We start from the raw sequence: 54,610 nt of genomic DNA, 5'->3' as shown, positions 1-54,610 counted from the left end.
GTTGTTTTGGTAAATCAGGAATAATAAGCGTTCTATCAGCAAAAGCACTTGTAGCAAAAGAAACAGCAAGTACTAGAATCATAAGTAACGAGGTAATATGTTTCATTGTCTTTTTCATTTAGCATCAACATCCTTTTTCATAATTTTTGTGTGGTCAAATAATCCACTTGCTGACAGTCCAATGATGATTCCTTGAAATACATTTGTTTTGATATCTCCGTCCAAAAATAAAACGCCTAGCACAATGCCAAGCGTTAAATTTAATAACGGAACATACTTTGTTTGTAATCCAATTGTTTTTCCAATTTGTGAAAGACCAACTACAATTCCAATTATTACAGTAATTTCAAACATTACATACCACCTCCTTTCATTAAGAAAGTGAGAATGCCACCAACAATTCCGCCAACTATAAGTCGCAAAATCCAGGTAGTATTGGCGCTGATTTTATCTAGCTGTTTGTTGATATTGATAATGTCTTTCTCGTTACCTGTTGTCCTCATTTCTAAACTTTTAATCTCTAAGCGAATGTCCTTAATATCTTGCTTTATTTCTTGAACATCACTTCGTACATCTTGTAACGCTTCCACTTTGACCACCCCTTTTTAGGCAATAAAAAAAGACCAGCTTATGGCTGCTCCGGTTTCTTATCAATTAAATTTTGAAGTAACAGTTGTTCTAAAACTTCAATTCTACTGTTCATTTGTTTATTTTCTTCTTTTAACTCTTGAATTTCAGCATCTTTCGCTTGTTTTTCTTCTTGAAATGCCTTTATTTGAATTGCTACTGAAGAATATATTTCAGCTGCATTTCTTGTTTTTGTAACAAAACACTCAGGAGTATTTTCATCATCTGCAATCCACCCATAGTGAGTTTCTATATCGTTTGTTGTAAGAATTGGGTCCCCTTCAAAACGATTCATTCGCTTCTCATATAAGTCTTCTATATCTGTTTTCAAGTTGTATTGTTGGATTTGAAGTGCCATAATTTTTTCTATTGCGCTAAACTGCACGTCACGAATATTTGTTTTGTATTCACGTTTCGATGCCGTTTGAAAAGCTGATGCTGTAACAGCGTTATATGCACTTCCTGACCCATTTTTAACCTGAAGTGTTTTATATCCCTCAACGTTACCATTTCGTAGCATTACTGTTTGGAATCGAAGGTCTGTTTCAGCGTTGGGCGTTGCAACTATATCAAGCATATTTTTACCTTTTAAGTTGAATACAATGGAAGACTGGCTGTCCATCCATACGGATTTAGATCCACCTTTTAACGTTATTCCACCAGCAGAGTCTACCCAAAATGCGTTCGATGGATTAGATACTGTGAAGGTAGCACCGTTGGCTACTTCAACCCAATATGATCCATTTTTTGCATACTGACTTATACCTTTTCCAGAAGTGATAATTGTATGCCCACCAGAATTGACCTCTGTATTTTGATTACTTTTCATAAACAAAGCCCCACCAGTAAGAATATCTACGTGGCTAACAGAATCTAAACGAATTGTATTAGTATAGGCGCTAAATTGTTTATCAGACCTTAGGGTAACTCCGTTATTACCAGTAATATAAATATAGTTATCTCCATTAAGAGATACATCCCCTTTTGTATCCACATTTAATTTAGCGCAATAATGTGGAGTTTGATCCGCATCATAACCTTTTACAATACCAAAGCTACCGGTATAGTAATTTTCTCCTTTCACTGGGAATTGAGATATTGTTAAAGTACCATCGCGGAAACGTGATGTATCCACATCATCATGCATAAGTATTGTTGGTTGTATTTGGCTATCAACAGCTCTTTTGTAATAACCAATAAACATTCGATTTAAATTTGACTCCATCAAACGGATGAATTGCTTTTCTATGTGAACGTAGTTAGATCCGTTGTCTGTGCGTAATGTGGACCCAGTAATCACACCACCACGAATCAACTCAGCGACTAAACCTTCACCCGTCATTGCTGTTTTATACGTTTTTCCTCCATCAGCACTAACGCCGATACCGCCACTTGTAAGTCTTACAATAAAGTTGGGGTTTACTTTACTACGCGCGATAATGCCACCATTTTCAGGATATTCCAATTCGGTCATACTATCATTTATTGCTTTAGAAGCCCTACGAATACTTTCACTTAATAATTTATCTGGTATACCTTGTAATAACTCATCAACATCACTTTTAACACCACTTAATTCACCTTTTATAGATTCATTGTCAGCCTGTAGATCAGAGACGAAAGAAGAAGTACTCTTCTTAAGATTACCTATGACAACAGAGCTGTTTTTCGTTTGTTCAAACGGATAGTCAACATATTCAATAATCCTAGCTTCATAATCGACGTTTAGAACTTCATGTATAACAAAACCGCTATCACCAAGAGAAATCACATCGTAATTGAATCCTAGTTTTTTTAAATCTGTTATTTCAAGTTCGATAGTGACATTAGGCTTATCATTTAATCGTTTTTTCATTTCCGCTAGTAAGTTTTCGTAAACTGTAAACCTTTCGTCTCGTACTGGATTCGCATGTCGAAGTCCAAATTTCGTAGCGTTCGGACTTGTATACACAGCAAATAAATTATCTTTTCCGTAACCACGAATATAAGTACTTAACCCTTTGGTATCGATTGTTTCTTTTATGTCTTTAATGTTGTACTTTCTTCTAAATTGAAAATCTGTTTTGTTTCCAATCTGATTTTTAAAAATAACTTGAGTTCCTAAAACTTCAAACTCTACACCATATGCATCTAACGCTTTATTTAAAAGACTTATAACATTCCCATCACCGAACGATTCAAACTCTCGTTTTGGAACGTCAGCGAGAACAATAGGCGTGTATTTTGTATCTTTGAATATTAAACTAGCTATTTGCTGTAATGATTGTGTATTAGTGACTGTATCGTAGACGTATTGATCTATTAAATCGAAAAACGTGTGAATGGCAGTAACTATTTTGACAGGGATGTCTCCAATTACTCGCTTTTCACACGTTTTTACGCGATATTCATTTTCATCTGCACCAATAATACTTTCTTCTGCAATCATATTGAATGCATCACTCGATGTATAAGCGTTACCAGGGGTATCAAAAATCATAAATGATATATAATGATCTCCGTTTACTCTCCTGTATCGTTTAAAATCTATAAAATCTGTAAATGCTTCTGTATTCCCTTGTAGATCTGTTACGTAAGGTAGTTTGTCCGTAGTAATCACCCCCATTATATGTGATAAGAACGGAAACGGAATTCAGTACTATAAACTCCTGAAGCGCCGGTTATTTTGAAATTATTATCTCCGGGAGCCAGGGATATGATTTGATGATTTGTATCCCTGAAAATCGAGATCCCGCTTTTGGTACTTCTCACATATTTCATTTCTATTATGTCTGATGTTAATGAGCTTCCGGTATATTGCCACTTTTGCAATGTCGTAGTATTTTCTATTGTTAAATTTGTACTTGCTCCACGAAAACGGATGATAAAAAATTGCCGAGAGTCTCTTAAATCTACATATTCATCACCTGGATTGTTTAGAGTGAACGTAGAGGAATTGAGAAACTCTTTTAACCAAATAGAAACACTTTCTCTATATACATTCGTTGCAATAAATTCAATTTCACATCGCCCAATTACATGATTTATATTTTCTGGAGTAAATACTCTAGCTCTTACTAAAGTTCTAATATTAGGCTCTCTACTATCAGTAATATAGAATTCCTTTTTGCTGTAAAATAGCTTAAATATTTTATTTCGTAATGAAATGTAATCAGATTCAGATTTTGGTTTAAAATCAATACTTGCTGTAGCTGTTCTCTCTCTACCTTTTGCCCCTACATTTATTTTTCCATCTAAACCATCTACTTCTGAAAAAGCTGGGTCAAAATCAGGGGATGAAAAATCAAAACCTTTTACCCTTATCCCTAATTGATTTGTTCGGTAAATAGTTCCGTCTAGATGTTCAATAATCAAATCCAATCATTTCACCCCTTATTCCCGCGCATAATATTATTTATATCAACCTTGTTCCTTAATTCTTGATCTATAATATCGAGCATTTTATATGCATCGTTAGGGTTGTTACCTTGGTAATTAAGCGTGAGATTAACCGAACCACCACCGCCTAAAGCTCCACCAATACCTCCTGCTTTTTCTCCGCCAGACAGAGGTGTTACTTTCACACTACCTCCACTTTTCGAAATAAGCTCTGGACCTGCTTCACCAACAATTGCATTACCATTCCCCATGATATTTCCGCCTTTTGCTAGGTATGGAATGTACGGAATGATCGGTGCGCTTACACCAGGAACCATGTTTAAAGCTCTAGCTGGAAGATTGAAGGCTTGAATGAATTTATTGATTAAATATATAGCACTGTTAATCGTAGCTTTAATGCCTGATATAATTCCATTCCAAGCTTGTACAGCTCCTATTTTCATAGCTTCAAAGGCATAGACTACTTTGTCACAAATCCAGTTAACTGGAGTCATAATCGTATCTATGATTCCATTCCACACTGAAGAAGCTACTTGATTGATACTTCCCCAAATATTAGCTAAGGTATTCACAACGCCATTCCAAATATCACCACTAGTAGAGGCAATCCAATTCCAAATCTGCGAAATTGTGTCTCCTATACCGTTAAAAATAGGGATTACAAAATCCTTAAGTTTATTCCAATATTTAACAATAAGATTAATAACACCATTCCAAACATAACTCGCTGTTGATGAAATACTTTGCCAAACTGATACAAGGAAATTAGAAATAAAATCCCATACAGTGATAGCTGTTGATGAAATTACATCCCACACTGTATTAAAATAACGTACTATGGTGTTCCATATATTGATTGCAGTCGTTTTAATCCATTCCCATGTCCTTGATAGGAATTTTGAAATATAATCCCACACTGTAATTGCAATCCCTTTAATAGATTCCCATATACTTAATAAGAAACTAGAAATATAATTCCATACAGTGATACATGTACTTAAGATGGCATCCCACACTGAAATGATGAAATTCTTTATACTTTCAAAGATAGGAGTTGCAAAATAAAGAATTGCTGTCCAAATTGCTTGAAGGTATTGCGAAATGAAAGTCCATACCGTTTGAATGACAGTAGAAATTCCGTTCCATATCATACCGAAGAAATTAGCAATTCCTTCCAAAATTGGTGTAAGGAATGCCGCAATTCCATTCCAAATTCCCATGAAAAAGTCAGAGATAGATTGCCAAATTTCTATAGTGGTATTCTTAATGCTATCCCACGTTTGTACAGCTAATTGCTTAATCCCTTCCCATATCCCTATAAAGAATTCAGTAATACTTTGCCATATTTCAATGGACCTCGTTTTTACGGACTCCCATGTATTTGCAAAAAAATCGGTTATAGATTGCCATATCTCCACTGCTTTTGTTTTAATCTCTTCCCAGGTTGTTACAAAGTATTCCTTTATGTCATTCCATAATCCTGAGAAAAAATCAGTTAGACCATTCCAAATCTCTTGTGCTGTAGTAGTTATATATTCCCATGACGAAATTAAAAATGCTGATATTTCATCCCAGTATCGATAAATCAAAACACCTGCAAGAACTACTGCAGCTACAATTAGAGTGAAAGGATTAGATAGAAACGCTAAGTTTAACATCTTCATGCCTTTTACTACTAAAGAAAATGCCGGCATCAAATTTGATAATGCGAATGCAAATTGCCCTAAAATAAGTAACAGTGGTCCTAGAGCCATCAAGACAACACCTACGATTGCAACTGTTTTTTGCATAGAAGGTGATAAGTTATTAAACCAATCAGTCACAGTTTTTATAGCTGATGATACTTTTGGGAGTATTATTAAAGCCATATCGATTAATATCTTTCCTAACGGCTCTAAAGCTAGTCCTGCTTCACGGATAGCCTTTTGAAGCTTCACACTGAATGCTTCTTGTGCTTGCTTCTTCATTTTATCCATAGCACCAGTTGTATCGCCTAATCCGCCATTTATATTATTCAGACCTAATACTACATCGGCGCCCATATCTTCCCATTTTGTCAATTTGTTATCGTAAAGGCTTTTTATCCTCTACTTCCGGGGATTCCTCCGCATTATAGGATGTTAATTCATCCTCGGTTCGGCATACGTTTTCACTTGTAAAGTGTCGCGGTCTCGTGGAGGGATTATATCTTTTCACCCTCTATGCTCTGCCCCTGACTATACTTTGCATAGCCTTCGGTTCAAGTTAGGAATCTCACCCTTCTTGCTTAATACCGCAATTTTATTTCGGCACAATTTATCATCTACCGAATAAAGCTACACCAATTTGATTCGCTTTTACTTTGTCGTCCATTTTGCTCAAGTCACCTAGTACAGCATTAAATACATCAGCAGTAGTTGCTTTACCATCATTGAACGCTGCCCAAACACCTTGTGTTTCTTTTGATAACTCACCAAAACCATCAGAAACACCTTTTGATCCATCTTGAACACGAATACCAAACTCTTTTACTAGATCGTTAATGTAGTCTAAATTATAGGAACCATCTTTAGTTCCATTTGAAAGTATAGTGAACATCTCATCGGCAGTGAATCCCGCTTGCTTAAATAGTGGCGCGTATTCACTTAAGTTATCAAATAGTTCATCAGAATAATTAAGACCATTCTGAGCGCCTGCGGCAAGTAAATCGAATGTTTCCTGTGTAGACAAACCGAACTGTGACATCAATTGTCCTGCACCACGTGTAGCTTCATTCAAATCAACATCGTACATTTTCGCTAGTGTTAAGACATTCTCTGTAGCTCCTTGTAATTCCTCATGCGGAACATCCCTCATATTTTGGTAAACTTTAGTCAAAGCAAGATTCACTTCATCTAAATTCTCACCAAAGCCTTCTTTCCATACATTTTTTACAATTCCATTTAAATTTTCGGCACCTTTTGCTGTTAGACCTAATGAAGCTTGTAATTTATGCTGAGAGCTATCTACATCGGATGCCATTTTTATTGCCACGCCACCAACAGCTGCCAATGGTAAAGTAACGTACTTACTCATCGACTCTCCGGCGGTTTGCAATCCTGCTCCGACTTTTTGTAATTTACTTTGAACCTCATTTAATCCTGGTTCTATACTTCTAGAATTTATGAGGGTATCAATAACTATACTTCCATCTGCTGCCAATATATCACCCCCTTATTTTAAAGAATGAGCAAGGTTGTCCCATTTTTGGTCTAACGCTGCGATTTGTTCAGATTCAGAAGAATAGCCATCGTTATTTAAGCTATACAGTTTTTTCATTTTGATAATATGATCTCGTTCTTCTTGAGAGCATTTATTTAAAGAAGGAACTTCCATTTCTCGATAACCAACAACAGTTTTGAATTTTGATTTATCACTTAAATGAGTTAATAGTTGTAAAAATTTATACCAGTGCAATTTGCCATGCTGTTCAAATAAATCCATTCCATACTCATTAAAAAAAGACGCATATATAATTCCTGCGTCTTGTTTAAAATCAAATATTGTTTTAGGATTCTTATCAATTTTGTCTACATCAATATCCAAGAACTCTTTTAAGAGAAATTTGTATAATGAATGCCACTCTTCCAAGCTCTCAAACTTCATTTCTTTATATTTTGGTACTAATATTTCAAAAGCTAAATCAATTTTTTCAGCACCTTGGAAGAATGGATCATCAAATGATTCAAACATACGCAGTACATTATCGAACGATAAGTCTACATGATATCCTTCTCCTTTGTATTCAAAGGAATCTTCAAATGTTGAAGTTAATAAAAAGAGACTCATTTTCTACCTGGTTTTACATACTTCTTTTTCTTTTCGTCGCGGATATTAACGGTTTTCTCTCCAATCAAGTCTGATAAGTAAGTAACTAATTCAGCTAAATTAATGATTGAACGACCAGACGCCTCGTAAATATGTTCAAATGAATCTTTACCAAGCATAATTTCAATCACTTCTTTAATTCGTTGTAATTGTTTATCAAAAAATTCTTTTTGTTCTTCTTTACCAAAACTTTCTATATCGGAACTGCTATCTTCTTGCATTTCTTTTCCGTACTTATTAAAGGACTCTTGATATTCAAATACTTTGTCATCATTTAAATCGATACGAAATACCTTTCCTGCTATTTCAACTTCTTCATATGTCTTTTTAAATTCAAACTTTTTCATTGTATTCCCTCCATATAAAAAAGAGAAGGCGTTATGCCCTCTCTAAACTGTTTTCGCTGGTGATGGTGTGTATTTTGGTTTTCCATTGAAATGAATTTCTACTGATATTTCGCCTTTTGCATTAGCATCCCCAGATGGTCCTGAGGGATTTGCAATTGTAACCCAACCTTCAAATGTACTTCCATCTGGTAATGTCCAACGAAAATCAGTTTCACGACCTGAACCCAATTCTAATAATTTACTATAGATAAAATCTTGCGCCTTATCTCCAAACTTTCGATGACCACTAAATGTAATAATCAATTGTCCCCCTGCCACTGTAGAAGAACCATATCCATCGCCATCTAAATACGTATCTTGTAACACATTATCATTAGGTTGCGGGTCAAAATTGTTAAATCCTGCTGCAAGTCTTGCATAAGTAGGCGTTCCCGCCCCAGGCACTGTATTGATTTCAAATTTATGTTTAGATTGTAATAATAAACCTTCTCCTGTGTTAGTCATTAAACCGCTCTCCTTTCGAGTTCAGCATTAAATAATGCTGTGTAGATATATTCGTTATGATCTGTTTTTTCAACAAAATTAGGAGATACATAAGTCGAACAATCTATAAAATAAAAGCTATCATCATTACTTTTAATATCATCGCTTTCTAAATCGTCTAGGACGTCAGCAATTGATTGGATTGTATTGATGGCTTTTTTATGATCAGTATCTTTAACAGATATTTGGAAAGAGAATAATTCTATCTTGTCTTTATTTAAATACCTATTATTAGTTGAAGAAGGTGTTTGTCTAATGGATATAGAACTATCTTTATCGGTAAGAATACCTACAGACAAAGGAGCATTTAATGTCACTTTTGTAGGCAAGAACTCAACTAATCTAAAAATGAAATCCATAAACACACCTCCTAAGTATTAAACCTTGCTAAAAATTTTCGCTTCGCCTCTTCTACCCATTCATTTTTATGGTGTGCCTTACCTTGTTCGAACCATAAAGCAGAAGCGTGTGGGTTTCTATCGATTGAAAATCTCGCAGATTGATTGTAATAGAGTTTTTTGGCATATTTAGTATCCCAAATGAGAATACCTTTACCAAACTGACTCGCACGTAAAGAACTTGCTTCTAATTCTCCTGTATCTTTCGGGATATAATAGTTGCTATCTTTTACAGCTTGTTGATCTAATGCATGTTGAGCTTCATTCAAAGCATTTCTTACTTTGTTAGACATACGCCTAATATCAAAGTTTATATGAGCATTAAATTGAATCATACAAGCACCAACTCATAATGATGTAAAGTAAATCCGTAAATAGGATCTACAGTTTTCACATACATTGTTTTATTATTGAATGTAATCTTGTCATTCTCTTTAAATTGAATATTTTTAGGATTTGATAATGCACAGTCATAGAACAAAATGGCCTGGGCAACTTTATCCTCTCTTGTTTCAGTTCTTTGCAATGTTGTAGGAGCTTCTACCCTTACATTTGTGAGTGTTTTTAATGATTCCCAATCATCTCCAAAAGAACCGCTATCTTTAAACTCTTCATATTGTACAGAATGAATGAGTAATTGAATTGGGATAGGTTTAACCATGACAAACACCAACCCCTGCATAAAGCAATCCTGTGTATGACAAATGTTTAATCACATCTGAACTCGTACTTTTTTGATTACTAGATCCGTTTCCTGACTGACTACTATCTGTATAGTTAAAACGACCAATCGATACATTACTTAATGCACCACTTGTGTTTGAAGAATATTCCCCATTCAAGACAAAGAAATCAACTTGTGTAGCAACTGCTTTCTTTACTTGTTCTTGAATAAATGGACTGAATCCATCTAACTTATTAGGGTGTAGAGCAATCTTAAAACCCGTGATTGTATCTATTTCCTCACTAGCCTTATTAATCAAACGTAAAAGAGTAGGTTCGTCACCTACCCCAACACCTTGATATACATTTGTATAGTAATCAGTATCTATATATGCCATAGGATCACCTACTTAGTAGCAGCTTCCTTCTTCAACTTGGCTAATTCTGATTTAAACTTTTTATTTTCCTTCTCCAGCTCATCATTCGCATCTAGCACTTTGTTATACTCTGCCAAAGAAACATTTCGTCCACCTGTAGCACGAGTGATAATGTTACCTTCTTCATCAATTTGATCATACCCATCTAGCAGGTAACTATCTAAGCGACCTTCATCAATATTCAGTGTCTTATTTAATCGTTTTACTTTTACAACGTTACTCATTTACATTCTCCTTTCATAAGAAAAGAGAGAACTGTATAAGTCCTCTCTTATGCTCCTGCAGTGATATTGAATTTTACACCAGCAGCCTTAGCTTGTAGCAAAAATACATCCCAGTACTTACGCTCGTAGTAAAGGTATTTGCCGCCAGTTGCCGCGCTCGGTTCATCTAAATCGACAAACTCATACTTTTGTGGAGCTACAACTGCTAATGGGTGAATTAAAATCATATTGATTTGTTTCGCAGTTGGATCAGCTACCGCGCCACTAGTAAAGTTGTAAGCTGTTTTCATACGAGAAGAAGGAACAGTTACTATCGTTACATCATCTAAAGAGTAAACATTACGATTGATTGCATTTTCACTAGTACCTTTGATATCAAGTGTACGTTGAATTTGCTCTGCTTCTTTTAGTAACTTTTTAACAGCAGGAGTTACATAAAGGATACGTCCTTCTTGTGGAACTTCAGCTTCGTCCATTTCTAACATGAATGTATCAAATACGCCTAAAACATTTACGGCGGTAAGAGCTGTAACATCTGCTGTTTTACCGAATCCAGTGAATTCAGAGTATAGTTTAGATGCCATGTATTTGTCATGTTCTGGAATTGACTCTTCATTTACGAATACACGAGTAATATTCGCAATAGAAACAGCCATATTTGTTTCATCGATATCAACCGGATCAACTAAAGTGCGGAATTCTCGGTCATGAGCTAAAGTCTTAGGCTCAAACGAGTTGTCAACACGACGAGTGTAACCACCGACAACATTACGGTCGACATCAGTATAACCGCCAACTTTGATACTTGGAATCTGAATCGTTTTAGGTCCAGTCCATCTGATAATATTGTTATTCGGCGTATTGTATAACGCTCCAAAAGATGCACCTTTCGTGAATTTTTGAACCAGTGCTTCTTGGTATTGCGTAGCATAATTTAATGTAGCCATGTAATAAATCACTCCTATTATTTAAATTTTAGATTTGTGAAAAAGCAGCTTTCCATTTATCAGCTTCAGTCAATGTTTGTTTCTGATGTTGACCAGTTGTAAATGTAGGTTTTGTCGTTCCTTGTGGTTCTTCCACTACACCTTTAAAGTGAGGGAACTCTTCAACTACCATTTCGATAGCTTTTGTAATATCTACATCGTCACTAACCTTTGTTTTTGCTAGAGTAATAACTGCATTTAAGTTCTTTTCTTCTGTGATACCTGACTTAATCGCAGCATTTTCTGCTTGCAAATCAAAAAGAGACTCATTTTTTTCTTTCAATTGAGTCTCAAAGGTTGTTAACTTTTCATTTGTCTTTTCTTGCTCTGTTTTCTGTGATTCTTGGTACTCATTCCAACCTTTTAATGATTGTTTGAGCTGATCTAGATTCTCTACACCTAACTTTTTCAAGAACGCTGCTTCTTGCTGTTGTTTAGCTTCGTCCACTTGTTCTTGTGTAAAAGTAACTGGTGGTTGTGCAGGTGGTTCTTGAGTTGCTGATGGTGTAGTTTCTGGATTCGTTACACTTGGGTCACCTCCTTCAGGTGGAGTTGCTGGTGGATTTTCACCACTTTCAGAAAAGTATTGTAGATTTAAAGGTAATCTGTACTTTGGTTTAAACATTTCATTCATCCTTTCTTTTCAATATCTCTTTTATCTATAATCCATGTCTTACCTATCTTTTTTGCAGGTATTTTTCCTTCTGCACATAAGTTCTTGATGTAACCTGTAGATAATCCTGTTATTAAAGAAGCTTCATTTACACCAATAATATAACTAAGGACCATAAGACTATCATTCTTAGTAAGGTTTTTCACGGTTATACCTTCTAGTTCTTCCTGTATCATTAATAAACTCGCGCATAGCCGCTTGTTTATCTCGTATCTCCTGTTCAGCTGCTTCAATGCCTTTGTTATCCTTCATTTGTTCCATCATCATGAGCTTACGCTTTGATTTGCGAATATCTCGTTCCATAGCGCGTTGGATTTGGCTTTCTCTGTAAGCTTTAGCATTTTCACCTTGATCATATGGTTTATATGTCTTTTTAGAGAAGCCAGGAACATAAGGGTAAAACTTATGACCACAATTAACTCCTTTTAATCCTGCCGGCTTTCCATATGATGTTGAACTTAATGCAGGATACTTTTTGCTTTTGCCAGAACGAGAAAAAATACGCCCTTGATAAGGAGCGCATAATGGTCTTGCGCCACTATGAGAGCTTACTTCTATCAAATCAATATCGTATTCATCCATTCTAGCTTCCTGCATATCATTCGCTACGTTATTACTAACAGAACGAGTAATCATATTTACATAAGCTTCTGTGCTCCATCGTCTACCTTTCTTATCAATTAGAGCAGGAATACCTTTCTCGGCCCATTGCGACGACACTTCTCTTAGAGCATCTTTACCCGTATAAACTCCAGTCAATACTTTTGCAGTAGTCTGATTTATAATATCCAAATAAACTTGCTGCGACTGATTAAGGATCGTTGTGTTCACAAGGTTAAATGACTGCTTTGCTTGTAACTCATAAGCGTTTAGTACTGCGAACAATTGAGTACTATCTTTCATTGCTGCAGGATTCTTTAATGCTGCACCGTTTTTAAGGGCCTCTTTCATATCGCCTTCAATTTCTTCAACTGCTGCATAACCTGCATTCGTAAGTAAGTTTGCAATCTCTTCCTGTGCCCTACCAGCATATTGAGCTATCATTCGGATTTGTTCTTGTTGTAATATCCCTAGTTCATTTGATTTACTAAACTGCCAAGAATTAATATCCTTTTCAAGCAATGTTTTATTTGAACCAATCTTTTTAGCGATGTTTTTCAGTATCTCTTCTTCAATGGATAAATAAATATCCACCAATTCAAAGGAAAGCTGCTGTGATCTTAATGAGTCCATTATTCATCAGCTTCCTGGTTTGGTGGATTATCCTCTTTCTTATTCGGTTGTTTATTTAATCCAAAGAAATCAATTGATTCTGCGGTTGCTGTTTTGTTTTCTTCATTAATTTCTTCAAGCAATCTTTCTGCTTCCTCTTCGGAAACACCATGAATCTTCATAATTGCTTTCTTTTTACTCGTTAAATTGTTTGTGACAAGCATAATTTGCTTATTTATCTCCGCTGTTTGATCTTCTGCAATAGAATCATCAAACGTAACAGTAACTTCGTAGTCATCGCTACTTTCAAACTCATCGTATAGAGCAGCAATTTCAATAATGATATCCACCAAATCACGGATACCGTCTTCTGTAATGGTTTCGTGAGATTGTTTTGTTCTAAATGTCTTAGAGTTTTCACTAATAACCTCAGTAGCAGTTTTAACACCTTGTCCATCAAAACTAAAAGCTCCAGCAGAAAAGCCAACTTGCATCGCTGCATAGTTTAAAAGTGAATTAATAGCACCTGTATGTTCTTCTACACGTAATTCCACTGATATGTCTTGAATTTGCTTTATGCCATCTTCAAAATTCATAGCTTCATATACTTCATCAGTAGCATCGAAGTACCTCTGCATTATACCTGTTTGCGGATCTACAACTGTTCTAATTGCTGAAGCAGGTACCATAATACGTTTCTTACCTAAAACGAATTCACGTTGGAAACTATCGAACGCTATATCAAGCGATTTAAGTGTGCCTAATGCGTTAGCGTAAATAGAAATACCAAGCGGTGAGTTCAAATCTAGGTTGTTGGCTGTATTCGGCTTAAAGTACACAAACATAGGCTTAGACAAGTTCTTAATGCGTACTTCTTCTTCTAAATCAGGATATAAGGTAGATAGCGGAACTTTTACACCTAAGTCTCCTTGATTCTTACTTTCATACAGTTCATTTTTAATTATATATTCTTTATCTTCTACCAAGTGCCATTCAAGTAAAGTGTATTTTTTATCACCTTTAGAAATCTCATTTACAAACACACCTTCAATAATATGTTTGTTATCCCATGAAACAGGAATAAAACAATCTGCAGTAACGTAGGATAACTTTATTCCGTTATCCCAGTACACCTTTATAACCATTCCACCTAAAGCGAAGTTGTATTCTAAATACCTTTGAAACTCTTTAATGAAGTTATTTTCATCCAGGACATTCTTAATATTATCCGAGAGTGTTTTATCTGATATATTGATTGAGCACTTCTCATTAAAGATAAGAGCAGCCATTTCCTGTGTTATGACTTTAGCCATATTGAGAGATGACATTGTTCTGCTCTTCTGCCCCTCAATTGTATGGTACTTGATATTATGCCAATCGTCATAATGACCTCGGTATATATCCTTCCACATATCAATATGTTTGTAGGATTCTTCATTAACAGGTATCTCTTTCTTATCAGATATCTTCTTAATTCCACGAATTAGGCCCATTCTATATAACACCTGCCTTATGCCGGAGATGAGTCTTTTAAACAACGCATCACCCCCTTACTAATATTTGAGGTTTAATTTCTGTAGATTATCATTCACATAGTACTGAAATGCATCCGCTGTGTGATCGTCTACCTTTATAACTTCAGGATTCGGAGTTTTTAGTGTCTTCGCTTCCCATTGATATTTCTTGTGTTCTTCATAAAATATCTTGTTGTTCTCAGTATCCAAAATAAAAAAACGCCCTTGCGACAATAAGTCATAGACGTTTTCAATCATTTCAACTTTTCTCTTTTTTGCTACTGGATGCAATCTAATACCATAATCTTTAAAGTATTGGTTACGTAATCCACCTTCAGCAGAATCGATTGTCTGCTTATCGATAAATCTATTAAACTCTTTTGTAACACCAGTAACGAATTTATTCAGGTCTGTCGAGAACTCACTAGGAGCACGCTTGACAACCTTGTTTTCTAGTGAATAGTAATACGTATCGAGCAGTATGACGTTACCTTTCTTCGTTAATCCGAATGCTAGGTAAGTAGTAGCAGATACCTGGTGTCCCGTATCTATTGCGATATCGATGAGAATTAAATCGTCATCTTCAGGCAACTGATTTATCTTCTTGAAGTTATTCATGTTGTAGACCATATCACCTAATCCGATGACTTCTCCGCCATACATCCAACGCCAATAATCCAAGTCATGTATCTTATACTTCTCAATTTTCCTAATCATCTGCTGAGATAAGAAACCTTTTTTATCATCCATGTATGTTGAGTGATGAATAAAATAGTCCTCATCTCCTGCTTTGTTATCTAACCACTCATTAATCCAACTGTAGGGATTCCGTGGCGGATTATATGAGAAGTACACTTTTACTTCCTTGCCTTCGATTTCTTGACGAATAAATGTATCCTCAACAATATCAATATCCTCTACACCTGCGAATTCAGCTGCTTCTTCGAACCATAGCGCCATAACGTATCCTTTTGCAATCTTTGCTGACTTAAGTTTTAGCGGATCGTCGCAACCGTAAAAGTAAAAAGCAGTATTAGTTTTCTTATGCCTGATAATTAAAGGGGATTTCCCAAAGTAAAACTCACTTTCTACACCAAGCATATAAATAGCCCATTTGATTTGCTCGTATATAGAAGTAGAAAGGTATTTACCGACTTTTCTTAAGCAAACTACATTACCTTGCTCATCTTCAAGAAAGTCCGTTATAAGTTTCATTGAGATAACTGACGACTTCATAGAAGAACGCCCGCCTTTTGCAACGATATGAGACTGTTCAGCAAGCCATAACGAATAGAAATTGGTATTCATCAAGTCCACGATATTAACTGTTTTGGTCATTTTCCATCGCCTTTCTCATGGCTTCCTTATCGTTTACAATAATGACTTTACCACCATTACTATTATCATCAGTCAGTTCTTTTATTTCAGCTCTCATCTTCTCAACATGTACCTTTTGCACTTCCATCTGCATTTTGTGGCGCTCTTGTTCAATTTGCTTTTTGAAGTTGTCAGGAACTAAGTCGAAGTACTGCGCTAATTTGTCTAGAGCTTTCATTTTGTCAGCAAGCTTAATGGAAACACCATCACGCCCCTGCTTTACCTCAGCTATTATTGAACCATCAACCATATCAGACTCAGCTAAATCAATAAAGTTCATCATACGCGTTGAAGTAATAAACTCTGTCACTTCATTTCCTTCTTCATCAACTGATGTTCTTTCTTCTGGTTCAAGTTCAACTTCCCTTTGTCCAAAAGTCACATAGTTAGTAATATCAGCAAAAGCAATCTTAATGTACTCTTTCAGCACATCCAGCGCTTCTACAAATACATTTTCAACTAACTCACCTTTAAGCTCCTTTATATAGGAAGAAACTCGTTCACGTCTTAGCAATCGACTAGCCTGTACGTGAGCACCGTCTTTGGAGTATCCTGCTTTAAGTGCTGCTTGGGTACCGTTGAAGTATTTCACGTAATACAAACAAAAGAGCCGTTCCTTTTCGGTCAGCTCTTCATCTTCTAAAATCTCTTTTAGTTTTTCTTTTGTTTTGGGGTTTTTAATATTAGTAACGCTCCTTTTCGCAATAGTAACGTTACCATTCATTTGTTCATCCCATTTATCTTGTGATTTCCACTTTCTGATTTGCGAAGGTTTAAGGTTTAACTCTGCTGCAATATCAATTAGTGGTTTCTCACCTTTACTTGTTTTATATATTTCAAATGCTTTGTCACGATCTGGGCTTCGTTGCCTAGCCATATTCACCACCTCGCGGTAATCCCTTTTTAAAATAAAAAAGCAGCTGTTAGGCTACTTAAAGTTCTTCTTATCACCAAATAAAATGATATATATATTCTCCGGTTATACTTTCATCAACTCCTGCAACCCTAGCAAATCTCACCATGTCCGCCCCCTGAATGAAATACATTGTTAGCATGACTGGCACCCGCGACCACATAACACGATAAAGCTCATTCACTCTTTGCCTAGTCGTAACAATTAAATCATTTGCAGGTCCATTAATCCATGCAGTTGTCCTAACTGAAGTAAACGGAAGATTTATCCCATTAACAACTATTCTTGCCATACTTTGCGTTATATCCACATCGATCCCCTCATTCCAAGAATCAAATCTGTTACCATATTTACATAAGTATTCTTAACTATGAAAAGTGTTTAAAGTGAATTCTTTATAAAATAAAAAAGCAGCGGGTTCGATACTCCCATTAATACACTTTAAATCAATGTTCATTTCATAATAAATTAGTAAAAATGTAAGTATAGGTAAGTAGGTAAGAATATAGTCTTCTTACAGAATGACATATACTTATATCTATTTATAATTTACACATACAAAACATATATATATGTGTGCATAACTATAAACTGCAAAAACTTAACTTTCTCTATTTTCGTTCGTTGTGTTCGTTTATTTTGTTAATCCTTATCTTTCCTTAGCAACAAACAAGGCGCCACCCAGATTACGGCAACGCCTAAAATAATTGCTATACACATGTTTGCTCTATCTACATGGTAAAATAAAACACCCATAATTGACACATCATAAGATTAGTAAACATATTTTCTGTTCGTTAATTATTATGTTTATAGCCCTAGATTTTGCACATCTATATTCAGTGAGCGCATACCCTATTACATAAATACTACTTTAGGAGTGATTATATTATGAATCCTTTACCGATGAGGATTGTTGTAGCTCCAGCTTCGTCTTGGCAACATTTACCCCAATATCCTTCATATGGTCAGTATGGTATGCACCCTGGGCACAATCCCTTTACTCCTACAATTCCGTCTTCTCCCGTAATATACCAATATCATTATCCTTTCCCGACATTGTATTTCCAAGATTTTCACGGTACATTTAACATCTAATCTAAATAGAAAAACATCCGTTATCTGTACCATTGATGAATTAATGTTATAACTAAAACAGTATTTAAATACGTTTAATGTGTAATTTCTATATAACAAAGAAAAAAGCGCCCGTTATGGATGCTTAATTGCACTTATATTTTATTTTCATATGTTTTTACAACTTCTTTAGCGAATTTCAAAATTTCATTATTTAAAAAGGATGTCTCCTCTACGCTATCCGCCATTGATATATTGCCCATATAAGTAAAAGTGGCATTAAATGGTTCTGTATAAGTAAAAAGTTCAGCTCGATCACTACTTCTGATACTATCTGTTTTAAAAAACTTCTTCATTAAATCGGTACTTTGTATTTCCCACTCATAATCAATATCTTCAACAGTAGCTATAGGAACCAATATATCATCTTCTCTAATTAATCCTTCTTTAACTAAAACTTCATGAGCTACACGATTAATGGTTTGAAATACGCAAACCTTATATCGATTTCTGCATTTTTCATTCTTACTTTCTAGAAATCCATGGAGACCAAACTCTTCTTTTGTCCCCTTGAAAGTAATCCTTATATATTCCCCGATAGTTTTTTTAAACCTTGTAGCTGACATAGGTATCGGTGCTTTCATCCCACTCTCTCCCTTATAACCGTAATAAATTAATTATACAAAAGAACCGCTACAATTACATAACGGCTCTTTCACGGCTTATAAAAATATTAAAGGGGATGGGAGAAGAGCAAGAGCTTTCATAACCTCTTTCAACCGACGACGTTCAGTAGTTGCTCCATGCTTAAGAGCTGTCATCGGTTCAAAGAGAGCTAGGGACTCTCTTATTTATGCTCCGTGGAGCTGGTCAATACATCAGCTGTCGCAGGTCCTTAGCTGACCAATTTTTTATATAGCCAGAATTATTATATCCAAGACGTATATGGTTCTTCCGACGCCTTGTTTGAACCAATACACTAGAGGGACGGAAGGGGAATGTTTCCGCTGTATTGGCTCAAACAAAGAGTGGAACTCTTTGCCCTCGTTTTGGTCATTAATAAGAATCATGGGTAATTACTAATGTACGAGATACGTATACTTTTTAGCTTTTTAGAATGCAAGTGTCACTCAATCATGAGCAACCACCCCCATTCCATTTTCAAGAACCGACATATTAGAGGGAAATAGACTTATATTTATTATCAACCCAGAGGACGCATTCCGAGCTGATTAATAAATACAATAGAAACAGCATGACGAATGCGAGTTATCTCACACCCGTCACACTGGAATATGTCTTCATTTGTTTTAATTGGTCTTTTCGTCATAACACGGGTTCTTACCGCCTTTCCCGCCCTACTATGCGGTATACGTTACCGTGACATTCTCGCATAAGAACGTTTCCACTTATAGGTGTACTAATCCTCTTCGATATGCGGTTGTCAAAGGGCTTGTACATTAAGAATACCGTTTATTTCATTATCAAAATTCCCCCTATTTAGTCCCCATTTTTGTCGGTATTTTGTCGAAGTTTTTAAAAACATAAACATTCCAATTTATTATATTTTTTCTTTTTTTGATAATATATGTATCCAGTTCAGGTAATAATATCATATAATTAAACTATTATAATTTTATAAAAGCAAGGATGGTTAGACATGACGGTACAACAAGAAAAAGTAACAAAGCGCGTGGTTTGTAGGAAATGCAAATCAGATCAAATAGTCGGTAATAAGCGTGGTTATAATTTCAAAAGGGCGTTTTTTATTCTGTTTCTTCTGTTAGGTACACTTATAACTATTGGAATAGTTTCTAATTTTTTATATGTTATAGTTCCTGAAAATTCTATGGATGGAGTTGTTGGACTTTCTGCAATTGTTGGTCTTCTTATTGTACTTCTAGGACCACCGATAATTTTATTCAGTGGATTTGTTGGTAGAAAAAATATTATTAATGGTTGCATGAATTGCGGACATACATGGATGCCTAAAAAATAAAACATAAAAAGCCAAATGGATAGTTAATTAAAAACTGTCAATTTGGCTTTTTTGTATTATTAAATCATCCCTAAAGATGTCGCGATCAATCGAATCGCATTTTTCTTCTTATAATAGAAGTGATCTTTCTTCATCGATAATTCAGTGTAAATAAAGCTGTCTTTCGGCTTATCTGCATTTAAGTATTTCTTCTTGATGATTTCTGCCTCGTCATAGTCTAAAACGTACTCTAAAGCCTTATCGATCTGCTTGAACTTGATATTGCTAATATATCTCGTGTCTCTAATCTCCGGGAACAAACTGATTCCTTCGTGTTTTAACTCCACTTCATTCTCAAAACGCGTTTTCAATGCGCGGTATTCCTTTAGTATTTTCACTACTTCTTTCTGAACCTGTTTTTCTGTCTCTCTATCAATAGTCGGTAATAATGTTAATTGTCTCTCCATGAAGGAATCCCCCTATTTCTGAATTTGTCTTTTTACATTCACATCAGGTACGTGAAATTTTACTATCTCTTTGTTGAATAAGGGAAACATGCATAGCGAATAGTCCCCACCATCCACCTTGCAAGGTTCCGTTATCCATTAAACCCTTAATAATTTACGTTTCTTGTTGGCCATCTTCTCTTTTGCTGCTTCAATATTATTCGCTACCTTTTGATAGTCCTGATCAAACTGAATCATTCCATCAAATATAGCTGGTGCTACTGCTTCATCAACATATTGTAAATAATCCACCGGCGCTCGTTCTGTTTGTTCTACTAAGTACCCATAAATATCAAAGTCTGCTCTTGGTATAGACTTCTTGCCTTTTGGTTGATGAGACATCCTTACATAATATTGAATGACTGATAGTGGCACTGCGAATACTGACTTATCCTTACTGAATTCTATAAGGAAGAAACATACTGCTCCCATCTTCTCCGCTTTCTCCAGGTAATCCAATTGATGCTGTGCAATGTTCTTTAAATCAAAACGTGTATCTTTCTCTGTAGACTTCGCTTCAAATGCTACAGCTCGTCCCTTATATACACCGTCATAGTCTACTGTGCTCTTTGCTTCATAGAATCCATTTAGTACACGGCTACCTTTGCTCTTTAACACCTTCACAGGAGTCGGACGCTTGTTAATAAGTGCCACTCCCCCTCTTTGATACATTTCATTCGCTAAATTGATAAGCATTTCAAATGCCATTCCACGGTTTCCTAGTCCCATTGTTATTCCTCACTTTCTATTAAAAGGATTATTTTAATAAAATATATACAACTTAAATTTTATGCATTTATGCATTTGTATATTGATATATTAATAAATAAAACTATTGGTGTTATAATTAACATATTCTAACATTAGGAGTGAATACTATGAGAAAAATTGATAGCTTTTTCGAATCATCATTGAGTACCTGCAAGACATTGCAATTGAGTTTAATTCCAAATATCCCTGGTAAAGAAGAAACTGTAAATCATAAGTTAGTTTCTTATAACTTAAAAGAAACTGTTTCAGGTTATCTATTGGAACTGAATTTAGAAAACCTAGAAACAAAAGAACAATATACATTCACATACAATGACATTCAAAAAATCGAAGAACATGAAGCCTCTACACACCAGAATCAAAAATATTATATTTACTGTCTAAACAGACGACTATATAATGACAAACATAGCGACACACTTCTAGATGGTAGAAATTTAGCTGTTTCATATACGAATAATTCTTATATCGATACATACAGAATTATGACTTCAAAATAAACTAATTATCACTTACCATCTAAAAACTTAGTATGTATTTTCAAAAAATATATACTAAGTTTTTTTTATAAGCATTCCTCTTTTCTACTCAAATAGCGTTTTAGATTTACTCCTCAATCAAATAAAACTGTGTTAAAATTAACCCATAATTTGTAAGGAGGTATTTTAAATGCTCTCACCATATACATGTGTATCTTGTGATCAACCTCTCATACAACACGATGAACATTCATTTATTCATTACTGTACTAATCCAAATTGTGAAGAAGCAAAATTGCATTCGGCTCTGTTAGAAGAGATGGGGTTGTGAATCCTATCTCATTTTCTTTCCAATAAGGATTTTGTTTAAAATTCATTAACCTTATTGATTCCTTTGCATACAGTATTATCACAAGAATTTCAATAAGTGCTCCGGTCTAGTTACCTTGAATTTCTTGCAAACCTTGTGGGAAGAATCCGTTTATAACAAACGGATTCTTTTATTTATCCATCATAAAATAACTATTTTGTTCACTTTGTTGTATAGATAACTATATATTTAGATGTTAAAATATTATTGTGATTCCCACTTGGTTTCACATACGACTTTTTTTCTTCGATTATGGGGTTCTTACGTAATAGTAAGGACCATTTTTTTATTTAGTGCCCATAGCCAGTAAATCCGAAGCCCATATTTCTTTCTGATTCCAATAGTCCCAACGTTTCTACTAACGCTATGACGCCTTCAGTTGCCTCGTTCAATCAAGTGAATTTCTACCCTTTAAATACGTCATAACGCTATGTCTCCTAATCCAAATCCATTATCTCTTCTAAGGTTCTATCGGAAATATACGTGGTGATAATCTGTATCTTTCCGTATTTCTTTTTAGCCATTCCTATAGCTTCGCTCTCGGACTTCGCCTCAAACCAACGGAGCTTCCACTTCTCGTCTTTGTCGTAAAACTCTACTGAGTACGTCATAACGCTATTACGATTCAAGAATTTGTCCACGGTACTTGTTGCGGTATAATCAAAACTTCCGACTACATCCTCCAGTGTTAGTTGTTTCATGCCCCTAACCCCATTGGACGCGATTTGATTTTGTTCTTATCTGCCTGATCCATAATTAATGCGGCGATTTCTAGTTGATGTCTTCCTAGCTCTTTTGCTATTTCAAGAATATCTTTATCCTCATCCCACATTTCTCTTAATCGAATCACTTCGCTTTCATCAAACACTAAATCCAACTCTTCTAAAGCGATATATAAGTTACGACGCGACTTCTTCATGTACTTTCCCCGCTGCAACGCCATTGTGTAATTCTCCTTTTCCAAATCCGTTCCAAGTCGTGGCATCCCATTTCCCCTCCATTTGTAATAGATGAATTTCTTTTAACTCCGCCATAACGGCATGACGTCTTCTATCCACTTCTTCAGGACTGCGATTCCCTGCTTCGCAAATACACGGTGCAAATTGATAGCAGCCATTCCCCATATCGTTGCTAATTACTCCCGTTCCTTCACATACACACATCGTTTATTCCCCCTTTTAAAATGGCAATGCCTTTCTTCTGTAATCCTTTGTTTCTTTGAAAGTAATCGTTCTGAAATTATTGAGAATCCGCGATACAATTCGTTCATCATATGCCTCATCTAAACGCTTTCCTGTAAGGTTTGTTGTGAAGATAGTAGATTTACCTTGCCTACCATCGAAAACATCGAATAGCACCCTATTAATGAAGTTTGTTGCTTTCGTATTGGCATCTAACGCACCTAACTCAGCTCCTAAATCATCGACTATTAATACTTCCGCTCTTACTAAACCTCTTATAATTTCATCTTCAGTTAATGTAGAATCTTTACTGAATGTACTTTTAATCTTCCGTAGCAATTCGCCAACTGTGACAAAGACAACTGACTTCCCTGCTACTGCAAGCTGATCCGCTATAGCGTAAGCAAGATGTGTTTTCCCTGCTCCGCAATTCCCGGCCATAATCGTGTTAAACACTTTCCCTTTGAGATAATCAGTTGCAATGACCTTTGCAAGTTCAAGGTTCTTCGCTCCTTCCTCGCTAGTAGGTTGGTAGTTTTCAAAGTTAGCTTTCTTAATGTTGCTATCGGCAATCATGCTTTGCTGATGGAACATGAACTTCTTCTCATTCGCTTTACCTGCATCGTACTTTGCTTGTTCTTGTTGCTGAAGCTTCTTACTTTCGTTTTCAAGGAAGCAGCGAGGGCAAACAACTTGTCCAACGAACTTCATCTTATTCATACCGTGCGTATCACACACATCAGAATCCATAGTCATATTCACCTTTTTGGCTATATCGGTTGGTATTGCTGCCGCTGCTCTCTGCATTGTTCTTCGCTCCTTTATTTCGTTGGTATTCAGCTTCTAAAGCTTCAACATCATTTAAAGTCTTAATGTTTTTGTTAGCCCACTGTTTTAAGATGCCTTCAGCGTAATTCCATTTCTTCTGTTGCTTTAATGCGCGTTCCATAGCTGCTTGTACAAGTTCTTCGTTTGTATCTTTAATCCACTGATCTATGCCATCTACCATGAATGGATTTAAAACTCCAATGTTACTTTCATAGAATGAGAAGGGGTTCTTACTACTACTTATTGTTAAATTAGTATTGTTAAGATTAGTATTGTTAGGGTTCACCTGGTGAACAAGGGCCTGTTCATCTCCTAAACCACCCTTGTTCATTTCCTGAACCACCTTGTTCACTGATTGAACAAGGGTACTAATATCATTGAGGTAATAAACGTTTGAAGCATGTCCACCATCTTCGCCATTTCTCTTTTCTTTGAAGACATATCCACATTCGATAAGTAAATTTAGAGATTTAATAATTGTATTTTTGGACATTCCTACTTTCTTTCCGATTGTTGATAAAGAAGGGAAGCAACTACCCGTTTCTTGATTTAGATACCTGCAAAGAACCATGTACACTGCCATTTCTTTATGAGAAAGCCTTGCATCGTCTACAATCTCGTTATCTATCATGAAAAATCCACGTCTTCTTCTATCTATTAATGTCATTTAGTTCACCTTCTTCATCCAACATTCATAACTCACTAAATCTTCCATTCCTGTAAACCGAACCTTATCTTTACCTCTAAATTTACCTTCATGATAAAAAGTTCTTTCTGCTCTATATATTCGCTTGATTGGCGTTACATAGTCGTAACCTCGTTTTTCTAAATCACGAACTGCTATTAACATCTCTTTCATCGATCCGCGCCTTACAGGTATCTTAAACATCACGCATTCGCCCTTTCGCATACCGCTATGTCGCCTTGAACCTTAATTACTTTGTATCCTGGATAGCGATCGGGAGTAATGTACTCAATCGCCTTTACTCTCGCTTCTTTTTCGTTTCGTGCGCCCTTCCACACCCACTTCGGAAGGACGACTTTAGATTGATTTTTGTCTAACATAGGCTTAGCATCTCCTTAGTTTGTTTGTTCTATTTTTTCTGCTTGTTCTTGTTCTTCGATTTCAGAAGTTACTTTTTCAGCCTGTTTAACCCACTTTGTTGATTTCTTAAGTACTTCTTCGGCTTGTTTTAATGTCAATTCGCCAACTTCTTTAATACTTAAATGTCCTTTAATCGTGTTTTCATCCACTTTTCGAAGAGTAGCTAATTTTTTTATGTTTAATTTGATTGCACCGACTTGTTGAGCAGTAATCATTTCCTCTTGGATTTCTGGTAAATCTTCACCTGCATAGATGTATAATCCTAATCCGTGAAGTGCAATTGCTTTTACTAAGCACCGTTGGATACTTGTGTTAATGTCAAAGCTGTTAGGCTCTGCAATTGGCTTATTCTGATTGTTAAGTATTGGGTGAATCTGACTTAGTGGTATTCCTTGTACAGTTACTTCAACCTCTACAAAGTAACCACAATCTGTTTTGAGGTAAGGTGCCCCATTAAATCGTTTTACTTCCCATGTTGCTGTTGGATCAACCTCACGAAGTTTTTTAACTGCCCATGCCCATGATAAGTAGTTAAAGCGCCCTTTCTTTTCAACATGTTCCGTGCAATCTATTTGAGCTAATTTAGAAAAGTAGTTTTCAATTATCATATGAATCTCCCTCTCCTTTAAAATGGTGATACTTCTGTTTGTTTACTAAATTCATATACTTCCGTAAGTGCCTGTAATCCGTATTCATAGGCTACAACCATTGATGCAGCGTTAGGTTCATTACTTTGCTTATATCGTTCAACTAAATTCTTCATAATTTGAATTTCAGCTTCAATTTTGTTTTGTAGGGCCATCTTATTCACCTGCTACTTTCTCTGTAGAATGAGACTTCACATATTGAGTAATGCACTCTGTTTCTGCGTGTAGGTAAGTACCATCGAAATCTAAGTAACTTTCACCGTAGTAGATCTCACCTTCACAACCGCAGCAGTACTCAATGAAGTCTCTTGCTGATAAATCATGATGATTTCCGATTAACATTGAATTTTCAACCATTTCTACATTCCTCCTTAGGGGGAAGGCGTTTTTTTATTTTGTATTGAATTCACTTCTAATCTCATTAACACATCCATCCCAAAGCCCTTCATCGAAATACTCACTGTTTTTGTTGATAAAATCCTCACATTCATGGTGTAAGTAGTAAGAATAAAATTCACCTTCGAACATTCCTGAATTTTTAACTGCTACAGATCCAATAGGAATTATTTTTGAACATCCAAGACACTTATGATCTTTACGCGTTTTCTTTATATCGCGTCTATTGCTAAACTCACTCATTTCCTTCTTCCCCTTTCTAAGGATTTCACGCATCGTAATACCCAGGAAACTGTCTATTAGATGGGGTACTCTATCAAATTACTGAATATTACGACAAGCAAGGACTTGTCCTATTAACTCTATAAAGACGCTATTACAAACATAAGCCCTTATGGATTCTTTGGATTATCAACTTTTTTCATAATTTTCATCATCGTTTTCACATTCATATTTCTGTAACATCTTTATATAATGTTTTATTAAATTTCGTGTTAAACTTATAACATTCCAAGAAGTCCTTTACTTTTAGAATCGACAATTCTTCAATACCCTTAGTCTTGCCCTGCATCCCCTTGCAGGGCTTTTATCATTTATCTAGAGTGATATACCTCTTGTATGTTTCCTCAACTTTATCTGCGCTGTTATGTATCCCTCTAGTTCTTAAATCCTTTATGATCCACAAGATTTTCTTTCTTTCGTATTCATCACGCTGTTGTTTATCCATTACTGTTCATCCTTCATAAACCTTTTGTCTATTCGATCCATAAGTTGAATGAATCCTACAAGTCCGATAACTGCCACCAGAATCATTAAATGTGAGAATATGCTTTCTTCTATCATTTAAACCGCCTCCTTTATTATTTAACGGTCAAGTTAACCTTAATTTATATGACCTAAGGTCAAGTTTGTGTTGTTTTAAAAATGACCTCACCCTACTAAGTCATCCATTGTTGTTGATAAAGCATTAGCTATTTTTTTTAATGTTTCAATCTTAGTTGATTTAACACCTAATTCTATCTTCGAAACCATACTCTCACTGATTTGTGATAGTTCAGCGAGTTGTTTTTGTGTAAGTTTTTTACTCGTACGAAGTTCTTTTATGTAACTCCCTTTTATTTTCATCGGCTTCACCTCTCGATTACATTTTCATTGTACACACAACTTGACCTAAGGTCAAGTATTTATTTAAAAATTTATTTTTCAAAACAAGAAATGGACTAGAGGTCAAGTCTTATGTAGAATATATACTATAGTCAATGTAAAACAAAACCATTAAAATTTCATATAAAACAGTTATTAAAGGGGAATAAACTAATGTTACCTATACTATCCATTAGGATAAAAGAACTAAGGAAAGAGAGAAAATGGTCTCAGAAAGAATTAGGAGAAAAAGTATATGTTAGTGAATCTTTCATTTCGAAAGTCGAATCTGGAAAGAAGCAACCTTCAAGAGAAGTAACTGCAAAAATCGCAGAAGTATTTAATGTAACTACAGATTTCTTGTTAGGGCGAAGTGCAGAAGAAAAACTAAACGAAATGTTAGACGTAAAATTCAGGGCGATGAAGGAACGATTAGCTAACCTCCCTGAATCCCAACGTGAAATGATTATAAAACAAGCGGAGAATTTAATGGCAGAGTTCGAAAAACTAAATAACCAGCCGGAAAAATAGCCAACCCCATTACGAGGCGTGGCTATTTTTTTGTTCTATATTAAACAGCATTTCAATATATGAATCAATTGTTTGCTCATCGTTATTAGATAATTCAGCAGCTTGCAATAAAAATTCCTTTAAAACCTCATCTCTTGTCATCCTCGACATCCTCCAATAGCTTTATAGTGATTTGTGAATATTTCACAATGTTTTCTTGAATATTAAATCCGATATTTAGGAAATATCTCTAGAAACAGCGAATGCGATTGCCTCTATTGAGACAATCGCATTCATAATATTTATATCGTAACCTTGGGAAACAGGATATTAGCCCATTCCGCCTCCAGGATCAACCATCATTCTATACGTATTTTCCTGAACAACCTTTACTGTTTGCGCTGACTGTTCTTTCTGCTCTTTAGCAGGAGTTATGTATAGTACTCCGACTAAGGCAACTGTTGCTACTATAGCTAACACTTTTTTCATTTAGCATCACCCATATATATTATACCATTTTTATTAAATTCTCCCAATATTTTTCTAGGGAATTTACTATAAAATCTGTTACCTGCACACTCGAAGTCCACTATTGACTCTTTTATTAAATCAATGTCTTTCAATGCATAACCCAATATGCACTTTTTCATGGGACTTAACTTCCCGTCTTTTCTTTCAGCTTCCTTTAAAAGTTTGACTGCCACGTCAGAATGACCAATTTGTACTTGATAAAAGGCTTCTTCACACGCGTTATATATTTTAATTCCCTCTAGCCCTTTATTACAGACAAGTTTAATAAAAGCAAAAGTATTTATAATGCTTTCTTTTCTTTTTATTACTCTTTCATAATGGCATACGTCTAACATTTCTAACGATTTATTGATGTACCAAGAGGCTCTTTCATAACTTTCGAAAGTGTAAGACTCCGCCAGATACACTAAAGCTGATGCCCTTAAAAGAGAAAAACAATTTTTATCGTCTTTCAAATTCATTATTTCATGACACAACTCTCTGGATTTTTCAACGTTATCTTGCATCAAATAAGCGTAAGATAAGCCTTCTTTAATTCTTCCTGAATATGCCGTTCTAATAAAATCATTAGGGATTTTTTCGACTTTAGGCTGTAATACCTCAGCATATTCAAACAATGAATTAAATTTTTCTAAATCGTACATCGTATAGAAAGTTAGTATTCCGTATAACACCTTCATTTCTTGTGTCTTAATTACCCTACTTCTCTTACGATCTTCCAATTTTTCTAATAACCCTTTACCACTAACGGCACCCTTACTTCGCATCCATACCAATTCATATACATAAGCCCATTCTCTATTCATCGCCAACGAGGACGTTTTTTCTATATCTACAATTAACTTCAATAATTCTAAGTCACCTATTGCGTTTGCATATTCCATTGCGATTCGCATATTTTGTTTACTCTTTGTAACCGAGCAAAACTTATGTAGCATTTCTTTTTTTCTTAAAACATCGTCATCATACAAGATATTAAGCAACTTAATCATATTCCAAAAATTAAATTGGGTCTTTCCTGATAAGTTTTTGGAGAGCGCCCCTCCAGAAATCCCTAATTCTTTTGAGATATCTTCTTGATTCCTTCTTTGAAAATCAATTTCATCGATAATGCTACTTAAGAATTTCATTAATGCTTTTCTTTTGAACTCTTCTTTTTTTTGTATAAGTGTATGATCCATCAAATTTGCTCCTTTTGGAACAAAGACGCTTCGCTATTTTCCTCAAATTATAAACAGGAAGTTCATACCACAGTAATGCTTTAGTAATATCGGCATGTTATAATGTAATTGTTACTCATGAAGTAACCGAAAAGAGACTTATGGCAGATGTTCCCCTGGTGAGTCGGGCGAACGGTGTAAGAGTGGTGCGAACACTACTTACACACGCTGTGAGTCTTTTTTTCGTTCCGTTTATTTTATTATTTTCATAATATCATATTTTTGCCAAAATTCAGTCGTGTGGTTATCAGAAAAATGTTGAGAAAGTTTACGAATAGCTTTATATCAACGGTTATCAATTGAAATAGACATATGGAGACTTCACATACATATTTCACCACAGAAACTAAACTTTCGTTCAGTAATGTAGAGGTTTTTATAAAGTAAAAGGATAAAGTTTTCGGTTTTAAGGAGAAAAAATTTAAAACACTTACAAAAGTTTCTAGAATATGTGTTCTTTTTATCTGCATTTGTGGGCTTTTTGATATATAATTTTCTTAGGAAAAAGTTTAAATAATACACTGTGTTTGATTAAGAAATTATTTAAATGTCGAAAATTTAAGATAGAAAAGACTTTATTTAATATATCGTAGAAAGGAGGGAATCCAATGAATGGTGATTTATTAAAAAGATTATTTCGGACCATTTCAATTGGTAACCAAGAAGATATAATTAAAATGGCACAATTAGTTATTGATTATGAGGAGAAAAGGGGGCATCAACGGTTATCAAAAGAATTAAGTGAGATTATTAAAGATAATAAGATGCCTACATCTTATGACGAAAAAAATCTAAGTTCCTTACCTAAGAGTAGAAGGTACGATATTCCCTTAGCGACTTATATTGAAACAGATCAATTGGAATATGAAATGGTGTTACCTGTCCATGTTGAACAAAGATTATATAGGATAGAAAGAGAGTATGCTGCTAGAGAAAGACTAGCTTTGTATGGATTACAACCAAAAAAGAAAATTTTATTATATGGTCCACCAGGTTGTGGCAAAACTTTAGGGGCTCAAAGATTGGCGCGTAATACGGGGCTTCCTTTTGTAAAGGTTCGTTTTGATGCTGTATTATCTGCATATTTGGGAGAAACCTCTGCAAACTTAAGAACTATGTTTGAAATAGCTGAAAAATCACCTTGTCTGTTATTTATTGATGAATTTGATTCTTTTGCTATTTCACGCACCTCTACTAATGAAGTAGGAGAAATAAAAAGAATTGTAAATAGTTTTTTACAATTATTAGATGAGTATGATGCGAAAGGATTATTAGTTGCAGCCACTAACTTGGATCAGCAGTTAGATCCTGCAGTATGGCGAAGATTCGATGATGTAATTGAAATTCCTAAGCCAGGTACAAATGAGATTAAAAAATTAATAACGATGACTTTAGCTAATCTAGAGGTATCTTACATTGATTGGAATGTTATTTTGAAAGCTACTAAAGGCTTTTCGGCAGCTCAAGTTATCAAAGCTAGTCGAGAAGCAGCAAAAACTTCCGTTTTAGAAGGAAAAGATGTAGTAACTCATGAACTATTACTTGAAGCAGTAAATAACACTCGAGGTGAATAATTTGGCTAGAAGTGAATTTTTACATATACCATTGAGGCTTGTTAAAGATGCACCACCAATAAAACCAAAGAGCTTTTCCTCAAAGAAATCTTTAACAACAAAAGAGAATGAAGCGAATCCTAAAGTACATGGACAGAAATTACTAAGTTCTGTAGGAAATATTCAAAAATCTTGGTGTGACAAAAAAGTTCAAAGAAAAAAAGATGAGCTTCCTGTAATGCCAGAAGCTATTCCTTTATATCTACATATAGATCCTGATGCACTTCCAATAGAAGACGTTAGGAAATTCGATATTGAGGTAATTAGTGAACTAGAAGACGGGTTCATTTTGGGTGCATCTAATGATGTGAATTTTAATACATTAGCTAATAAAATTAATAAGTTTATGGATGCAAAAGAGAAAAAAGCAGCCAGTATTTGGGAATTTATTCAGGATAGTAATTGGCGAATACAAAGTATTGTATCACCATATTTACAAGAAGCATGGTTTAAAGTGAAGGGTAATGAAATACTTGTTGTAGATGTTGGAATAGCTTGCTTAAGTACAATTGATATTCCGGAACATCCTCAAAAAAGAAAGAATCAATATGCTTCAGAAGAAAGATTTCAAAAAGCTATAGCAAAATGGGAACAAAAAAGAAATAAGGCACATACAGAATGGAATAGGATAGCGCAACAAAGAGTTTCAGATTTCTTACATATAACAGAGCAATATGGGGGACGAGTACTTACTATGGATCGAAGTAGGGGCAGTTCGCTATCAAAACTTCCAGATTGTGTGAATATCCGTATTGAAATTTCTTGGAAAGGTTTAAAAGACATTGCCTTAAACCATCCTTTTGTATTTGATATTACAGAAGCACAAGATATAGGTTTTTCTCCTATCGATGGAAAAGATGCAATAGAGCAAGAACAAACAACAGTAAATTTACTTTCGCCTACAGATTCTGCACCTCGCGTATGCGTAATAGATAGTGGTATTCAAGAAAAACATCTACTGTTAAAAAACGCAATAGACTCTACAACATCTAAAAGTTGGATAAATTCCCCAACAGATGTAGCAGATTATGTTAAACAAGGGGGACACGGTACAAGGGTTGCTGGAGCAATTTTATATCCCAAGGGGATCCCTATTTCAGGTGAGATATCCCCCATATGCTGGATACAAAATGCACGTGTATTAGATCAGAATAATTCTATGCCTAAAGAATTATCTCCCTCAGAAGTATTAGAGCAAATTATAGAAACCTTTTATAATAGTCCTACTCGTACAAGAATTTATAATCATTCAATAAATAGTTTGTATCCTTGTAGAACAGTACATATGAGTCATTGGGCAGCTACGATTGATAAATTATGCTGGGAACAGGATGTACTTTTTACAGTTTCTATTGGAAATCTGCCTTTATCTAGACCTTCAAATTCTGATGCCCGATTAGGCATAAGGGATCACTTAGCGAGAGGAAAAAATTATCCAGATTTTCTTTTAGAAGACTCCTCAAGAATAGCTGATCCGGCCCAAAGTTTACAAGCAATAACAGTTGGGTCTGTTGGAATTAAAGATTTAAGTGGCATTTATAATTCTTTTTCAAAAGAAACAGAACCCTCTTCATTTTCGTGTGCAGGACCAGGGATATGGGGAGTAATAAAGCCAGAGGTAGTAGAATATGGTGGAGATTTCGCTTTTACTATGGGGGATACTCAAAGTGTTGTCGTGAAAGACGACTTATGTCCGCAGTTAGTACGTTCAACATTACATGGAGGTAATTTGTTCGCTAGAGATGATGTAGGTACATCCTTTGCTACAGCAAAAGTTACACATATTGCTGCTGGAATTGCTGAAGTTTTTCCAAGTGAGTCCACCCTTTTACATAGGGCCTTGCTTATACAATCTGCAAGATGGCCAGTTTGGGCAGAAAATGGAGCTAATAAATCTAATATTATTAGACATTTAGGCTATGGAATTCCAAATTTAGAGAGAGCCATTGAAAATTCGGATTATCGAATTACTTTAATTACGAATGGAGAAACACTGATTAAAGGGAGACAAGTACATATATATGAAGTGAAAATTCCAGAAGAACTTCGTAAACCAGTTGATGAATATAAAATTCGTGTAGACATTAGTTTATCTTACAAAGCCGAACCGAGACGTACCCGTAGACATAGAAGGAGATATTTATCTACATGGTTAGACTGGCAAACTAGTAAACAAAATGAAACTCCAGGAGAGTTTGCTAAAAGAATGGTTGAGCAAAGCGAAAATGAAGGGGCTTCTTTAGGGAATGATTCTCCACTGTTTAATTGGAATATTAGAGAAAGGGATGATTGGGGAGCTATTACAGGTGTAAATCGTAAGAGTGGTACCATTCAAAAGGATTGGGCAGTTATAGATTCAAATAAATTGAGTGAAGGGTTTTGCATAGCAATTATAGGTCATATGGGCTGGAATACAGATCCCGAGGCTAGTGTTCCATATTGTTTAGCCGTATCTTTTGAAGCGATTAATCAAGATATTGAATTGTACTCAAAAATAGCAATAGCCAATGAAGTTGAATTAGAAGTACAGGTATAAAAGTTACATTAGGAGGAAAGAGAATGAAAGAGAAAAAAGAAGAAAATAGAGCAATTAGAGGATCTTCTATTCGCTTTAATGAGCCCACTGAAGATATAATGAAAAAGTTTGATATATTTTTAGAGGTACAGACCGAGGATAGTCAGATTGAGCAAGAAGATAAGGATGATAAATAGATGGTTCCGACAATTGCTCAATTATATGCAATAATAATTTTATTAGTACCAGGATTTATATGCATAAAAATTTATTCAAAGTTAACTCCCACTAAGAAAAGAGAGGCTTTTGATTTTACTGTTCTTAGCATAACTGTAACGCTAGCTATTCATACGATATATACCGGTTTCTTGAGTTATTTGTTTATTAATCATGTAAACACAATAATCACAGAAGTTTCCACTAAAGAACTAAGCAATGAAACAATTAAATGGGTAGCTATTTATAGTATAGGCTTAATAATTTTTACAATTATAGTTGCGGTATTTCTTGCTTTTATAAGAGACAAAGGGCGATTATATAAGTTTATTAAATTTTTCAAATTCACTGCTTCACCGTTTGATAATCTATGGGATGAAATAGTCTTTATTTACAGTTTGGAAAAAGAAACACCTTTAATTATTGTTCATTTTGAAGACGAAAGTTATGCAGGATATTTACAACGCTCTTCTTTTGAACTAGATAAAAGTAATACCAAAGAAATAATTCTAGCTAGTCCAAAATATAGGCATAAGGAAGACGAAAGTTGGCAAGTTTGTAAAGAAAGCGTGATTTATCTCAATTTAGATGATGTGAAGTCTATACGTTTCTTTAATGGTGATACTTTATTAAATTCTAAATTATAGTTACATCCTTGTTAAGTAAACCCATATAATCATTCGTCATCTACCATTTTTCGATTTGTAAAATATCGAAAATGAAAATTACTTCTAAACTGAATAGAAAAGAAATCAATTAAACAAAGATTTCTTTTCTATTTTATCCACGACCACATACACCAGTGTAATACAATATATTGCATAGGCGTCCCATACATATTATTAAAATTAAAGTGGTTCAAGTCGGAAGGCACCTTTGGGTGTCTTTTCTTTATGAATAAGAGATAGATGGGAAAAATAAATTATAGGACAGAAATATAGTCTAAAACTTCTAAACTATCTTTTTATTTCCTTTCGACATAATATGACAATATAAAGATATTTAATTTGTTATTATTAACGTGGCAATCTTACATTTTACATAATTGGAGGAACAAACGTGGGAAAAATATTTAAGTTTGGATGCCTGGGCATTATAGCTTTATTTGTAATCGGAATAATTGCTATGGTTGCTGGTGGCGGAGATTCATCAGAAAAAACTTCAACAGACACTAAAGCTGTATCAAAAGAAGGTGTATCTTCTGATGTGAAAATCTCTGTAGGATCTATGGAAACAGTAGATTCTGTGGGTAATGAATACTCAAAAGAACAAGCACAAGGTGTCTTTAAGATTTTAGAAGTTACACTTACTAATAATCAAAAAGACGCTATCACTGTTGATACTAACAGCTTTAAATTGGTAGATAACAAAGGTCGTGAATTCACATCTTCTGTACAAGGTCAATCATCTTTTGACTTAGCTAACGGTGGAAAAACTGACTTCTTCTTAAAACAATTAAATCCTGGTCTAACACAGACAGGGAAAATTGTATTTGATATACCAAAAGATGCTGAAGGACTTTTCTTAAAAGCTAGTGGCGGTATGACAGGTAAAGAAATTAATTTAAAAGTAGAATAGGAAAAAGGTACTCGAAAGAGTGCCTTTTTTTCTTAACAACTGACATTACTTAAGGTAGTAAAATAATGTTTGGACGGGAGTCCAATACATATTATTAAAATTAAAGTGGTTCAAGTCGGAGGAAGGCACCTTAGGGTGTCTTTTTTATTTCATTTCGACATAATATGACAAAATAGTTGTGATTATATTTGTTATGATAGTTCAGGTAAATCTTACATTTTAAACGCTGGGGGATACATACTATGAACAAAAAACTATTAACAACACTTACTTGTTTCGCTTTATTTATGGGATTAGCAGCATGTTCATCTAACGAGACAGCAAGTACTTCCAAAGAATCTAAAGCTGAGCAAGAAGCACAAAAGGAAGCTGAGAAAGCGAAGAAAGCTGAAGAAATAGGGACTGTGAAAAAGGAGAAAGCAGAACAAGAGACGGCTGAAAAGCAACGCAAACAGCAAGAAGAGGCTACAAAAAAGGAACAACCAACAACTACTTCTGGTAACACTATTAAAGGCTTAAAAGACGAACTATCCATTGGTATGCCATTTAAAGATTATCTTGCTAAAAAGAAATCATTAAATGTAGAGAATCCCTTCAGTATTTCACTCGGAAAAGGTAATGTAGGTAGTGTTCTTCAAGCTCAAGATGGAGTATTAGTTGTATGTATTGATGGAGAAAAGATATTCGATTTAAAAACATTTAAAAATGTTGATGAAGCTAAAGAATACGAAAAGAGCTTAAAAGTAAAATAATAGATTCAATTCATATTTCTCAATCACCAATATAATTAAACATGGTAAAATAATATTTGGATTGGCGTCCAATACATATTATTAAAATTAAGATGGTTCAAGTCGGAGGAAGGCACCTTAGGGTGTCTTTTCTTTATTTGATTATAAATATAAGCGCTTGTACAAGCACTACAAATCTAGCAGCATAACATATTAAAAAGGAGATGAAACGTATTGTTAAAACGACACAAATGGCCACATAGACATCATCATTGTTGCGAGCATACTTGTCGCTGTAATGATAACGTGGTTATCAATGATGGGGAAGGCTTTCCAATACCATCGGAAGCAATTCCCACTGATACTAATGGAGGGCTTTTTTCAATAGTTATTGTTATAGGATTTTATCTTCCGGGTGCTGAAACTACTAAGAAAGATGGTAGAGATAGATTAGATGCAGACTTAGCGATTGCGAGAGAAATATGGCCATTCCCCATTGCTCAAATATCTCCAGGAATTCATTTAACTAACGAAGACCTCGGCTCAAATTTTAATTTCCCCCCACAGCTTGGATCAGTAACTGCAAATAGTCCCGAAATGATAAAATTACAGAGAATAAGAAGAGATTTTAAAATGTATAATCAACTATTAAGTACGAAAATTGTAACTGTATGGTATGCTCCGTTCCCAGAAACTTCAACCGGAACAATAGGTTTATCATGGTTTAACTTAAAGGATCCAGATGATCCAGATATAAACCATGCAAAACGTTACCAACATATCATTGTTTGTAATGCTGCTAATGATGGTTTAAATGAATCAACTGTTGCGCACGAACTAGGTCATATATTTTGGGGAACAGCAGTTGAAAAAATAAATGGAAATTTAGTACAAATTAATCCTAACGGTTGTGATCCTACAGCCTCCCAATGCAGAAAAGATACTCCAGAAGATAGACACAGCCCAACTATCGTAACTCTAAATAATATACCAACCCCTAACCAAAATAATGTAATGAATCCATTAGCTAAAAATAAAAAAGGACTGTGGAGCAGCCAAATAGAACTAGCAACTAAAACCTTTTTATTTCTCTAAAAGAAGAGCAAGTCGGAGGAAGGCACCTTTGAGTGTCTTTTCTTTATGTAGAAAAAAGCCTCTCCATCTTATAGAAACGGTAAGCCCTTAAAAACAATAATTGCAACTAAATTAATTTTAAATTACATTAAGATTAGAGAATACTATACTAATAAAGCGCTAAATAGTAGGTGGAGAAAATGGAATTTAACGATTTGGGTATTACCATTAAAGAACTTCGAATTTCAAAAAATATATCTCAATCCGCATTATGTCATGGAATATGTTCACAAAGCCAAATTAGCAAGATCGAAAAAGGTGTGATTTATCCATCTAGCATATTGTTATATCAATTATCTGAAAGACTTGGTGTTGATCCAAATAATATATTTGCACTAACTCAAAACAAGAAATTAAAATACGTACAAAATGTAAAATATGTAATGATCGATTGTACAAAGCAAAAACAATTTGAAGAACTTTATGAAATAGTAAAAAAAGAGAAAAACGAAAATAATTTCCAATCAATAGAAGATAAACAATTTCTACTATGGTACGAAGCAATTGCTATATATCGTGTGAATAACGCAACAAAATTGGCTTTAACTCTTTTAAATAATGCATTAAAACTAACTGTAACGAATATTGATTGTTTATCAGAAAGAGAAATAGATATTATGCAGTCAACTTCTATATTGTATGCGGAAAACAAGGAATACGAAAAATCTATTAATATATTAAAAAGATGTTTAACTAACTTTAATAAGTTAGATTTTCCTAGAGATAAAGAAATTAAATTAAAAATCATTTATAATTTAGCAAAATGTTTAGACCTCACATATCAACATGAAGAGGCAATAAAATACCTTGATAAGGGCATCAAATTAGCTATTAATCTAAACACTTTATATCTATTAGGTGAACTATACTATTTAAAAAGTCAGTATTTATTAAAGGTTAAACAACATAATGAAGAAGACGTTGTTAATAACATGAATAAAGCATTATTTATATTTGAATTAACAGAAAAAGAACATTATATACAAATGATTAAAGATGAACTTATTGAAATACAGAATAAAAAACACTCATAATTTCGTAAAAACTACTTACAAAGCCCACAGGAAAAATCCCTATAGTTTTTTAAATTAGAGCTATATTATTAAAATTAAAGTGTTTCAAGTCGGAGGAAGGCACCTTAGGGTGTCTTTTCTTTATAAAAAAACTACTGATATGCAAATAAAGATAAAATAGGGAGCACCTTTATTCAAGTGCCCCTTGCTTTATTTATTGACGTTCTAAACTTGCTTCAGCATTTACACAGTGATAACATTGCCCTTCATCCAAAGCAATGCTCATATCTCCCCATGCAATTATTTCCCCGCACCATTCATTAGGACATTTAGCCATATACACATCATTATTCAACATTTCTAAAGCAATTGCTTTGATTTGGTCATCACTTAAAGAAGAAAAGCCTTGATCAATTGCACGCTTTGCTGAACCTAATGCAGCTGAACTAGATAAATTCCCATCTCTTATCAAAGTTTGTAAATAATCATCAAGACCCCAACTACCAGCATTTTCATTCATATAATCCGAACTATCATCCTTCAAACGCTTAATTAATGCATTTAAACTATTATCACTAACTCTTGTCATATAAATTCCTCCCCTTATTTGTATCTCCTATTCTGATTCATTTTACATCAAATTTCCCCAATCACCTCTCTATATAAATTATTTAAATCATATAATAGAAGATTATCTTATCTCTTTTATATACCATTTTCGACAGAAAAATCCTTGTTTTTTCACAAGGAATAATAAGCATGGAATATAAAACTAGCTAATAATAATCTAAGTATATCCATAATTTCACGTACTATACCTGTTGTATAAAACCTAATTCCGCAATAAGGTCTATTACCATCCATCCCTTTACCTTCTAACCAAGTAAGTAGTAAATCCTATATTTATTCCTCTATCTTAGTCAATCATTCCCCTAGGACTTAAACAATTCCATGTTTTTCATCTTTTCTTTGTGATTAAGCTTGACTAAAGGTCTTGAGGGTTTTTATCATGTGGGAACGATTATGGAACACGGCTGGAAGGCAAATTTATCCCCTACTTTGAAAGATCACAAAAAAGTAATCGATCAAAATAGATGGATAAGCGTCTTGTTTTCGCCATGCGGTCACTTATAAGGTATCCGTATGTATAGACCCTGTTCACTCAGCGATTTTCACCGCATACATCCTTTTTCTATGGCTTGTCCTTGTAATATCGTCCCTACACGACAAACTGAATGTACTCCCTAGCACCTTGATGCTAACGATAACCACCCGAACCTTTTAGGGATTCGTCCCTGGGCACGTTCTCGCCCTCCCTCATCAGAAGAACAGGATTCCAATGAGGGGTGCTGTTTTTGTAGGCGCATACTCTGTACCCCCTGCACGACCAACAGCTAGCCACGCCGTAACACGTTCCCCCTATATAGAAGCACGGAATTACGGCTTATCAGTTTTTATTTACGTGGTATCAGGCAATTCCACGCGAACAAAAACAAAAAGGCATCTCCAACTCCTAAATGGCTTGTACATTCACAAGACTTCTAGGCTTAGAGATGCCCTATATATATCTTTTGACTGCAAAAAATACAATTCTAGCATTTACTAGTTGAATTTTAGCCGAATCATAGATAAAATGGGTATATCAAATAAGCCTAGTCGAAAGGCATAATTGTTTAAGGATAGTGGTGGTACACTACTTAAACCAAATTCCTGCATGGTTACAGGTTATGTCTAGTAAGTGTTGGTAGCAATTACTAGAGCTGAGTCATTCCCACAACGGTTGGTAGCCGTTAGCATATGGGAGTGGCTTTTTGTTTTGTGTTCATATTCAATTGTTCTATCGATCTTCGTATATGTAAAATATCAAATTATGTTTTGTTTTGTAGAATGTTGCTTGTTGTGTACTACGTTACAACAAGCTTTTTTGTTTGTAAACAGCGAAATGACAACTTAAAACTACGCACAAGTAGAAAAATATACCTACGAAAAAGTGTAAAAGTATACTTTTCTACCATACTTTTAAATTTGGTATACTGTTTCTAACTTACGCATGAGTAGAAATGTATACTTAAAGCCTCATATTTATAATTTATTCCTGCTTTAAAATTGCGATTAACCCTTTATTAACGGTATATATATATAACACCTCTAAACTACGCATGAGTAGAAATGTATACTTTTACACCTTTAAAATCACCTACTCTATAAACTACGTATAAGTAGAAAAGTAGAAAAGTATACTAAAAAATCTTACGCTTTAGTATACTTTTCTACTCTTTCGATAAATTTGTTAGAAAAACATAAACTTTTCTTCGGTATACTGTTGCGAATATTGTATATAGATGTTACATTTTACTCAAAGGTATACTTATTCGGAGTTTTATGGAGGAATGTCGAAAATGACTAGACAAGCAACTACATACGTAATCGGTAACTTTAAAGGCGGAGTTGGAAAAACTAAAACAGCTACAATGTTGGCTTATGAAGCAGCTACTGTATTTAATGAGAAATGTCTATTAGTGGATATGGATCCTCAGGGGAATGCTACAAGAGTCCTTGCTAAAACAGGTGACATTGAACAAATAGACAAGTCTATTACAGATGCATTTTTAAATCAAAATTTAGAGAATGAGATTATCCCAGTTATTGAGAATTTGGATATCGTTCCATCTAATACTTCATTTAGAAAGCTTTCAAAAATCCTCTTTGATATGTTCCCCGAGGATGAACTTGCACAAATTACTTACTTAAAGAAACTACTCGAGCCATTAAAAGATAAATATGATCGTATTTACATTGATGTACCACCAACAATCAGTGACTACTCAGATAATGCTATGATCGCAGCTGATTATTGTATCATCGTTCTACAAACACAAGAGCTATCTTTAGAGGGTGCACAAACATATATTGCTTATATGCAATTCTTAGCAGAAACATATGATGCAGACCTACAAGTTTTAGGCATTATCCCAATGATGTTACATCAAGGGAAACGAGTGGATAATAAAGTATTACAACAAGCTCAGGAAATGTATGGTGGAAACGTTCTAGAAACAATCGTGAGATATCAAGAGCGCCTAAAAGTTTATGATATTGAAGGAATTCATAAAAATGTTAACGTTAGCGGTAATATTGATATGTGGGATGAAAAAGCTCATCAACTATTCATCGATGTTCTTAGCGAACTAAATGAACATGAAAATTATTTTGCAACTATTAACGCTTAAGGAGGAAGTTCATAATGTCTAAAGCACCATTTCAACCTATTGTCACAAAACCTGGAAACACTTTAAATGACAAAGGTGTACAGATAAAAGGAACTAACGATTTTGGCCGTAATAGTGAGCCTGTCAAAAAACAAGTTATTAAGCCTATTATCAATAAAGGAAAAGTAACAGCTCCCGAAAAGCCTGATCAACGTTTAGTTCCATCTAAAACAGCTAAAATTTCACCAGCTGTTTTATTAAAGCTAAATACACTTAAACCATTTATAAAAGAACAAGAAAGCATGGATAAGGCATCGATTAATAGTATTATCGATATGCTTCTTGAAAGCTATGTAAATACTAAGCTAACAACAAGACAATCTGAAGGTTATAAAGGGATGTACAAACACCTTTATGAGATGTTGGAAAAGAAATAACAAGTGAAAAGTTTAAATAGGAGTGGTACCTGTGGAAAATAAGAATAGTTCATTTGTAGTAACAGTTACGCCTATTACTGACAACTCAGATTTAAATACGAACAAAGAACAGAAAATACAGGCGCCTGAGAAAAAGAAATTTAAAAACCAACAGGGAAGTATTAAAGTTCCTAGTGAATCGAAGGAAGAACTTGAAGCATTAATGAAAATTGCCAATAAAAAATTTGCTCATGAAATAATCGATTTACTTATACAGAGTTATGTAGAAAAAGAATTAACAACAGAGCAGAAAATGAAATTTAAATTACTGACTGAAATATAAAAAGAAGTATCCCTTGTTCTAATTAGGGGTACTTCTTTTTTATGTTGAAAATCTAATATTAAATACATCTTTCACTAAAGTGGAAAAGTAGAAAAGTATACATTTCTACTTTTTCGTAGTTTATTGAAAACCTTATAACACCTGCAACTAGAGCTCTTTTCTCATGCGGTTTTTTAATATAGCATTGTATAAATTTAGGTTAGTTACTCACCGATTGCAATAAAAGTGAAATGACGATTTCTTGGTTCACCTGAAGCATTTCCTGTTTTAAGCCTTACCCTATTTTTATCAAGAGAAACTAAAGTTACATTATCTAAAGTACTTCCTCCATGCCCTGTAGTATCAGAGCTATCAGAATATAACTGTGAAGCAGTTACAGCAGGAATGTTATTAAAATGCACATCAAAATGTATATCCCATAGTCCTGTATCAACTAGGCTTACATCAAATCCTCCACTCCCACTTATAATTCCTCCATCGCTCTCAATATTACCATATACAATTCTCATATAAATTACCTCCTATATTTTGTGCAATCACACATTATACTTACCAAAAATGATAATAATATACAAAATATAGATTAGCTTATAATAATTCTGTTTCATTACATACGCTTTTCCCAAAATACTATGATAATCTCTAATTCAAAAAAAATAAAAAGGACTGGAAATTAAAATATATAATTTCCAGTCCTTTTATCTTATATATTAAACTCACCAAAACTTCCACCACGGCTTTTTCTTCTCTTTCGCTGCAGCAACCTCATCCCGAAACTCCTGCATCTCGCGCTTGCTAACATGTAAACGCATAGAAACGTTCTTTACTCAACCATCCCCTGCTTCTTACATAATTCTAATTTTTGTTGATTCTTTGTGTATTCACTTGCGCTCGTACTATTACTGCTCCCTTGATTAATTGCCTTTTTCATCATTTCATTTTCTGATTTTACAGTATCGCACTGATCTTGGGTGAGATTAGTCTTAGTTTGTGTCTTAGTCTGTGTTTCTTGAGCTTTTTGTTCCTGTTGAGCTTGAGTCTGTTCTCTAGCTCTCTGGTCATTCTCCTCGCCTTTAACTTTACTATATTCCTCTGGAGTCATTCCTTCAGCTTTAGCTTTCTTCTCCACATAATTATATAACTCAACCTTTTCTTTTCTAGTCATCCACACAGATAATTCAATTGTTCCATCTTTCTTACGAGGATATACAGCAGAATGGAATTTATCAGCAATGGCAGCTTTCTCCGCGTCAGACTTAGTGTCTTTCTTATTATCTTTCTTAGATTCCTGTTTAGCTTCTTGCTTCAAGTGCTCCTTTTTAGGTTCTTCTTTTGAACCGCAACCAACAAGTAACGTTGTTGCCAATAATCCTGTAAGTGTTATTTTAAGCGTTTTATTCATAGTTACCTCCGACATTGATTATATATATAATACAATTTTAACATATTAAAAGGTATAGAAGAATCATTCCATCGATTCTTCTATACCTCAGGTACAATCTCTTACCAGAACTTCCACCATGGCTTCTTCTCTTTTGCAGCAGCAACCTCATTTCGAAATTCTTGCATCAATCTCTTCGTTTCCTGCATCTCACGTAGCGTCTTCATCAGCGTCTCATCTCGCGCTTCCAATCGTTTTTCCACGCGTTCATTATGCGCTTCTACGCTCGCTTTGATTTCCTCGTTACTTTGCTTTGCCTGCTCACTTAATCGCTTCTCCATTGCTAACATACTCTGATTCATTTCTTGCGCCATAACGCTGTACTGTTCCTGTAATTGCTGTTTTATGTGGAATGGCACTAAATCCGTTTCCTCAGACTCTTCTTGAATCAGATCCGGATTAACTTTCTCTATTTGCTGTGCAATCATCTTCGCTGCCTTTTCTAGCGTCATACCGTCATGCTTACTCAGTTCAATTAATTTTTCAATCACCATAATGTCATTGTCTGTGTACTGGCGTCTGCCGCGATTATCTTTCTTTACTGCGAATCCCTCACGTGACAATACTTCCATGTACTTTCTAAGGGTGCTATCACTTATTCCTAGTCGTTTATATACTTCACTAGCAGAATAAACAATTTCGTCCGTCATAACGTCACAACACCTCCTAGTGAGAGTATTCCATGGTGGTTAAGAAATTCCTGCAAATAAAAAAGCCATGTATACACATGACTTTCGTAGCATAATCACTTCTATATTCAATAGAAATTAAAGTGAATTATGTTTCTTTACTTTTAAAGGAATAGATATCACATATAAATCTATAGCATAAGTAATAATCAAAATCCCTTTTCCTTCATCAGCAAATTTTGCTTGCAGAAACTTTTCTGAAACCTTCCTTTTTCCCCATCTCTTTGGAAACCATCCAAATCCTAAGAACATAAAATTAGTCTGCCCTTTCACTAAAATTCCGATAACTTATTTCTTAATTCTAACTCTTCAACTGTTTCAAACCCCTTAAAAAATAAGCTTGCTATCTGATTATGATTAAAAAATACATTGTATTCTTTAGATAAATTACCATGTGGATAAGGACAAGATACATAATCCCACATTTTGTCTTCATTTGCTTGTTGTTGCTTTCTACCATAAACCATAAGAGGTTGATTAATACCCTCAACAAGAACTACAGAACCAATTGGTAATAAATCTTCTCCAATTAATAAATTTGGTACATATGTATTTTCCATAATTAAAAACCCCTTCTAATAAATTATAAAATTAATACTTCTTTGAAGAATAAGATTTCTTAAAAAAAAATGAAACAATCTTATAAAATATGAAAATAAATAATGGCATTACTACACAAAATACCACTGATAAAATCATTTTTTCTTTCAATGTAGCATCTGCTCCAAACCATATAGCCAATAGACTAGCAGGAACAGCAATAGCACAAAAAATCGTTAAAATCTTCCTAAATACATCTAAAGAAAGCATCTTATCCCCCCTATAAAAAACAAACTATTTAGTCTTTTTCAACTCCAAATTTTACACCTAATCCTATTCCAAAACCAACATCAAGCTCGTTCATTAATCCCAGTTTGGCTTCCCCGCCTATACTACCATAGGCTGCCTCTCCACCAACCACTATCTTCCAATCATCAATAAAAGGAATAGGAATTTTAACTTCAGCTTCCCCTTTAATTAAATCTGCTTTAGCTCCAATGCCAACATGACCATCTTTAGCCTCAACACCAGCTTCAGCATTCCCAACTTTCACATGGACTTTTCCATCTTCATGATCTACTCCAAAATCATTAAAAGTTACTCCAGCTTTAGCTTCTCCACCTATTCCTCCGCCAAATTGCGCCTTAACCTCACCTCTAAGAAGTTGTTCATGTATAGTAAAATCTCCAACCTTAAATCCAGCATCTATAACTGCCCCTTTAGCCTCTCCACCTATCTTATCATATCCATTTACATCATCAAAAAAAGTCTTTGCATTCTTAGGGAGTGTTATATCTGTATTATAATTTAAAACTTGAGCAAAAGGACTATTATCTTTTATTGAATCGCCAATCACTGCGCCTGCATCTTTAAATATATAATGATTATCTGCCTGTTCGAATTTTTCTGCTATGCGTTCCAATTCACTTTCAATATGGTTCAAACATTGAACATAATCTTCATAAGACTTATTAAATCGAGGCAAATCATTATAAAAAGTTAAACTAGAAGCTCCTATCCATCTCATTTGAAGATTAAACACTTCTGAAAGAATTCTATTATGACGATTGGTTGCTTCAGCACTAGCATATTTAAAAGTTTTTGCTCTATTTCTTAATTCCTCTGGAGTAACTTTAATATCTCCCACTTATACCCCCCCTTATTTCTATTGTTTCTAATATAATATTAGAGTTACACATTCATATAATTACTGTTTTTTCCAAAAAAATCAAGTAAAAATTATATTATTTAGAATATTGAATCACTCTATGTCTCATGACGGTTAAGAAATTTCTGCAAAGAAAAAGCCCTACATTTGTAGGACTAAATAGCTTTCGCAATTTCAACAAGCAACCTCATAAACAATGGGATCATTTGCACCACTATATAACCAATCCCAGCCCTTGAAATTAAACTGAATCCCCGTTCCTGGCTACCAACCATTATGAACAGCCCACCGCATAACGCTACAACGGATGCTATCGGATATGACACTGCTTTAATCAAGAAGATGACCGGTTCAAACGCATTTACAATACGATTGTACAGTTGGCCATCTATATAATTTTTTATTGCTCCGTCATTGGACTGCACATCTTTAAATACTTCATTTACATCCGGATTATTACCATCAGCAAATACATGAGGAATATCTATAATTTGACTGAATATAATAGCACTACCTACTATTATTCCTACTCGCACCGCTACAGGTGCGTATTTTTTTGCTTTCTTTTTGAACAAGCTCCATTTTTTCTTTGCTCCGTAGTTACCATCCATAAAATCTTTGATGCTCATCGTCTCAGTTGCCATATGGACCATCTCCCTGTTTTTAATGGAAATCAGTAACGGTAAATATGTTGCAATCCAATCCCTCGCAAAGCTTCTGAATTTGTTTTCTACGATATTCTGTCGTGGTGTACCAAATAAACTTAGGGGTCTTTTCAAATACTTTGCATTCCATCAGTTTGCGATACTTCTGCATCTTGATACGGTTCGCACTCATCTTTTGTTCATGATCCACCTCTACAATGTGATAACGTCCATTATCAGTGAATAGTGCATCTGCAATTATGGCAACTATACCTTTCACATTCATTTTCACTTCCTGCTTCCACGTTTTCGGGCATTCGTAAGCAATGTAGATATCATTTCGCATGATGTAGTGGCGGAATTGATTAGAACGTTTGAGAATCTTCTTACTTCCGATACGTTCGCGTCCTTCTTTATTGAGATAGTACACCTTCTCTCCATCCCTAAAACTAGACACATATTCTTCAATCCCTTTCATTACACGAGAAGCGTTTCTGTCACCGCCAAGATCGTGAAGTACCTGGATTTGCTTCCTACTTAAAAATCCCAACTTCTTCAAGCTCAAGAGTATGGACTCGGTTCTCGCTTCCTTTAGTGCTAATTTTTGCATCTTCATGCTCCTTCCTCGCTCTTATGTTGATATGTGGCTTTATGATGTTATCAATCTGCTTATTATCGATATAAACAGTTTGTAGGACCTTTTTCTCGTTCGTTTGATATATAGCCCTTCCTTTTATGTTAGGAAGGCTCTCTGCGCCACCCTCGTCTAATACGGCACGACTCCCTGCCTCTGTTTGTAATCTAAAGCAAACACGAGCACCGATGTTTTGACGCAGTTGTGACGGCATAGCACTATTCGTCGGATATTGGGTTGCATATATTAAACGGAATCCAGCCGCCCTGCCACGACGACCTATATCAACAATAATGTCCTGGCACTCCTGGTATGGCGCTATATCGGCTGCTTCATCCACGATGACAAAGTATCGTACTGGATCCCCGGCTTCTTTTATATCTTCATATCCTTTTTCTAGTAAGTATTCGTTTCTATCATTCAGTTTATCTTGCAATTCCCTTAGAGTCTCAAGGGCTTCCTCTGGATTCTTCGCAATTGATTCGACTTGATTTAGGAATCTGTATCGGTTGAAAGAGAGACCACCCTTCAAATCAATGAGGAATAACTTTATATTTTCCGATTGGTTGCGTACCAGCGAAGTAATAATAAGCTTTAATACATTCGATTTCCCCATATCCGTCATGCCGGCAGAGATCATATGTGATAACTGATCAAAGTCGTGTTTTATCAATCCATCCCTTGTATAACCAATAGGTATTTCCCATCCCCTACATTGCTTCATCATCTCTTCTTCAAATTTCACAAAATCAGGTATCCCTTTCTCGTAAACTCGTATTTTAAGTAACCCATCGTAAGACAGCTCAATTTCCTTTTTAACGAGTTTTTTCTTGCTTATGATGTTTTGTATTTGTTTTAAAATATCTTTTCGCAGTCGAAGAGATTTGAAGTCTTGTAGTTTGAAATCATAAACTTTGCTCTTATGATTTAATCCATCCCCTAAATGTTGTATCTTTTGTTCGAAATCGGAGAAGCTAAGACCAAGCGGAATCCTATAAGCATATTCAACTCCCCAATCATTTCTTGTCTTACGGAGTAGCTGTATAGTCCTAGTTTCTTTCCCTTCCTTAACCTTCAAACCACAATTAGCACAAATTCTTTGAATCTTGGAGGCATCATTTGTTGCTCCTTTTTGATGCATTTTTGATAGAAAGACTACACCACCGACTGCAGCAGAACTTACTAACTCAAATATCACAAACCTGCACCACCCCTCATGTATGTTTTAACAAAAACAGTCCCTGCTAATTAGAAGAGAGAATAATAGCTATGAATCATTGAAAATACTAATCTTTCAATGTCTGAAGCAGTATTCTGCAAACGAATTCTATTCAGAATAGGTGAAACGAAGTTTTAAGAGGCTATTAATTTGGAACTGGGAATCGTAATTTGTTTGGTATGGTAAAAGGTATTCTATACAGCTTGCTCAATATTCACCATTTTTAGGGGTTTATTTTTAGTGAAACTAGGACATTACTGAAGACAACAGATAACTAAAGGAGTGAATGTTGTGTGGGGTCTTGGGAAAAAACGCACAAAGTTTGGGAAGTATTTAGATAAACACGGAATTGAGCAAGAATGGTTAATTAGAAAATCAGGGCTAGGAAGAAATACTGTAGGGGATTTAGCTAATAATCCAGATAGATCACCAACACGAAAAACAATGCAAAAGATATTAAAGGTTCTCCGTGAACTAGATCCCAGGATTAAAGCTGATGATTTTTGGGATATGTAAAACAATAGTGCAATTTTACAAAAGGAGCTGTTTATATGGGTATGGAGCGAAAGTCCGTTGAATATTTCATAGAAATAATGAATGAACGCATTCAATTCTTAACTGATAGCATTAATGATTTTGAAAATGAAATAAAAGCTGCTGATGGATATGCAAAAGGTCATTTTAAAGGATATAATGCAGCTCGCCGAAGCGAAATTGAATTTATCCAACGACGAATAGAATTTTTAAATAAAGAATTAGAGGCAAAAAACAACGCAGAAAAAGCAGTTTAAAGAGAACAAACGTTCGTGTATAATAAGTGTAAATTATCTACACGAATTGGGGGATCATCATGGAAAATCAGAGTTGGGGAACACCTAAATTACGCGGGAGGGGCATGGTCAAGTGGCAGCCGTTCGCCAGTATGCCAGAACAATACGAAGTGATACGAGAAATAATTAGCGATTTGAATAAAGTACCTAAACCAATTGTCAGTGAAGATATGCAAGAACAGATTGAACGAAGTCTTATTTATTCGATGCAAAGTAAAGAGGAAATATCTATTTCATACTATCGTGATGGAATGGTGCACGACATGTACATAAATGTATTACATATCGAACCAATGTTAAAAACCGTATATTGTACGGATGCATTCGGACTTAATACAGAGTTTAAGTTTGATGAATTAGTGAGTATAAACTGACTGAATACGGTCAGTTTTTTCGCGTGAATAGATTATAATTGGTTTAGTATATATAAGTTACGGGGATGCGCTAAAGGGGGAGTAGTTTTGGATAAAAAACAAGGGGATAAAGACGATGATCTTAGTATGTTTTTGGGAGCAGGTTGTTTTATTGTAATACTTTTAGTAATCGGATTTGGGATATTTGGATTCATAGGTGCTCTTATAGAAGGAAGCGACAATGAGGAGTACAACAATAATCCTTACACTGAGGACTTTGACGGGGATGGGATTGGTGGAGATAAGGATGACCATGACTATTATCATAAAAATGTAAAATAAGCCGCCCGATAGGACGGCTTTCATTGTTTATTTTTTAATATATTCGTACCACCACTTTCCGTCTGGTCGAGTATCCATCCACCAAGTAATCTTGTCTAATTCTGGATTAGGTAATACTTCAGTCTCAATATAGGCGAGACCTGTTAATGGATCAACAACAACTTTACCCTTCGTTCCACGTTCAGCCATTGCTTGAATCGCTTCATTTATATAATTCGTGCCGAATCCACCTGATTTTACATATTGATATCCACTGTTATTACTCGTATTACCGCCTCCAGAATTATTAGATGCACCTGAGACTGATTGACCAGTTAATGCGTATACAATAGAATTTGCGATTTTATCAACGTTCCATTTCGCCATATCTGAGTCATTATCAATGAAACCTAGTTCGATTAGAATTGCTGGTGCTTTTGTGCTATTTAACACATAAAGGTCATTACGTTGTTTCGCTCCACGATTAGACCATCCAATATCCTTTGCGAGTTGTGCTGATACTTTTGCAGCTAAAGATTGTTGATCATAATAACAGACCTCCACGCCGTTTGCACTTCCGTTATAAGCATTTAAGTGGAATGAAATAACAAGATCCACACTATGAAAGTTACAGTTTCTAACGATATTATTTAAGTTTTGCGCTTGAGTAGAACCTGTTTCATCTGTATCATCATAAACCGTGTGACCTAACGTTCTTAATTTAGAGGCCACCGCATCTTTTACCTGACGATCCATAACATGTTCTTTTCTACTTCCGCAATTTGCACCTTGTACAATACTATTGTGACCACCATGTAAACTATACTTACCCATTATTCAACATCTCCTTTTTCATTTTGATCAGTAGCGTCTCCATGACTTGTCCAAATACCTAGCGCAATACCAAACAAATAAACAGCTTGCTGTACCTTTTCTAAATTACCTTCAAACCCAGTTACTCCGAATACCGATAAAATCAGTCCAAAGCATGAAAAAAGCGCAACCCATGTTTTCCAGTTGCGCAAACGTTTTAAAATATTTTCTTTTGTTAGTGGCATTGTTAATTTGCCTCCTTTTCTAGATTATCCAAGCGCTTATGTGCTTGCTTTGAGCTTTCTTCAACTCGTGTAACACGCTCTCCAAGAGCAATCATTTGTTTTTCACTTGCTTTTAAATCGATTCGAATATCATCAACGCCTTTGCGAATATATCCTAGTTCTGCTTTCATTTCTGCGCTTTGTTGACCATCAGATTTGATGGACTTGGTTCTATTTAAAGAGTATGCAAAGTAGCTAATAGCAAGTGATAATACTGCAATTAGCACTCCGATTTCAATATTCATTAATTCATCTCCTGTCAAAATAAAAAAGCCCACTATTGTGCGCTATCCGTAATTAAATCTGCTCTTCCATTGTCAATTAAGTATATATCAATCCTTTCTTTATAGGCCTTCATCTTTGTAATGATAAAAGTATACGTAAAAACTTCATCGATCACTCGTTGTGCCATGTACTCAGCCATTTTGCATCTACTCCTTTTTATTGGATACTAGCAACAATCAATTCGTCTATAGCTTTCTGCATTAATTTCATTTCTTTTTTCAGTTTTTCTAGTTCAGAAGGTTCTTGCGGTTTTGGTTCTTCAGGCTTCGGTTCAGCCGTTTTAACCCATTTACCCTCGCGGAATACAGGTTCAAAGATTAAGCCTGGGCAAACCTCTAAAGTACAATTTACAGGGATGTCAGGCTCATAACCTACGATAACATCTTCTTCATATGGTACTTGTACATCTTCATGCTCTACCTTGCGCATTACGCAATTCGGACAGTCGTGAGGAAAACCTGGATTATCTCCACCCTCTACAGGTTCGTACGTTTCATCTTTGATAGATTGGTGTACTTCGCATAACTTTTCTTCCGTGACAACTTCTTTCGATTCCCAACGATACGCCGTTTGTTTCTCGTAAACTGGTTTTTCCTCTAAAGGGATAATCTCTGTAAACTTACCGTCTTTGTTATAACAATATCCGTAATACTTAGCCATGTATTTTCCTCCTTAGTCTACTACGTAAGTGAAAGACAGATAAACGTTTTTACCTTTTGTCCAGAAATTAATTCGACCGTCCTGCATAATGTCGCCTGCTAAGAATGTTCCATCTGTAGCAAGCATCGTCATAGGTATATCTGTTGTAGGTCTAACATCTGTCGGAAGTGTCGAAATTACATTACCTACAGCCGTAGAGTTTAACCCTACAGCGCCTCTAACAGTTACAGTATTGCCTCGTCTGTCGGCTATTAGAGGCCTATTAGCGCTGAAGTTAACAGCATCTGATGTCAACGTTAAAGTAACTCGTCCATCCTTATCTCGCATTGCTACAGGTTTTCCTTTATAGGTGAACTTATAGTCGCTTACCGTCAAGCTAGTAGTATCACTCCATGGGTTAGTTCCCCACCCTATATACATCTGGTCAATACCTGCTCCATTACGTAATCTTCCGACACCTGCCACAGTTGCCCCGCCTTCATAATACTGTAAACCTCGCGCACTAGTAGAAACGTCTGTAGGTTGATGGACTCGGATAGAGCCTCCCTTGTCGTCAATCATCAGATAAGACATTACCCCTGAAAGCGTTAATGGTCCTGTCATCGTGTCGCCTGCTTTTTTAACTACGTTCGTAGCCGTAGTGATGTCGAATTGTTTAGTTGTAGGGTTATAAGACCAAACATCCATCGCGTTCACGTTGTCCCACATATTTGTACGAGTTGCGTCACCTGATATGATTGTTTTAGAGGCACCTCCAGACTGGAAATGTATACCGTACTTAGCAGTAGTACTATCAAAATAGATAGGGCCTGTCATCGTACCGCCTGCTTTTGGTAACGCTCCTGCTGCTAATTCTCCGGCTTTAATGATTGGAGCGAAATCTACATCTTTAAACTTTTCTCCTACTTCAATTGCTTTTTGTATTACCGGGAATTCATTTGTAGATTCCAAAGCGGTATCAGACATTATAGATTCATCCACAGCGAAAACGAATTTGCATGTTTCAATTACTTTATTATTAGGGAAAGTTAATCTTAATTGCGCAACTACGTTTCCGTATGCAATAAGTGTTTGTGTGCTCAATACTACATAATACTTACCTTGCATTTGGTTTACATTTTGTACATCTTGGAAAACTCTCTTACCATCAGGCTTTAAAAATGCAATTTGTACCTTTGTGGCTGTCGAAAAATCTGTAACTACTTTGTCGTGAGTTACATTGATTAATAGCTTGGCAGAGTTTAAGTCATTCTGATAAAATCTCATTACCTTTAGTTCTTCTTCTTTTGTAGCGAAATCCTTGTATTGCATAGTATCTACTGTTATTTCCCTTACCTTTAACAGTTCTGCCAAATTAACTCACCTCTTTATGCTAATTTTTGTTCTAGTGCTGCTAATCTCTCTTCATGATTTTTATCTTTTTCTTTGAGTTCTTCGATTTCTGCTTTTAAATCGCTAATTTCGTTATCTTTTGCAATCTTCTCTTCCTGGAAAGCTCTAATCTGAATAGCTAATGATGAATATATTTCAGCTGCAGTTCTACTTTTTGTGACGAAACAACCTGGTGTGTTCTCATCATCTGCAATCCAACCATAATGAGTTTCTATATTGTTCGTTGTAAGGATTGGATCATCCTCTGTACGGTTCATTCTCTTTTCATACAAATCTTCCATATCTGTTTTCAAGTTATACTGTTGAATATTGAGAGCCATGATCTTTTCTAATGCACTAAACTGCAAATCACGAATATTTGTCTTGTACTCACGTTTCGATGCCGTTTGGAATGCCGATGCCGTAACAGCGTTATATGCACTTCCTGACCCGTTTTTAACTTGAAGTGTTGTATATCCGTCGACGCTACCATTACGCAGAGTTACTGTTTGGAAACGAAGATCAGTTTCGTTATTTGGTGTCGCGACCACATCAAGCATGTTTTTACCGTTTAAATTGAAAACAATAGCAGACTGGCTGTCCATCCATACGGATTTAGATCCACCTTTTAACGTTATTCCACCAGCAGAGTCTACCCAAAATGCGTTCGATGGATTAGATACTGTGAAGGTAGCACCGTTGGCTACTTC

At 35.1% G+C, this 54,610-nt stretch carries 79 protein-coding genes and 2 pseudogenes (1 of these 81 running past the window's edge); 20 read left to right on the top strand and 61 right to left on the bottom strand.

All coding sequences use genetic code 11. From position 1 onward, the window contains the following. The 23 genes and pseudogenes from AC1Q8L_RS15050 to AC1Q8L_RS14940 form a co-directional block, all read right to left on the bottom strand. Positions 1-118: the 5' end (the start) of an N-acetylmuramoyl-L-alanine amidase gene (locus AC1Q8L_RS15050; RefSeq protein WP_097996892.1), read on the bottom strand. Its footprint begins 947 nt before the window's first position; only the first 118 of its 1,065 coding nucleotides appear in the window; it begins with the start codon at positions 116-118; its stop codon lies beyond the left edge, outside the window. Beyond that, entirely contained in the window at positions 115-354 is a 240-nt protein-coding gene (locus AC1Q8L_RS15045) for a hypothetical protein (RefSeq protein WP_000461715.1), read from the bottom strand. Before AC1Q8L_RS15045 ends, AC1Q8L_RS15050 begins: the two co-directional genes overlap by 4 nt. Further along, complete coding sequence (locus AC1Q8L_RS15040) at positions 354-590, bottom strand: hemolysin XhlA family protein (RefSeq protein ID WP_000387825.1); 237 nt, start codon at positions 588-590, stop codon at positions 354-356. The genes AC1Q8L_RS15045 and AC1Q8L_RS15040 overlap by 1 nt, the downstream gene beginning before the upstream one ends. Positions 591-628: 38 nt before the next feature. Continuing rightward, positions 629-3,226 (bottom strand): phage tail spike protein, encoded by a 2,598-nt coding sequence (locus tag AC1Q8L_RS15035; RefSeq protein WP_492339463.1) that lies wholly within the window; start codon positions 3,224-3,226, stop codon positions 629-631. A 5-nt stretch (positions 3,227-3,231) separates the two neighbouring features. After that, positions 3,232-3,987, bottom strand: coding sequence for a phage tail domain-containing protein (locus AC1Q8L_RS15030; protein WP_098404252.1), 756 nt, complete (start codon positions 3,985-3,987; stop codon positions 3,232-3,234). A 5-nt stretch (positions 3,988-3,992) separates the two neighbouring features. Next, on the bottom strand, positions 3,993-6,065 hold the full coding sequence (locus tag AC1Q8L_RS15025; RefSeq protein ID WP_492339462.1) for a phage tail tape measure protein: 2,073 nt from the start codon (positions 6,063-6,065) through the stop codon (positions 3,993-3,995). A gap of 244 nt (positions 6,066-6,309) precedes the next feature. Then, positions 6,310-6,993: pseudogene (locus AC1Q8L_RS15020) on the bottom strand (phage tail tape measure protein); the annotation flags it as partial. 204 nt (positions 6,994-7,197) lie between these two features. Continuing rightward, positions 7,198-7,812 carry a Gp15 family bacteriophage protein gene (locus tag AC1Q8L_RS15015; RefSeq protein WP_098404258.1) on the bottom strand — a complete coding sequence of 205 codons (615 nt, stop codon included), beginning with the start codon at positions 7,810-7,812 and terminating at the stop codon, positions 7,198-7,200. After that, positions 7,809-8,198 carry a hypothetical protein gene (locus AC1Q8L_RS15010; protein WP_025118192.1) on the bottom strand — a complete coding sequence of 130 codons (390 nt, stop codon included), beginning with the start codon at positions 8,196-8,198 and terminating at the stop codon, positions 7,809-7,811. The genes AC1Q8L_RS15015 and AC1Q8L_RS15010 overlap by 4 nt, the downstream gene beginning before the upstream one ends. 42 nt (positions 8,199-8,240) lie before the next feature. Beyond that, positions 8,241-8,702, bottom strand: coding sequence for a phage tail tube protein (locus AC1Q8L_RS15005; protein WP_025118191.1), 462 nt, complete (start codon positions 8,700-8,702; stop codon positions 8,241-8,243). Next, positions 8,702-9,100, bottom strand: a complete 399-nt coding sequence (locus AC1Q8L_RS15000) for a minor capsid protein (protein WP_025118190.1) — start codon at positions 9,098-9,100, stop codon at positions 8,702-8,704. The genes AC1Q8L_RS15005 and AC1Q8L_RS15000 overlap by 1 nt, the downstream gene beginning before the upstream one ends. Before the next feature lie 11 nt (positions 9,101-9,111). After that, a complete protein-coding gene (locus AC1Q8L_RS14995) occupies positions 9,112-9,474 on the bottom strand; it encodes a minor capsid protein (protein WP_025118189.1) in 363 nt (120 codons plus the stop codon). After that, positions 9,471-9,800 (bottom strand): putative minor capsid protein, encoded by a 330-nt coding sequence (locus tag AC1Q8L_RS14990; protein ID WP_025118188.1) that lies wholly within the window; start codon positions 9,798-9,800, stop codon positions 9,471-9,473. The genes AC1Q8L_RS14995 and AC1Q8L_RS14990 overlap by 4 nt, the downstream gene beginning before the upstream one ends. Further along, the gene (locus tag AC1Q8L_RS14985) at positions 9,793-10,200 is read right to left on the bottom strand and encodes a head-tail connector protein (RefSeq protein WP_025118187.1); all 408 of its coding nucleotides are present in this window, start codon (positions 10,198-10,200) and stop codon (positions 9,793-9,795) included. The genes AC1Q8L_RS14990 and AC1Q8L_RS14985 overlap by 8 nt, the downstream gene beginning before the upstream one ends. An 8-nt stretch (positions 10,201-10,208) precedes the next feature. Further along, the gene (locus AC1Q8L_RS14980) at positions 10,209-10,463 is read right to left on the bottom strand and encodes a hypothetical protein (protein ID WP_025118186.1); all 255 of its coding nucleotides are present in this window, start codon (positions 10,461-10,463) and stop codon (positions 10,209-10,211) included. A 47-nt stretch (positions 10,464-10,510) separates the two neighbouring features. After that, entirely contained in the window at positions 10,511-11,410 is a 900-nt protein-coding gene (locus tag AC1Q8L_RS14975; RefSeq protein WP_098404260.1) for a capsid protein, read from the bottom strand. 28 nt (positions 11,411-11,438) lie between these two features. Further along, positions 11,439-12,074, bottom strand: a complete 636-nt coding sequence (locus AC1Q8L_RS14970) for a hypothetical protein (protein ID WP_098404310.1) — start codon at positions 12,072-12,074, stop codon at positions 11,439-11,441. Between the two features lie 5 nt (positions 12,075-12,079). Further along, positions 12,080-12,268, bottom strand: a complete 189-nt coding sequence (locus AC1Q8L_RS14965; RefSeq protein ID WP_025118183.1) for a helix-turn-helix domain-containing protein — start codon at positions 12,266-12,268, stop codon at positions 12,080-12,082. Next, the gene (locus AC1Q8L_RS14960; RefSeq protein WP_098404265.1) at positions 12,252-13,355 is read right to left on the bottom strand and encodes a phage minor capsid protein; all 1,104 of its coding nucleotides are present in this window, start codon (positions 13,353-13,355) and stop codon (positions 12,252-12,254) included. Before AC1Q8L_RS14960 ends, AC1Q8L_RS14965 begins: the two co-directional genes overlap by 17 nt. Next, a complete protein-coding gene (locus AC1Q8L_RS14955) occupies positions 13,355-14,872 on the bottom strand; it encodes a phage portal protein (RefSeq protein ID WP_025118181.1) in 1,518 nt (505 codons plus the stop codon). The genes AC1Q8L_RS14960 and AC1Q8L_RS14955 overlap by 1 nt, the downstream gene beginning before the upstream one ends. 15 nt (positions 14,873-14,887) lie before the next feature. After that, positions 14,888-16,186, bottom strand: coding sequence for a PBSX family phage terminase large subunit (locus AC1Q8L_RS14950; protein WP_492339461.1), 1,299 nt, complete (start codon positions 16,184-16,186; stop codon positions 14,888-14,890). After that, positions 16,170-17,102 carry a terminase small subunit gene (locus AC1Q8L_RS14945; protein ID WP_025118179.1) on the bottom strand — a complete coding sequence of 311 codons (933 nt, stop codon included), beginning with the start codon at positions 17,100-17,102 and terminating at the stop codon, positions 16,170-16,172. Before AC1Q8L_RS14945 ends, AC1Q8L_RS14950 begins: the two co-directional genes overlap by 17 nt. A gap of 70 nt (positions 17,103-17,172) precedes the next feature. Continuing rightward, entirely contained in the window at positions 17,173-17,430 is a 258-nt protein-coding gene (locus tag AC1Q8L_RS14940) for a hypothetical protein (RefSeq protein ID WP_074595344.1), read from the bottom strand. A 599-nt stretch (positions 17,431-18,029) separates the two neighbouring features. On the opposite strand from AC1Q8L_RS14940, the gene AC1Q8L_RS14935 reads away from it, so the two are divergent. Then, entirely contained in the window at positions 18,030-18,236 is a 207-nt protein-coding gene (locus tag AC1Q8L_RS14935) for a hypothetical protein (RefSeq protein WP_492339460.1), read from the top strand. A gap of 134 nt (positions 18,237-18,370) precedes the next feature. Here AC1Q8L_RS14935 and AC1Q8L_RS14930 read toward each other — a convergent pair whose 3' ends face one another. Further along, positions 18,371-18,859, bottom strand: coding sequence for a hypothetical protein (locus AC1Q8L_RS14930; protein ID WP_000646890.1), 489 nt, complete (start codon positions 18,857-18,859; stop codon positions 18,371-18,373). 1,016 nt (positions 18,860-19,875) lie between these two features. On the opposite strand from AC1Q8L_RS14930, the gene AC1Q8L_RS14925 reads away from it, so the two are divergent. Continuing rightward, on the top strand, positions 19,876-20,214 hold the full coding sequence (locus AC1Q8L_RS14925; RefSeq protein ID WP_000218071.1) for a hypothetical protein: 339 nt from the start codon (positions 19,876-19,878) through the stop codon (positions 20,212-20,214). Positions 20,215-20,273: 59 nt separating this feature from the next. Here AC1Q8L_RS14925 and AC1Q8L_RS14920 read toward each other — a convergent pair whose 3' ends face one another. Together AC1Q8L_RS14920 and AC1Q8L_RS14915 are read right to left on the bottom strand one after the other, a co-directional pair. Then, the gene (locus AC1Q8L_RS14920; RefSeq protein WP_000441089.1) at positions 20,274-20,660 is read right to left on the bottom strand and encodes an ArpU family phage packaging/lysis transcriptional regulator; all 387 of its coding nucleotides are present in this window, start codon (positions 20,658-20,660) and stop codon (positions 20,274-20,276) included. Positions 20,661-20,798: 138 nt separating this feature from the next. Continuing rightward, positions 20,799-21,428: a Holliday junction resolvase RecU gene (locus tag AC1Q8L_RS14915; RefSeq protein WP_000522790.1), complete on the bottom strand. Its 630-nt coding sequence runs from the start codon at positions 21,426-21,428 to the stop codon at positions 20,799-20,801. A 149-nt stretch (positions 21,429-21,577) separates the two neighbouring features. Between AC1Q8L_RS14915 and AC1Q8L_RS14910 the strand changes: the two genes are divergently transcribed. After that, positions 21,578-21,970 carry a hypothetical protein gene (locus tag AC1Q8L_RS14910; RefSeq protein ID WP_001225773.1) on the top strand — a complete coding sequence of 131 codons (393 nt, stop codon included), beginning with the start codon at positions 21,578-21,580 and terminating at the stop codon, positions 21,968-21,970. Positions 21,971-22,139: 169 nt separating this feature from the next. After that, a complete protein-coding gene (locus AC1Q8L_RS14905; RefSeq protein WP_000951033.1) occupies positions 22,140-22,280 on the top strand; it encodes a hypothetical protein in 141 nt (46 codons plus the stop codon). 476 nt (positions 22,281-22,756) lie between these two features. Here the strand turns inward: AC1Q8L_RS14905 and AC1Q8L_RS14900 are convergent, their stop codons facing one another. The 13 genes from AC1Q8L_RS14900 to AC1Q8L_RS14840 form a co-directional block, all read right to left on the bottom strand. Further along, on the bottom strand, positions 22,757-23,020 hold the full coding sequence (locus AC1Q8L_RS14900; protein ID WP_000811982.1) for a hypothetical protein: 264 nt from the start codon (positions 23,018-23,020) through the stop codon (positions 22,757-22,759). Beyond that, a complete protein-coding gene (locus AC1Q8L_RS14895) occupies positions 23,017-23,262 on the bottom strand; it encodes a hypothetical protein (protein ID WP_002153818.1) in 246 nt (81 codons plus the stop codon). The genes AC1Q8L_RS14900 and AC1Q8L_RS14895 overlap by 4 nt, the downstream gene beginning before the upstream one ends. Beyond that, positions 23,219-23,482, bottom strand: a complete 264-nt coding sequence (locus AC1Q8L_RS14890) for a hypothetical protein (protein WP_000337748.1) — start codon at positions 23,480-23,482, stop codon at positions 23,219-23,221. The genes AC1Q8L_RS14895 and AC1Q8L_RS14890 overlap by 44 nt, the downstream gene beginning before the upstream one ends. Before the next feature lie 15 nt (positions 23,483-23,497). Then, on the bottom strand, positions 23,498-24,256 hold the full coding sequence (locus AC1Q8L_RS14885; RefSeq protein WP_002153817.1) for an ATP-binding protein: 759 nt from the start codon (positions 24,254-24,256) through the stop codon (positions 23,498-23,500). Then, positions 24,240-24,995: a helix-turn-helix domain-containing protein gene (locus tag AC1Q8L_RS14880; RefSeq protein ID WP_492339459.1), complete on the bottom strand. Its 756-nt coding sequence runs from the start codon at positions 24,993-24,995 to the stop codon at positions 24,240-24,242. Before AC1Q8L_RS14880 ends, AC1Q8L_RS14885 begins: the two co-directional genes overlap by 17 nt. Continuing rightward, positions 24,996-25,217 (bottom strand): hypothetical protein, encoded by a 222-nt coding sequence (locus AC1Q8L_RS14875; protein WP_000472843.1) that lies wholly within the window; start codon positions 25,215-25,217, stop codon positions 24,996-24,998. Next, positions 25,217-25,393 (bottom strand): hypothetical protein, encoded by a 177-nt coding sequence (locus tag AC1Q8L_RS14870; RefSeq protein WP_000884759.1) that lies wholly within the window; start codon positions 25,391-25,393, stop codon positions 25,217-25,219. Before AC1Q8L_RS14870 ends, AC1Q8L_RS14875 begins: the two co-directional genes overlap by 1 nt. A gap of 15 nt (positions 25,394-25,408) precedes the next feature. Further along, complete coding sequence (locus tag AC1Q8L_RS14865; RefSeq protein ID WP_000582866.1) at positions 25,409-26,041, bottom strand: Sak single strand annealing protein; 633 nt, start codon at positions 26,039-26,041, stop codon at positions 25,409-25,411. Positions 26,042-26,058: 17 nt separating this feature from the next. Beyond that, positions 26,059-26,235, bottom strand: a complete 177-nt coding sequence (locus AC1Q8L_RS14860; protein WP_001207934.1) for a hypothetical protein — start codon at positions 26,233-26,235, stop codon at positions 26,059-26,061. A gap of 1 nt (position 26,236) precedes the next feature. Further along, positions 26,237-26,437, bottom strand: coding sequence for a hypothetical protein (locus AC1Q8L_RS14855; protein ID WP_000230100.1), 201 nt, complete (start codon positions 26,435-26,437; stop codon positions 26,237-26,239). Positions 26,438-26,470: 33 nt separating this feature from the next. Then, entirely contained in the window at positions 26,471-26,719 is a 249-nt protein-coding gene (locus tag AC1Q8L_RS14850; protein WP_001288822.1) for a hypothetical protein, read from the bottom strand. 346 nt (positions 26,720-27,065) lie between these two features. Further along, positions 27,066-27,203: a hypothetical protein gene (locus AC1Q8L_RS14845; RefSeq protein ID WP_000360849.1), complete on the bottom strand. Its 138-nt coding sequence runs from the start codon at positions 27,201-27,203 to the stop codon at positions 27,066-27,068. 203 nt (positions 27,204-27,406) lie between these two features. Further along, positions 27,407-27,601: a helix-turn-helix domain-containing protein gene (locus AC1Q8L_RS14840; RefSeq protein ID WP_000693791.1), complete on the bottom strand. Its 195-nt coding sequence runs from the start codon at positions 27,599-27,601 to the stop codon at positions 27,407-27,409. Between the two features lie 192 nt (positions 27,602-27,793). Between AC1Q8L_RS14840 and AC1Q8L_RS14835 the strand changes: the two genes are divergently transcribed. After that, complete coding sequence (locus tag AC1Q8L_RS14835) at positions 27,794-28,150, top strand: helix-turn-helix domain-containing protein (RefSeq protein WP_000936791.1); 357 nt, start codon at positions 27,794-27,796, stop codon at positions 28,148-28,150. 9 nt (positions 28,151-28,159) lie between these two features. Here the strand turns inward: AC1Q8L_RS14835 and AC1Q8L_RS14830 are convergent, their stop codons facing one another. The 3 genes from AC1Q8L_RS14830 to AC1Q8L_RS14820 form a co-directional block, all read right to left on the bottom strand. After that, positions 28,160-28,291 carry a hypothetical protein gene (locus tag AC1Q8L_RS14830; RefSeq protein WP_000196301.1) on the bottom strand — a complete coding sequence of 44 codons (132 nt, stop codon included), beginning with the start codon at positions 28,289-28,291 and terminating at the stop codon, positions 28,160-28,162. A gap of 168 nt (positions 28,292-28,459) precedes the next feature. Next, complete coding sequence (locus tag AC1Q8L_RS14825; RefSeq protein ID WP_000756309.1) at positions 28,460-28,618, bottom strand: hypothetical protein; 159 nt, start codon at positions 28,616-28,618, stop codon at positions 28,460-28,462. Beyond that, positions 28,615-29,841: an AimR family lysis-lysogeny pheromone receptor gene (locus tag AC1Q8L_RS14820; RefSeq protein WP_000350116.1), complete on the bottom strand. Its 1,227-nt coding sequence runs from the start codon at positions 29,839-29,841 to the stop codon at positions 28,615-28,617. Before AC1Q8L_RS14820 ends, AC1Q8L_RS14825 begins: the two co-directional genes overlap by 4 nt. A 647-nt stretch (positions 29,842-30,488) precedes the next feature. Between AC1Q8L_RS14820 and AC1Q8L_RS14815 the strand changes: the two genes are divergently transcribed. The 8 genes from AC1Q8L_RS14815 (at position 30,489) to AC1Q8L_RS14780 (ending at position 38,701) form a co-directional block, all read left to right on the top strand. Then, positions 30,489-31,454, top strand: coding sequence for an AAA family ATPase (locus AC1Q8L_RS14815; RefSeq protein WP_001012716.1), 966 nt, complete (start codon positions 30,489-30,491; stop codon positions 31,452-31,454). 1 nt (position 31,455) lies between these two features. Beyond that, a complete protein-coding gene (locus AC1Q8L_RS14810; RefSeq protein ID WP_000124192.1) occupies positions 31,456-34,029 on the top strand; it encodes a S8 family peptidase in 2,574 nt (857 codons plus the stop codon). 23 nt (positions 34,030-34,052) lie between these two features. Next, positions 34,053-34,205 carry a hypothetical protein gene (locus AC1Q8L_RS14805; protein WP_002153814.1) on the top strand — a complete coding sequence of 51 codons (153 nt, stop codon included), beginning with the start codon at positions 34,053-34,055 and terminating at the stop codon, positions 34,203-34,205. Then, positions 34,206-34,871, top strand: a complete 666-nt coding sequence (locus AC1Q8L_RS14800; protein ID WP_000249255.1) for a DUF6338 family protein — start codon at positions 34,206-34,208, stop codon at positions 34,869-34,871. A 412-nt stretch (positions 34,872-35,283) separates the two neighbouring features. After that, positions 35,284-35,802, top strand: a complete 519-nt coding sequence (locus tag AC1Q8L_RS14795; protein ID WP_000516000.1) for a DUF4352 domain-containing protein — start codon at positions 35,284-35,286, stop codon at positions 35,800-35,802. Positions 35,803-36,044: 242 nt separating this feature from the next. Further along, on the top strand, positions 36,045-36,554 hold the full coding sequence (locus AC1Q8L_RS14790) for a hypothetical protein (RefSeq protein ID WP_492339458.1): 510 nt from the start codon (positions 36,045-36,047) through the stop codon (positions 36,552-36,554). 213 nt (positions 36,555-36,767) lie between these two features. After that, complete coding sequence (locus AC1Q8L_RS14785) at positions 36,768-37,628, top strand: hypothetical protein (RefSeq protein ID WP_000919357.1); 861 nt, start codon at positions 36,768-36,770, stop codon at positions 37,626-37,628. Positions 37,629-37,807: 179 nt separating this feature from the next. Next, positions 37,808-38,701 (top strand): helix-turn-helix domain-containing protein, encoded by an 894-nt coding sequence (locus tag AC1Q8L_RS14780; protein WP_000395488.1) that lies wholly within the window; start codon positions 37,808-37,810, stop codon positions 38,699-38,701. A 193-nt stretch (positions 38,702-38,894) separates the two neighbouring features. Here the strand turns inward: AC1Q8L_RS14780 and AC1Q8L_RS14775 are convergent, their stop codons facing one another. Further along, complete coding sequence (locus AC1Q8L_RS14775; protein WP_492339457.1) at positions 38,895-39,269, bottom strand: hypothetical protein; 375 nt, start codon at positions 39,267-39,269, stop codon at positions 38,895-38,897. 1,810 nt (positions 39,270-41,079) lie between these two features. On the opposite strand from AC1Q8L_RS14775, the gene AC1Q8L_RS14770 reads away from it, so the two are divergent. From AC1Q8L_RS14770 to AC1Q8L_RS14760, 3 genes are read left to right on the top strand one after another with little or no spacing between them, the layout of a single operon-like run. Next, positions 41,080-41,910: a ParA family protein gene (locus AC1Q8L_RS14770; RefSeq protein ID WP_098155046.1), complete on the top strand. Its 831-nt coding sequence runs from the start codon at positions 41,080-41,082 to the stop codon at positions 41,908-41,910. A gap of 14 nt (positions 41,911-41,924) precedes the next feature. Continuing rightward, positions 41,925-42,326, top strand: coding sequence for a hypothetical protein (locus tag AC1Q8L_RS14765; protein WP_000030444.1), 402 nt, complete (start codon positions 41,925-41,927; stop codon positions 42,324-42,326). Positions 42,327-42,357: 31 nt separating this feature from the next. Next, positions 42,358-42,648 carry a DUF5388 domain-containing protein gene (locus AC1Q8L_RS14760; RefSeq protein WP_492339456.1) on the top strand — a complete coding sequence of 97 codons (291 nt, stop codon included), beginning with the start codon at positions 42,358-42,360 and terminating at the stop codon, positions 42,646-42,648. 203 nt (positions 42,649-42,851) lie between these two features. Here the strand turns inward: AC1Q8L_RS14760 and AC1Q8L_RS14755 are convergent, their stop codons facing one another. From AC1Q8L_RS14755 to AC1Q8L_RS14705, 11 genes and pseudogenes are all read right to left on the bottom strand, one after another. Then, positions 42,852-43,157: a hypothetical protein gene (locus AC1Q8L_RS14755; RefSeq protein ID WP_492339455.1), complete on the bottom strand. Its 306-nt coding sequence runs from the start codon at positions 43,155-43,157 to the stop codon at positions 42,852-42,854. A 207-nt stretch (positions 43,158-43,364) separates the two neighbouring features. After that, positions 43,365-43,445: pseudogene (locus tag AC1Q8L_RS14750) on the bottom strand (DUF3967 domain-containing protein); the annotation flags it as partial. A gap of 26 nt (positions 43,446-43,471) precedes the next feature. Further along, positions 43,472-44,050: an ABC transporter permease gene (locus AC1Q8L_RS14745; RefSeq protein WP_078183725.1), complete on the bottom strand. Its 579-nt coding sequence runs from the start codon at positions 44,048-44,050 to the stop codon at positions 43,472-43,474. 101 nt (positions 44,051-44,151) lie between these two features. Further along, positions 44,152-44,739, bottom strand: a complete 588-nt coding sequence (locus AC1Q8L_RS14740) for a DUF3967 domain-containing protein (protein WP_098829964.1) — start codon at positions 44,737-44,739, stop codon at positions 44,152-44,154. Between the two features lie 117 nt (positions 44,740-44,856). Continuing rightward, positions 44,857-45,030, bottom strand: a complete 174-nt coding sequence (locus AC1Q8L_RS14735; protein WP_000478359.1) for a hypothetical protein — start codon at positions 45,028-45,030, stop codon at positions 44,857-44,859. A gap of 20 nt (positions 45,031-45,050) precedes the next feature. Further along, positions 45,051-45,338, bottom strand: a complete 288-nt coding sequence (locus tag AC1Q8L_RS14730; protein ID WP_000432383.1) for a DUF4176 domain-containing protein — start codon at positions 45,336-45,338, stop codon at positions 45,051-45,053. Between the two features lie 31 nt (positions 45,339-45,369). Continuing rightward, entirely contained in the window at positions 45,370-45,588 is a 219-nt protein-coding gene (locus AC1Q8L_RS14725; RefSeq protein WP_000949622.1) for a hypothetical protein, read from the bottom strand. A gap of 28 nt (positions 45,589-45,616) precedes the next feature. Further along, on the bottom strand, positions 45,617-46,465 hold the full coding sequence (locus AC1Q8L_RS14720) for a WXG100 family type VII secretion target (RefSeq protein ID WP_098014159.1): 849 nt from the start codon (positions 46,463-46,465) through the stop codon (positions 45,617-45,619). Positions 46,466-46,641: 176 nt separating this feature from the next. Continuing rightward, a complete protein-coding gene (locus tag AC1Q8L_RS14715; protein WP_098404291.1) occupies positions 46,642-47,130 on the bottom strand; it encodes a hypothetical protein in 489 nt (162 codons plus the stop codon). A 19-nt stretch (positions 47,131-47,149) separates the two neighbouring features. Then, positions 47,150-47,695: a replication-relaxation family protein gene (locus AC1Q8L_RS14710; RefSeq protein WP_340637667.1), complete on the bottom strand. Its 546-nt coding sequence runs from the start codon at positions 47,693-47,695 to the stop codon at positions 47,150-47,152. After that, on the bottom strand, positions 47,664-48,962 hold the full coding sequence (locus tag AC1Q8L_RS14705; RefSeq protein WP_098404297.1) for an FtsK/SpoIIIE domain-containing protein: 1,299 nt from the start codon (positions 48,960-48,962) through the stop codon (positions 47,664-47,666). The genes AC1Q8L_RS14710 and AC1Q8L_RS14705 overlap by 32 nt, the downstream gene beginning before the upstream one ends. Positions 48,963-49,274: 312 nt before the next feature. Here AC1Q8L_RS14705 and AC1Q8L_RS14700 point away from each other — a divergent pair, with 312 nt between their 5' ends. From AC1Q8L_RS14700 to AC1Q8L_RS14685, 4 genes are all read left to right on the top strand, one after another. Continuing rightward, positions 49,275-49,499, top strand: coding sequence for a helix-turn-helix domain-containing protein (locus AC1Q8L_RS14700; RefSeq protein WP_000264499.1), 225 nt, complete (start codon positions 49,275-49,277; stop codon positions 49,497-49,499). 35 nt (positions 49,500-49,534) lie between these two features. Then, a complete protein-coding gene (locus AC1Q8L_RS14695; RefSeq protein WP_098404300.1) occupies positions 49,535-49,774 on the top strand; it encodes a hypothetical protein in 240 nt (79 codons plus the stop codon). A gap of 59 nt (positions 49,775-49,833) precedes the next feature. Continuing rightward, a complete protein-coding gene (locus AC1Q8L_RS14690) occupies positions 49,834-50,187 on the top strand; it encodes a YolD-like family protein (protein ID WP_098404302.1) in 354 nt (117 codons plus the stop codon). 87 nt (positions 50,188-50,274) lie between these two features. Next, complete coding sequence (locus AC1Q8L_RS14685) at positions 50,275-50,508, top strand: hypothetical protein (protein ID WP_240520392.1); 234 nt, start codon at positions 50,275-50,277, stop codon at positions 50,506-50,508. A 27-nt stretch (positions 50,509-50,535) separates the two neighbouring features. Here AC1Q8L_RS14685 and AC1Q8L_RS14680 read toward each other — a convergent pair whose 3' ends face one another. From AC1Q8L_RS14680 to AC1Q8L_RS14650, 7 genes are all read right to left on the bottom strand, one after another. After that, on the bottom strand, positions 50,536-51,321 hold the full coding sequence (locus tag AC1Q8L_RS14680) for an N-acetylmuramoyl-L-alanine amidase (protein ID WP_098404306.1): 786 nt from the start codon (positions 51,319-51,321) through the stop codon (positions 50,536-50,538). After that, complete coding sequence (locus tag AC1Q8L_RS14675; RefSeq protein WP_098097078.1) at positions 51,321-51,545, bottom strand: hypothetical protein; 225 nt, start codon at positions 51,543-51,545, stop codon at positions 51,321-51,323. Before AC1Q8L_RS14675 ends, AC1Q8L_RS14680 begins: the two co-directional genes overlap by 1 nt. 2 nt (positions 51,546-51,547) lie before the next feature. Beyond that, positions 51,548-51,829, bottom strand: coding sequence for a hypothetical protein (locus AC1Q8L_RS14670; protein WP_098289465.1), 282 nt, complete (start codon positions 51,827-51,829; stop codon positions 51,548-51,550). A 32-nt stretch (positions 51,830-51,861) separates the two neighbouring features. Then, positions 51,862-52,008 (bottom strand): hypothetical protein, encoded by a 147-nt coding sequence (locus tag AC1Q8L_RS14665; RefSeq protein WP_170956934.1) that lies wholly within the window; start codon positions 52,006-52,008, stop codon positions 51,862-51,864. Positions 52,009-52,025: 17 nt separating this feature from the next. Continuing rightward, complete coding sequence (locus AC1Q8L_RS14660) at positions 52,026-52,529, bottom strand: hypothetical protein (protein WP_492339454.1); 504 nt, start codon at positions 52,527-52,529, stop codon at positions 52,026-52,028. Between the two features lie 12 nt (positions 52,530-52,541). After that, on the bottom strand, positions 52,542-53,882 hold the full coding sequence (locus tag AC1Q8L_RS14655; protein ID WP_422851094.1) for a BppU family phage baseplate upper protein: 1,341 nt from the start codon (positions 53,880-53,882) through the stop codon (positions 52,542-52,544). 14 nt (positions 53,883-53,896) lie between these two features. Beyond that, on the bottom strand, positions 53,897-54,610 hold a 714-nt coding region (locus tag AC1Q8L_RS14650; RefSeq protein WP_492339453.1), incomplete at its 5' end, for a tail fiber domain-containing protein.

The sequence above is a fragment of the Bacillus sp. GW823-FHT06A11 genome (assembly GCF_058795355.1).
This window is presented reverse-complemented; position numbering and strand designations above follow the sequence as displayed.

Bases quoted from the DNA above. Each gene is read 5' to 3' on its own strand.
- AC1Q8L_RS15045 (WP_000461715.1), bottom strand. From the start codon at position 354: ATGTTTGAAATTACTGTAATAATTGGAATTGTAGTTGGTCTTTCACAA.
- AC1Q8L_RS15015 (WP_098404258.1), bottom strand. From the start codon at position 7,812: ATGAGTCTCTTTTTATTAACTTCAACATTTGAAGATTCCTTTGAATAC.
- AC1Q8L_RS15010 (WP_025118192.1), bottom strand. From the start codon at position 8,198: ATGAAAAAGTTTGAATTTAAAAAGACATATGAAGAAGTTGAAATAGCA.
- AC1Q8L_RS15005 (WP_025118191.1), bottom strand. From the start codon at position 8,702: ATGACTAACACAGGAGAAGGTTTATTATTACAATCTAAACATAAATTT.
- AC1Q8L_RS15000 (WP_025118190.1), bottom strand. From the start codon at position 9,100: ATGGATTTCATTTTTAGATTAGTTGAGTTCTTGCCTACAAAAGTGACA.
- AC1Q8L_RS14995 (WP_025118189.1), bottom strand. From the start codon at position 9,474: ATGATTCAATTTAATGCTCATATAAACTTTGATATTAGGCGTATGTCT.
- AC1Q8L_RS14990 (WP_025118188.1), bottom strand. From the start codon at position 9,800: ATGGTTAAACCTATCCCAATTCAATTACTCATTCATTCTGTACAATAT.
- AC1Q8L_RS14985 (WP_025118187.1), bottom strand. From the start codon at position 10,200: ATGGCATATATAGATACTGATTACTATACAAATGTATATCAAGGTGTT.
- AC1Q8L_RS14980 (WP_025118186.1), bottom strand. From the start codon at position 10,463: ATGAGTAACGTTGTAAAAGTAAAACGATTAAATAAGACACTGAATATT.
- AC1Q8L_RS14975 (WP_098404260.1), bottom strand. From the start codon at position 11,410: ATGGCTACATTAAATTATGCTACGCAATACCAAGAAGCACTGGTTCAA.
- AC1Q8L_RS14970 (WP_098404310.1), bottom strand. From the start codon at position 12,074: ATGTTTAAACCAAAGTACAGATTACCTTTAAATCTACAATACTTTTCT.
- AC1Q8L_RS14960 (WP_098404265.1), bottom strand. From the start codon at position 13,355: ATGGACTCATTAAGATCACAGCAGCTTTCCTTTGAATTGGTGGATATT.
- AC1Q8L_RS14950 (WP_492339461.1), bottom strand. From the start codon at position 16,186: ATGACCAAAACAGTTAATATCGTGGACTTGATGAATACCAATTTCTAT.
- AC1Q8L_RS14945 (WP_025118179.1), bottom strand. From the start codon at position 17,102: ATGGCTAGGCAACGAAGCCCAGATCGTGACAAAGCATTTGAAATATAT.
- AC1Q8L_RS14940 (WP_074595344.1), bottom strand. From the start codon at position 17,430: ATGGCAAGAATAGTTGTTAATGGGATAAATCTTCCGTTTACTTCAGTT.
- AC1Q8L_RS14935 (WP_492339460.1), top strand. From the start codon at position 18,030: ATGAATCCTTTACCGATGAGGATTGTTGTAGCTCCAGCTTCGTCTTGG.
- AC1Q8L_RS14930 (WP_000646890.1), bottom strand. From the start codon at position 18,859: ATGAAAGCACCGATACCTATGTCAGCTACAAGGTTTAAAAAAACTATC.
- AC1Q8L_RS14925 (WP_000218071.1), top strand. From the start codon at position 19,876: ATGACGGTACAACAAGAAAAAGTAACAAAGCGCGTGGTTTGTAGGAAA.
- AC1Q8L_RS14920 (WP_000441089.1), bottom strand. From the start codon at position 20,660: ATGGAGAGACAATTAACATTATTACCGACTATTGATAGAGAGACAGAA.
- AC1Q8L_RS14915 (WP_000522790.1), bottom strand. From the start codon at position 21,428: ATGGGACTAGGAAACCGTGGAATGGCATTTGAAATGCTTATCAATTTA.
- AC1Q8L_RS14910 (WP_001225773.1), top strand. From the start codon at position 21,578: ATGAGAAAAATTGATAGCTTTTTCGAATCATCATTGAGTACCTGCAAG.
- AC1Q8L_RS14905 (WP_000951033.1), top strand. From the start codon at position 22,140: ATGCTCTCACCATATACATGTGTATCTTGTGATCAACCTCTCATACAA.
- AC1Q8L_RS14900 (WP_000811982.1), bottom strand. From the start codon at position 23,020: ATGAAACAACTAACACTGGAGGATGTAGTCGGAAGTTTTGATTATACC.
- AC1Q8L_RS14895 (WP_002153818.1), bottom strand. From the start codon at position 23,262: ATGGCGTTGCAGCGGGGAAAGTACATGAAGAAGTCGCGTCGTAACTTA.
- AC1Q8L_RS14890 (WP_000337748.1), bottom strand. From the start codon at position 23,482: ATGTGTGTATGTGAAGGAACGGGAGTAATTAGCAACGATATGGGGAAT.
- AC1Q8L_RS14885 (WP_002153817.1), bottom strand. From the start codon at position 24,256: ATGACTATGGATTCTGATGTGTGTGATACGCACGGTATGAATAAGATG.
- AC1Q8L_RS14880 (WP_492339459.1), bottom strand. From the start codon at position 24,995: ATGACATTAATAGATAGAAGAAGACGTGGATTTTTCATGATAGATAAC.
- AC1Q8L_RS14875 (WP_000472843.1), bottom strand. From the start codon at position 25,217: ATGTTTAAGATACCTGTAAGGCGCGGATCGATGAAAGAGATGTTAATA.
- AC1Q8L_RS14870 (WP_000884759.1), bottom strand. From the start codon at position 25,393: ATGTTAGACAAAAATCAATCTAAAGTCGTCCTTCCGAAGTGGGTGTGG.
- AC1Q8L_RS14865 (WP_000582866.1), bottom strand. From the start codon at position 26,041: ATGATAATTGAAAACTACTTTTCTAAATTAGCTCAAATAGATTGCACG.
- AC1Q8L_RS14860 (WP_001207934.1), bottom strand. From the start codon at position 26,235: ATGGCCCTACAAAACAAAATTGAAGCTGAAATTCAAATTATGAAGAAT.
- AC1Q8L_RS14855 (WP_000230100.1), bottom strand. From the start codon at position 26,437: ATGGTTGAAAATTCAATGTTAATCGGAAATCATCATGATTTATCAGCA.
- AC1Q8L_RS14850 (WP_001288822.1), bottom strand. From the start codon at position 26,719: ATGAGTGAGTTTAGCAATAGACGCGATATAAAGAAAACGCGTAAAGAT.
- AC1Q8L_RS14845 (WP_000360849.1), bottom strand. From the start codon at position 27,203: ATGGATAAACAACAGCGTGATGAATACGAAAGAAAGAAAATCTTGTGG.
- AC1Q8L_RS14840 (WP_000693791.1), bottom strand. From the start codon at position 27,601: ATGAAAATAAAAGGGAGTTACATAAAAGAACTTCGTACGAGTAAAAAA.
- AC1Q8L_RS14835 (WP_000936791.1), top strand. From the start codon at position 27,794: ATGTTACCTATACTATCCATTAGGATAAAAGAACTAAGGAAAGAGAGA.
- AC1Q8L_RS14830 (WP_000196301.1), bottom strand. From the start codon at position 28,291: ATGACAAGAGATGAGGTTTTAAAGGAATTTTTATTGCAAGCTGCTGAA.
- AC1Q8L_RS14825 (WP_000756309.1), bottom strand. From the start codon at position 28,618: ATGAAAAAAGTGTTAGCTATAGTAGCAACAGTTGCCTTAGTCGGAGTA.
- AC1Q8L_RS14820 (WP_000350116.1), bottom strand. From the start codon at position 29,841: ATGGATCATACACTTATACAAAAAAAAGAAGAGTTCAAAAGAAAAGCA.
- AC1Q8L_RS14815 (WP_001012716.1), top strand. From the start codon at position 30,489: ATGAATGGTGATTTATTAAAAAGATTATTTCGGACCATTTCAATTGGT.
- AC1Q8L_RS14805 (WP_002153814.1), top strand. From the start codon at position 34,053: ATGAAAGAGAAAAAAGAAGAAAATAGAGCAATTAGAGGATCTTCTATT.
- AC1Q8L_RS14800 (WP_000249255.1), top strand. From the start codon at position 34,206: ATGGTTCCGACAATTGCTCAATTATATGCAATAATAATTTTATTAGTA.
- AC1Q8L_RS14790 (WP_492339458.1), top strand. From the start codon at position 36,045: ATGAACAAAAAACTATTAACAACACTTACTTGTTTCGCTTTATTTATG.
- AC1Q8L_RS14780 (WP_000395488.1), top strand. From the start codon at position 37,808: ATGGAATTTAACGATTTGGGTATTACCATTAAAGAACTTCGAATTTCA.
- AC1Q8L_RS14775 (WP_492339457.1), bottom strand. From the start codon at position 39,269: ATGACAAGAGTTAGTGATAATAGTTTAAATGCATTAATTAAGCGTTTG.
- AC1Q8L_RS14770 (WP_098155046.1), top strand. From the start codon at position 41,080: ATGACTAGACAAGCAACTACATACGTAATCGGTAACTTTAAAGGCGGA.
- AC1Q8L_RS14765 (WP_000030444.1), top strand. From the start codon at position 41,925: ATGTCTAAAGCACCATTTCAACCTATTGTCACAAAACCTGGAAACACT.
- AC1Q8L_RS14755 (WP_492339455.1), bottom strand. From the start codon at position 43,157: ATGAGAATTGTATATGGTAATATTGAGAGCGATGGAGGAATTATAAGT.
- AC1Q8L_RS14745 (WP_078183725.1), bottom strand. From the start codon at position 44,050: ATGAATAAAACGCTTAAAATAACACTTACAGGATTATTGGCAACAACG.
- AC1Q8L_RS14740 (WP_098829964.1), bottom strand. From the start codon at position 44,739: ATGACGGACGAAATTGTTTATTCTGCTAGTGAAGTATATAAACGACTA.
- AC1Q8L_RS14735 (WP_000478359.1), bottom strand. From the start codon at position 45,030: ATGTTCTTAGGATTTGGATGGTTTCCAAAGAGATGGGGAAAAAGGAAG.
- AC1Q8L_RS14730 (WP_000432383.1), bottom strand. From the start codon at position 45,338: ATGGAAAATACATATGTACCAAATTTATTAATTGGAGAAGATTTATTA.
- AC1Q8L_RS14725 (WP_000949622.1), bottom strand. From the start codon at position 45,588: ATGCTTTCTTTAGATGTATTTAGGAAGATTTTAACGATTTTTTGTGCT.
- AC1Q8L_RS14715 (WP_098404291.1), bottom strand. From the start codon at position 47,130: ATGGCAACTGAGACGATGAGCATCAAAGATTTTATGGATGGTAACTAC.
- AC1Q8L_RS14695 (WP_098404300.1), top strand. From the start codon at position 49,535: ATGGGTATGGAGCGAAAGTCCGTTGAATATTTCATAGAAATAATGAAT.
- AC1Q8L_RS14690 (WP_098404302.1), top strand. From the start codon at position 49,834: ATGGAAAATCAGAGTTGGGGAACACCTAAATTACGCGGGAGGGGCATG.
- AC1Q8L_RS14680 (WP_098404306.1), bottom strand. From the start codon at position 51,321: ATGGGTAAGTATAGTTTACATGGTGGTCACAATAGTATTGTACAAGGT.
- AC1Q8L_RS14675 (WP_098097078.1), bottom strand. From the start codon at position 51,545: ATGCCACTAACAAAAGAAAATATTTTAAAACGTTTGCGCAACTGGAAA.
- AC1Q8L_RS14670 (WP_098289465.1), bottom strand. From the start codon at position 51,829: ATGAATATTGAAATCGGAGTGCTAATTGCAGTATTATCACTTGCTATT.
- AC1Q8L_RS14665 (WP_170956934.1), bottom strand. From the start codon at position 52,008: ATGGCTGAGTACATGGCACAACGAGTGATCGATGAAGTTTTTACGTAT.
- AC1Q8L_RS14660 (WP_492339454.1), bottom strand. From the start codon at position 52,529: ATGGCTAAGTATTACGGATATTGTTATAACAAAGACGGTAAGTTTACA.